40 protein-coding genes (2 of these 40 running past the window's edge) are annotated in these 57,671 nt (G+C 52.3%); 22 read left to right on the top strand and 18 right to left on the bottom strand.

Translation table 11 applies throughout. The features are described from left to right. Window positions 1-7,421, bottom strand: partial view of a hemagglutinin repeat-containing protein gene (locus tag FDX09_RS05545; RefSeq protein WP_249359982.1) — the 5' portion only. It extends 4,369 nt beyond the left edge of the window; the window shows 7,421 of its 11,790 coding nt (coding positions 1-7,421); the start codon lies at window positions 7,419-7,421; the stop codon falls past the left edge of the window. Window positions 7,422-7,433: 12 nt separating this feature from the next. Beyond that, entirely contained in the window at window positions 7,434-9,071 is a 1,638-nt protein-coding gene (locus FDX09_RS05540; RefSeq protein WP_249359987.1) for a ShlB/FhaC/HecB family hemolysin secretion/activation protein, read from the bottom strand. 307 nt (window positions 9,072-9,378) lie between these two features. Here FDX09_RS05540 and FDX09_RS05535 point away from each other — a divergent pair, with 307 nt between their 5' ends. Beyond that, complete coding sequence (locus FDX09_RS05535) at window positions 9,379-10,155, top strand: MBL fold metallo-hydrolase (RefSeq protein ID WP_069323911.1); 777 nt, start codon at window positions 9,379-9,381, stop codon at window positions 10,153-10,155. An 18-nt stretch (window positions 10,156-10,173) separates the two neighbouring features. Next, a complete protein-coding gene (locus FDX09_RS05530; protein WP_121528655.1) occupies window positions 10,174-11,124 on the top strand; it encodes a helix-turn-helix domain-containing protein in 951 nt (316 codons plus the stop codon). On the opposite strand, the gene FDX09_RS05525 is transcribed toward FDX09_RS05530, so the two are convergent. Further along, entirely contained in the window at window positions 11,121-11,726 is a 606-nt protein-coding gene (locus tag FDX09_RS05525; protein ID WP_137346902.1) for a class I SAM-dependent methyltransferase, read from the bottom strand. The genes FDX09_RS05530 and FDX09_RS05525 overlap by 4 nt on opposite strands. A gap of 155 nt (window positions 11,727-11,881) precedes the next feature. Between FDX09_RS05525 and FDX09_RS05520 the strand changes: the two genes are divergently transcribed. The 4 genes from FDX09_RS05520 (at window position 11,882) to FDX09_RS05505 (ending at window position 17,911) form a co-directional block, all read left to right on the top strand. Then, complete coding sequence (locus tag FDX09_RS05520; protein WP_137347007.1) at window positions 11,882-12,973, top strand: LacI family DNA-binding transcriptional regulator; 1,092 nt, start codon at window positions 11,882-11,884, stop codon at window positions 12,971-12,973. Between the two features lie 121 nt (window positions 12,974-13,094). After that, window positions 13,095-16,172 carry a beta-galactosidase gene (locus tag FDX09_RS05515; protein ID WP_137346901.1) on the top strand — a complete coding sequence of 1,026 codons (3,078 nt, stop codon included), beginning with the start codon at window positions 13,095-13,097 and terminating at the stop codon, window positions 16,170-16,172. Between the two features lie 57 nt (window positions 16,173-16,229). Further along, complete coding sequence (locus tag FDX09_RS05510; protein WP_069323906.1) at window positions 16,230-17,483, top strand: MFS transporter; 1,254 nt, start codon at window positions 16,230-16,232, stop codon at window positions 17,481-17,483. A gap of 155 nt (window positions 17,484-17,638) precedes the next feature. Further along, window positions 17,639-17,911, top strand: a complete 273-nt coding sequence (locus FDX09_RS05505; protein ID WP_137346900.1) for a YceK/YidQ family lipoprotein — start codon at window positions 17,639-17,641, stop codon at window positions 17,909-17,911. Between the two features lie 46 nt (window positions 17,912-17,957). Here the strand turns inward: FDX09_RS05505 and prpE are convergent, their stop codons facing one another. The 4 genes from prpE to prpB all read right to left on the bottom strand — a co-directional run bounded on the left by prpE (window position 17,958) and on the right by prpB (window position 23,505). Then, on the bottom strand, window positions 17,958-19,844 hold the full coding sequence (prpE, locus tag FDX09_RS05500) for a propionate--CoA ligase (protein ID WP_042310270.1): 1,887 nt from the start codon (window positions 19,842-19,844) through the stop codon (window positions 17,958-17,960). A gap of 40 nt (window positions 19,845-19,884) precedes the next feature. Beyond that, complete coding sequence (locus FDX09_RS05495; protein WP_042310272.1) at window positions 19,885-21,336, bottom strand: bifunctional 2-methylcitrate dehydratase/aconitate hydratase; 1,452 nt, start codon at window positions 21,334-21,336, stop codon at window positions 19,885-19,887. A 37-nt stretch (window positions 21,337-21,373) separates the two neighbouring features. Further along, window positions 21,374-22,543 (bottom strand): 2-methylcitrate synthase, encoded by a 1,170-nt coding sequence (prpC, locus tag FDX09_RS05490; RefSeq protein WP_038637983.1) that lies wholly within the window; start codon window positions 22,541-22,543, stop codon window positions 21,374-21,376. A gap of 80 nt (window positions 22,544-22,623) precedes the next feature. Further along, on the bottom strand, window positions 22,624-23,505 hold the full coding sequence (gene prpB, locus FDX09_RS05485; protein ID WP_038637980.1) for a methylisocitrate lyase: 882 nt from the start codon (window positions 23,503-23,505) through the stop codon (window positions 22,624-22,626). A 251-nt stretch (window positions 23,506-23,756) separates the two neighbouring features. On the opposite strand from prpB, the gene prpR reads away from it, so the two are divergent. After that, window positions 23,757-25,370 (top strand): propionate catabolism operon regulatory protein PrpR, encoded by a 1,614-nt coding sequence (prpR, locus tag FDX09_RS05480; RefSeq protein WP_137346899.1) that lies wholly within the window; start codon window positions 23,757-23,759, stop codon window positions 25,368-25,370. A 32-nt stretch (window positions 25,371-25,402) separates the two neighbouring features. On the opposite strand, the gene yahO is transcribed toward prpR, so the two are convergent. Beyond that, the gene (gene yahO / locus FDX09_RS05475) at window positions 25,403-25,678 is read right to left on the bottom strand and encodes a DUF1471 family periplasmic protein YahO (protein WP_006685820.1); all 276 of its coding nucleotides are present in this window, start codon (window positions 25,676-25,678) and stop codon (window positions 25,403-25,405) included. A gap of 338 nt (window positions 25,679-26,016) precedes the next feature. Here yahO and FDX09_RS05470 point away from each other — a divergent pair, with 338 nt between their 5' ends. The 4 genes from FDX09_RS05470 to FDX09_RS05455 all read left to right on the top strand — a co-directional run bounded on the left by FDX09_RS05470 (window position 26,017) and on the right by FDX09_RS05455 (window position 30,113). Further along, window positions 26,017-26,649, top strand: a complete 633-nt coding sequence (locus FDX09_RS05470; protein WP_038637976.1) for a LysE family transporter — start codon at window positions 26,017-26,019, stop codon at window positions 26,647-26,649. Window positions 26,650-26,728: 79 nt separating this feature from the next. Continuing rightward, on the top strand, window positions 26,729-28,117 hold the full coding sequence (locus FDX09_RS05465; protein ID WP_137346898.1) for a diguanylate cyclase: 1,389 nt from the start codon (window positions 26,729-26,731) through the stop codon (window positions 28,115-28,117). A gap of 220 nt (window positions 28,118-28,337) precedes the next feature. Continuing rightward, a complete protein-coding gene (locus FDX09_RS05460; protein ID WP_137346897.1) occupies window positions 28,338-29,432 on the top strand; it encodes a 4Fe-4S binding protein in 1,095 nt (364 codons plus the stop codon). A gap of 171 nt (window positions 29,433-29,603) precedes the next feature. Beyond that, a complete protein-coding gene (locus FDX09_RS05455) occupies window positions 29,604-30,113 on the top strand; it encodes a hypothetical protein (RefSeq protein ID WP_038637968.1) in 510 nt (169 codons plus the stop codon). A 100-nt stretch (window positions 30,114-30,213) separates the two neighbouring features. Here the strand turns inward: FDX09_RS05455 and foxA are convergent, their stop codons facing one another. The 7 genes from foxA to pepT form a co-directional block, all read right to left on the bottom strand. Next, a complete protein-coding gene (gene foxA, locus FDX09_RS05450) occupies window positions 30,214-32,322 on the bottom strand; it encodes a ferrioxamine B receptor FoxA (RefSeq protein WP_137346896.1) in 2,109 nt (702 codons plus the stop codon). Between the two features lie 121 nt (window positions 32,323-32,443). Continuing rightward, on the bottom strand, window positions 32,444-33,427 hold the full coding sequence (locus FDX09_RS05445) for an AraC family transcriptional regulator (protein ID WP_085047682.1): 984 nt from the start codon (window positions 33,425-33,427) through the stop codon (window positions 32,444-32,446). A gap of 173 nt (window positions 33,428-33,600) precedes the next feature. Next, complete coding sequence (locus FDX09_RS05440) at window positions 33,601-35,184, bottom strand: methyl-accepting chemotaxis protein (RefSeq protein ID WP_137346895.1); 1,584 nt, start codon at window positions 35,182-35,184, stop codon at window positions 33,601-33,603. 315 nt (window positions 35,185-35,499) lie between these two features. After that, a complete protein-coding gene (locus FDX09_RS05435; protein ID WP_038637956.1) occupies window positions 35,500-35,748 on the bottom strand; it encodes a hypothetical protein in 249 nt (82 codons plus the stop codon). Between the two features lie 15 nt (window positions 35,749-35,763). After that, window positions 35,764-36,393 (bottom strand): DUF2913 family protein, encoded by a 630-nt coding sequence (locus FDX09_RS05430; RefSeq protein ID WP_069323895.1) that lies wholly within the window; start codon window positions 36,391-36,393, stop codon window positions 35,764-35,766. A 299-nt stretch (window positions 36,394-36,692) separates the two neighbouring features. Beyond that, the gene (gene dcuC / locus FDX09_RS05425) at window positions 36,693-38,054 is read right to left on the bottom strand and encodes a C4-dicarboxylate transporter DcuC (RefSeq protein ID WP_137346894.1); all 1,362 of its coding nucleotides are present in this window, start codon (window positions 38,052-38,054) and stop codon (window positions 36,693-36,695) included. Next, complete coding sequence (gene pepT, locus FDX09_RS05420) at window positions 38,051-39,307, bottom strand: peptidase T (protein WP_137346893.1); 1,257 nt, start codon at window positions 39,305-39,307, stop codon at window positions 38,051-38,053. Before pepT ends, dcuC begins: the two co-directional genes overlap by 4 nt. Window positions 39,308-40,707: 1,400 nt before the next feature. Here pepT and FDX09_RS05415 point away from each other — a divergent pair. Continuing rightward, entirely contained in the window at window positions 40,708-40,965 is a 258-nt protein-coding gene (locus tag FDX09_RS05415; RefSeq protein ID WP_042310296.1) for a YjhX family toxin, read from the top strand. Window positions 40,966-40,975: 10 nt separating this feature from the next. Next, on the top strand, window positions 40,976-41,722 hold the full coding sequence (locus tag FDX09_RS05410) for a class I SAM-dependent methyltransferase (protein WP_069323894.1): 747 nt from the start codon (window positions 40,976-40,978) through the stop codon (window positions 41,720-41,722). 43 nt (window positions 41,723-41,765) lie between these two features. On the opposite strand, the gene FDX09_RS05405 is transcribed toward FDX09_RS05410, so the two are convergent. After that, window positions 41,766-42,341, bottom strand: coding sequence for a DJ-1/PfpI family protein (locus tag FDX09_RS05405; protein WP_087857002.1), 576 nt, complete (start codon window positions 42,339-42,341; stop codon window positions 41,766-41,768). Window positions 42,342-43,293: 952 nt separating this feature from the next. On the opposite strand from FDX09_RS05405, the gene FDX09_RS05400 reads away from it, so the two are divergent. Next, window positions 43,294-45,516: an EAL domain-containing protein gene (locus FDX09_RS05400; protein ID WP_137346892.1), complete on the top strand. Its 2,223-nt coding sequence runs from the start codon at window positions 43,294-43,296 to the stop codon at window positions 45,514-45,516. A 186-nt stretch (window positions 45,517-45,702) separates the two neighbouring features. On the opposite strand, the gene FDX09_RS05395 is transcribed toward FDX09_RS05400, so the two are convergent. Further along, window positions 45,703-47,091 carry an APC family permease gene (locus tag FDX09_RS05395; RefSeq protein ID WP_137346891.1) on the bottom strand — a complete coding sequence of 463 codons (1,389 nt, stop codon included), beginning with the start codon at window positions 47,089-47,091 and terminating at the stop codon, window positions 45,703-45,705. A 343-nt stretch (window positions 47,092-47,434) separates the two neighbouring features. Then, entirely contained in the window at window positions 47,435-48,853 is a 1,419-nt protein-coding gene (locus tag FDX09_RS05390) for a glutamine synthetase family protein (protein WP_087856444.1), read from the bottom strand. A gap of 211 nt (window positions 48,854-49,064) precedes the next feature. On the opposite strand from FDX09_RS05390, the gene puuD reads away from it, so the two are divergent. From puuD to hyaD, 8 genes are all read left to right on the top strand, one after another. Continuing rightward, complete coding sequence (gene puuD, locus FDX09_RS05385) at window positions 49,065-49,829, top strand: gamma-glutamyl-gamma-aminobutyrate hydrolase (protein WP_003838709.1); 765 nt, start codon at window positions 49,065-49,067, stop codon at window positions 49,827-49,829. A 25-nt stretch (window positions 49,830-49,854) separates the two neighbouring features. Then, on the top strand, window positions 49,855-50,412 hold the full coding sequence (puuR, locus tag FDX09_RS05380) for an HTH-type transcriptional regulator PuuR (RefSeq protein WP_038637926.1): 558 nt from the start codon (window positions 49,855-49,857) through the stop codon (window positions 50,410-50,412). Between the two features lie 138 nt (window positions 50,413-50,550). Next, window positions 50,551-52,038 carry an aldehyde dehydrogenase PuuC gene (puuC, locus tag FDX09_RS05375; protein ID WP_110498671.1) on the top strand — a complete coding sequence of 496 codons (1,488 nt, stop codon included), beginning with the start codon at window positions 50,551-50,553 and terminating at the stop codon, window positions 52,036-52,038. A 2-nt stretch (window positions 52,039-52,040) separates the two neighbouring features. Next, window positions 52,041-53,321: an FAD-binding oxidoreductase gene (locus tag FDX09_RS05370; RefSeq protein ID WP_038637921.1), complete on the top strand. Its 1,281-nt coding sequence runs from the start codon at window positions 52,041-52,043 to the stop codon at window positions 53,319-53,321. A gap of 208 nt (window positions 53,322-53,529) precedes the next feature. Then, complete coding sequence (gene hyaA, locus FDX09_RS05365) at window positions 53,530-54,657, top strand: hydrogenase 1 small subunit (protein WP_087856445.1); 1,128 nt, start codon at window positions 53,530-53,532, stop codon at window positions 54,655-54,657. Further along, window positions 54,654-56,447 carry a Ni/Fe-hydrogenase large subunit gene (gene hyaB, locus FDX09_RS05360; RefSeq protein WP_085047688.1) on the top strand — a complete coding sequence of 598 codons (1,794 nt, stop codon included), beginning with the start codon at window positions 54,654-54,656 and terminating at the stop codon, window positions 56,445-56,447. The genes hyaA and hyaB overlap by 4 nt, the downstream gene beginning before the upstream one ends. A 19-nt stretch (window positions 56,448-56,466) precedes the next feature. Continuing rightward, window positions 56,467-57,201, top strand: coding sequence for a Ni/Fe-hydrogenase b-type cytochrome subunit (gene hyaC, locus FDX09_RS05355; protein ID WP_137346890.1), 735 nt, complete (start codon window positions 56,467-56,469; stop codon window positions 57,199-57,201). Beyond that, window positions 57,198-57,671, top strand: the 5' portion of a protein-coding gene (hyaD, locus tag FDX09_RS05350) for a hydrogenase 1 maturation protease (RefSeq protein WP_085047689.1). 108 nt of this gene lie beyond the right edge of the window; only the first 474 of its 582 coding nucleotides appear in the window; it begins with the start codon at window positions 57,198-57,200; its stop codon lies beyond the right edge, outside the window. Before hyaC ends, hyaD begins: the two co-directional genes overlap by 4 nt.

The following is a 57,671-nucleotide window of genomic DNA, read 5'->3' as shown; positions in this document are numbered from 1 at the left end:
GCGCTATCCATCAGATAACGCATCTGGTCAAGGTCAGAACCAATACCGTTGATGTATCGACTTCCCGTCTTATTCAGCATGGCGTTACTGACATAGCGGGTATCGAACGCCGCATCACCGAGGAAACGGTAGTCATATTCTGGGTTCAGTTTGAGACGATCGAGCATATAGGCCGACCCAAGGAACTGGTTTTGATCGGTATACGCAATATTGGTTTCACGCGGCGCTTCGCCAGGTTTGATACCCAGCATCGCATTCAAATCACCAAACAGGCTGGGATCGAGCTGACCAAGACCGTTCAGTTTCGGGTTAACGTTGATCAGGTACGGGCTTTTCGGATCGTCAGAGACGACGAAATACCCGTTCTTTCCGGAAGGCAACGGATACGCGCTGGTATCCACCGTTTTGCCCTGATTTTGCCCGGCAGTATTCACGCCCTTCTCGCCTGGGTTAATCAGGCCATTGAGTTGGCCGAGGCTGGCGTTACCTTTCTGCGTGGTAGAAACAGGGTTGAGCGTAGAATCTGATACGCCGCCGCTTTCCAGCGCGCCTCCGCCGTTAATCTGCTGCAATGCGTCATGCAGTCGATCGTTCCACTGAGGGGAACTGACGCTCACCGTGTCATTGCCTGCCAACGCCTGCTTTTGCACCCCATTACTGATGGTTTGGTTGCTGAGGGTGTTGAGGGTTGGGGTAACGATGGTATTGCTAACCCGTCCACCACCAGAGGTTGCGTTTTCGTTGCCAATAGAAGTAGTAAACCTGGCGTTTACATTACCGCCCGCCTGAATCACCGAACGGTACGTTTCTCCCCCTTCCTGAACCCGGTCATGCCCTTCCAGGGTAAATGTTATTGTGCGTTCTTTAGGAAGCACAATAGTTTCACCTTTACTGTTTCTCCCCTCGTTATAACGCGGAGGTAAAACATCAACGTTATCTACAGCAAACTGTTTATTGGAGTATTTCTCTGGAGAATAGGTATAAACCAGATAATCAGTAAGCGTCCCGGACTGCCAGCTCTGGTTATTGAATGTGCTTCCTGAAAGGTCAATATTATTATTTGCCAGAATAGTACTGGCTGCGTTATCCAGCGCGTTTGCGCCAATTGACAGATTTCGCCCTGATGAAATACGAGCTGCGCCGCCAGAGCTGGAAACCTCTGTTTTTAGCTGGCTGGAAATGAATTTCTGCGTCGCCGTGTCTTTAAACGGTGCGTAGTAATACTGGTAATAATGACGAATATTACAGGAGGCATTCGCACTACAGGAGCTGGTTTGTACCTCATAGGAGTAACCATTAACGCCATAGGTACCTTCTGCCATCTGACTGATATCTATCGCAACAGTCGCATTACCTATCCCTGGAATATTGTTTGCTCCAGCTATTTGTGTCTGGTTTGTTTTCAACCCATCTCGCTGGTTCAGCAGATGTCCTGTTTTTATCGTGATATCACCGTTCTGGGTTTCGATATTGCCGGAGGTGTTGACCACTTCGCTGTTGGCATTGCCCGCAGAATCTCGTTGCATCCACAGATTGTTGCCCGCGAGGATATCGCCGCGCTGGTTGGTGATGGTGTTAGCATAAAGCGCCAGATTATTTGCCGCGTACAACAGCGCCGTATTGACGATGGCGCCCGGTGCATTGAGCGTCAGAGAGCCACGCGTTCCGGTGAAACCAGCGACTGAAATATTACCGCGACTGGTCAGCGTAATATCGCCACCGCCCTGTAACGTTCCGGCGGCATTGAGCGCCACGCTGTCGCCGCTAAGATAACTGACGCCGCTGCCAGTTGTAATTTGCCCGTTATTGCTGAGCTGTCCGCCCGCCGTCAGGTTGAGCGATTGCCCCTGAAGCACGCTACGGTTGTCGATAGCGCCATCGCTGGTAATGGTCAGTGTTTTACCCGCGGCAAAAGCGCTTTGCGCAGTAAAACCATTCACCAGCTTCAGCGTCAGATTACCCAGCGCAACCACCTGTCCCAACGCACCCAGCCCGCGACTTTCAACGAACAGGTCGCCGCCGCTGAACAGTTTCCCTGCCGCATTCTGATTAACTTCGCTGGCATTCACACTCAGTTGCGAGTTGCCTAACAGCGTACCGTTATTCGTCAGTTGCGCGTATTTCACCGCCAGTTGACCGGCCTGCGCGGTTCCCTGGTTGGTAAACCGGGTCCCTGCAAGCGTGGCGCTGTCGGCCAGCCAGTTACCGTCATTGGTGGCCGTTGCCGCATTCAGAATGAGGTTTGTCGCCTGTAACCAGCCTGCGCCGGAATATTCTGCCGTCGTCAGAGTCATTCCCGCGCCAGAAAGCAGTTTGCCGTCATTGAGCGCGCGTGTTGTGGCGTTAAGATGGGTCTCTCCACCGCCCTGCATTAAACCGTAGTTGGACAGCACTGGCGTAGAAAGCGAAAGCCCCTGGCGGCTGACAATCTCCCCGGAAGCCTGGTTTATCAAACCACCGCTCAGCGACAGCGTTGCGCCATTATCCCCTTGTAGTCGTCCGCTGTTGGTCAATGCGCCGGTCGTCATGCCCAACGTCGCACCCTGAATTTTTCCATCGTTGGTGACTGACGCCGCAGTCAGATCCAACGCGCCGCCGCTCAGCATACTGCCCGCTTTCTGCTGCCTGACCGCGCCGTTCATGGCAAGCGTGAGCGCATTTACGCCGCTAATCGCCGCGCTGTTATCAAGGGTTGCCCCCTTCAGCGTAAGATTTTTCGCCGTCCATTGCCCCGAGTTAGTCAGAGAAAGCGCCTGTAGCGTCGCGTTACCAAGGGCGGTAATTTTGCTGCCGGCCGCAGAAGTCAGGTTATTTGCGAGCGTAAGCTGCAGGGCGTCGGCGCTTTGTATTGCCCCGTTGTTTGTCAGCGTTTGCGCACTGAGCAGAACGGACTGTCCCTGCCACGTGCCATTGTTCGTCACATCGCCAGAAGTGAGCTTCAGCGCTCCCTGCGTCAGCAGTGAACCACCTGCTGCGTTAATCAATTCCTGTTGCGGTGAAGCCATCGCCATTCGCGCCATCAGACGCTGACGAGCCTCCAGCGTCAGGCTTTGCAGGCCGGTCAGCGTGCCCTGATTGTGGATCCGGTTTTGCTGCAAGGTCAGTGTATTTCCCTGTACCGCGCCACTGTTATCGAACTGTGCGCCGTCGAGCGTTACGTCGCTCTCGCTGAGCAGCCTTCCACTGTTATCAAGCTGCTGCGCGGTTAGTGACATTCCACCATGGCTCATCACATCGCCTGATGTGGTAAGGCCGTTGTTTACAGTAGCCGTCAGATTACCCAGGCTTATCAGCGATCCTTTGTGCAGCCAGTTATCAGCGGTCAGCGTGAGCTGCTGCCCCTGCAGCGTTCCTTGCGTCGTTATATTGCCAGCATCAAAGGTCAACGCGCCGCCGCTCAGCGTACGGGAGGTTATCCCCGTCGTGAGTACATCGCCAGACAGCGCAAGCCCGTTCGTCCCCTGCCACAGGCCTGAATTGTTTAACGTCGAGGCAGCAAGAGTCAGCCTGTCACCGGCAATACGTCCGGCACTGTTGATATCATCAGCCGTAAGCGTCAGTGCGCCGCCACTTTGAATGTGTCCGGGGTTGGTAAGTCGCCCGGATAGCCTGCCTTCCAGGCCATGTAAACCGTTAAGCACGCCGCTGTTATTCAGCGAGTCGGCAGTAAATGTCAGGGTATTTCCCTGCAGTACGCCGGCGTTTTCCATCGCACCGGTATGCACCAACAGCGCATTACCGGCCAGCCATTTACCTGTGGTATCCGTGGTGAAGGTATTCGCAGAAACCGAGGTACTGTCGTTGCCCTGCACCCGTCCGCTGTTACGGATTGATTTTCCATCCAGAGCGACACTTGTCGCCGCCAGCGTACCGCGGTTATCCAGGGATGCAGTATTCATCGACGCCCCCTGTTTCGCCACCAGGCTCCCCTGATTTTCAACCGAGTTTGCCAGCGTCAGGTTCAGGGAGTCGGCCTGAATATCACCTGCGTTAATTAATGTGCTGCCGCGCAGCGTGAAGCCGGTATTCGCCAGCAGCAGACCGTGGTTTTCCAGTGAGTCGAGGCCTAAATCCAGCCCCGCGCCGCTGACCAGTTGCCCCTGCTGACCATTGAACAGATTGCGGGTGGTGAGCTGTAGCGCCGAATTACCCTGCACAATGCCGTTATTCATAAGCTCCGGCACGGAAATACTCAGGGATTTTGCTGCAATCGTGTTGTCGTTAAACAACTGCGCCGCAGCCAGCTCGAACAGGTTGAGACTGCGCAGCGATCCCTGGTTATCCAGTCGCCCGTTAGCCTGAATTTTCAGGCTATCCAGTGCCTGAACGCTGCCGCTATTGTGCAGGTTATCCAGTCTGATCGCCGCCGTACGGCCCTCCAGTTGGCCATCATTTTCGAAACGTTTTCCGCTAAGCTGTAGATCTTCACCGCTGGTCACCTGCCCACCCGCAAGGTTAGTGAAGCGACTGCCATCCCAGGCGAGCGCCTGATCCCCCTGCAGGATCCCACTGTTGCTGAGATCGCCGTGTAATGCCAGCACCTTCGCCGCCAGCATTCCGCTGTTATTCGCACTGGCGGCATGCAGTGTCATACCCTGTTGACTGAGTACCTTGCCCTGGTTAGTGAACGCGTCGTGTACTGTCGCCGTTACCCCCGTTTCACCCAGCGCATTACCGCTGTTTTGCCACGTATTTGCTTCCAGATTCAGCGTGCCGCCCTGCAGCAAGCCGGTGTTGTGCAGAGTCTGATTCTTCAGGCTCAATTCCCCCACCGACAACACATTCCCGTCGTTTTTCACGTCCTGGCTGTTCAGCGCGAGCATTTCGGCGGCCATGAGTCCGAGGTTATCTGTCTGCTGTCCGTTAACAGACAATGACGTGTCCGCCAGCAGGCGCCCCGCGGCTTCGTTTTTTACCGTCGCATATTCACTTTGCAGATTAACGCCGTTAATTTCTCCGCCGTTAACCAACTGGCGACCATGGAGATGCAATGAACCGTCGCTGGTAATCAGCCCATGGTTGGTCAGATACGGTATATCCAGCGCCAGAGAATGCCTGGCATAGAGCGTGCCGCCGCTCAGGTTATCTAACTTATCAATCTGCAGGTCCATTGCCGCGTTGCCCTGCATCAGACCACTATTCACAACATGCTGACTGTGGAGAGTTAGCGTGTCGGCTATCAGAGAGCCGCCGCTGGTCAGCAGCTCAGGTGCAATAATCGAGATGCGTTCAGCGCTGGCGCTGCCGTTATGAGTCAGCGTCGCCGCGCTGAGCGTCAGGGTGTCTGCCAACAGTTCGCCATGGTTATCAACTGACTGCTGCGCGCTGAAACCAACGCGTGCCCCGGTGGATTTTCCGCCATGACTGAGCCGGTCAGCCGTCACATCCAGCGAACCTTTTGCCGCCTGTACGCCGTCCAGCGTCACGCTGTTGCCGGTAATCGCAAGGTCCAGACCGCTCTGTAAATGGCCATCTTTGCCGGTAGTCAGCTGCTTTGCGCCGACGTTAAGCGCACCGGCGGCATTAACCTGACCGTTCAGGTTAAGGTTTTGCGTAACGTTTAACTGTATGTTTTGTTGCCCGGCGATCAACGAATCTTTCGCGGCGGTGAGATTTTCAGCATTGAGCGTTACCCCCTGGTTGCCAGAAAGGACGCCATATTGTTCAACTGACGCGGCCTGCACCGTTAGAGTGCCATCAGAGAGCAACTTTCCACTATTACGCAGCGTGGCATCAGCCCGGATATCCGCATCGTTTTTCGCGCTCAGGATCCCCTGCTGGTTCAGCGCTGCCGTCTGTACTGAAAGCTGGCTGCCGCTCGCCAGCGTGCCCATATTATCCAGCGAGCCGCTGCGGACCGATACGCTGTTACCCTGCATCAGACCTGTGTTGCTAAGGCTGCTGACAGAAGCATCAAGACTGCCGTTTGCCGCCAGTTGACCACCATTAACGAGGTGGTCACCAGAGAGAGATAAAGCATCTCCCGCATTGACCTGTCCCTGGTTGTTCATTTCGCTACCGGTCAGGCTTAATGCGCCTTTCGCATCGGCCCGACTGGCGTTATCCAGTGCTATGCGCTGCGCCTTCAGCGTTAATCCATTACCTGCTGAGAGCAATCCCCCTTTCGCCGACAGATAGCCCTTACTGTTAAGGCTAACATCAGCATCACTACCCAGCGTGGAACGGGTCAGCGTCAGTCCATTAGTACCCTCGACATCCAGTTTTTCTTTACTGGTCAGGCTGCCGTCGGTGACTGTCAGCGAGCCGTCACTGCGCAGTGAGGTGTTTTTCTGGCTAACCAGAGTGGTTGCAGCAACGGCTACATCCTGTTTAGCAGCCACCTGCAACTCGCCAGCTGCGGCAATCCCACCACCATCGATCGTCACCTTGCCATCGCTACCCAACTGCACGTTTGCGCCGCTGGAGAGATTTGCATCCTGTAGCGCTAACGCTCCGGTGCTGTTGATGGCCATCCCGCTCCCGGTCTTATGGCTGCCGGTCAACGTGACGCCTTCGCCCCTGGCGGAAAGGCCACCATTTGCCAGACTGTTGCCGATCGTTAATTTCCCGTTAGCATTGAGGGTGATATCACCCTGACGGGCATTCAGATTCCCGAGGTTGACCCCCAGCCCTTTCTCGCTGGAGACCAAATGAATTCGATTAGCATACATGCCGCCTAACGCGCCGGTATCTACCGCGATTTTCGGTGCTTCTCCTTCGCCATTCAGCGGGCTCGTCTGGCCATTCGCCGCAACGCGATTCGCCCCAGCGATAACTGTCAAATCTTTGGCGTGTAGCGCAGCATTGATTTCCGTGGCGCGGGCAATAATCGACACTGCATCGCTCTGGCTACCATCCAGCCCCTTACCTTCGATGGTAATACTGCCCTTGCTTACCTCCAGCGACTGCAGGTTGCCATTGGCGTCCAACACAGGTTTACCGGTGGTCAGGGTGGCGTTAGGCGTGTTGATAAATCCACAACCATTACAGGTAATGCCATAGGGGTTAGCGACCATGACGTTGGCGGCTTTCCCCGCGACTTCGGTATAGCCCTGCAGTTGTGAACGGTTAGCGCCGGTAACTTCGTTGATGATCCCTGAAGCTTCCTTTCCTGGCTGTAGGTTTGGGTTATTCTGGATAATGCCGCCAAGCTGGGTTTGGGTAAATTGCCCGGTCGCGTTGTTAAGGATCAGCCCCTCTTTTCCCACGTTGTAGTCGTTATATTTATTGTGTGAAATCCCGGACTGGTTCGGTGTGGCAATATTCACCACCGGAACACCATTGGCGGCTTTATCTATCTGCGTATTGCCTTCAGGCGTGATGACGGCAGCCATCGCCGGGAGCAGTGGTTGGGTAGCCAGCAGAAAACTTAACATGCCGCTTAGCAAACGCTGGGAAAAACGAACCTGATCCTTTTTCATCACCCTTGTTCCTTAAAATGCCACCGCAACGCGGTAATACACATTGAGATGATCCGGGGCTAGCCAGTCCGGATAGTTAACTGGCGTTCCTACGGTAAACTGAGAGGAGAACCAGCGCCCTGAGCTGGTTAATCCCAGCGCAGCCCCCCACAACGTGCCGGAGGCATACCTGTCAGCGCTATCCTGTTTCAGCCAGCCGCCGTCGAATGCCGCCATCGCGCCAATCTGTCCGAATACCGGCAACGTAAACAGCGAATAATTCACTTCGTTGCGCCAGTAGCCGCCGTTATCTCCAGAAATGTATTGTTCTTTAAAACCGCGAACTGAGGTTTCTCCGCCCAGCGTCAGGCGTTCACTGCCGTAGAGTCGGTCCACAGACCATTGAAAATAGACGCTGCTGAGCCACCACACTCTTTCTGCCAACGGGCGCTGAAAACTGCCATTGACGCTCCATTTGCGAAATTCCGCCCTTGGCACATCCCCTTGTTTATCGTTGTCATCCTCTGCGCCAAACCACGGCACGCCCTGGGTGAATGAAGGGTTAAACGTCGCAACGCCAGAAGCAATTTTTTGCGTATGGTTGATACCCAGCGAAACACTGGAAAGCTTGCGGCTACTGGTTTCCAGCAGGACATCATTCAATCTGTTACGGTTAATTCGATGCGTGAGACCCAGCGATGCAGCGGTCTTGACATCACCATTGCGAAACAAAACCCAGGATCCGTTCAACCGATGGGTTTCGCTATCACCAGTGGAACGCCAGGCATAACCATTGTTATCAATAGTGCTGAGGTAGTTACTCCAGCTGTAGCTGTAATCAAGCAGTCCGTAGCCATAAGGAATACTCACGCCAGTAGCAAAGTTCTGCGCATCTTTGCTACTGGAAAAATCGCTGCTGCGTCCACCGCTGATAAACCATTTATCTGCCAGACCGAGCATATTATTGAAAAATAACGCGCCACTGAGTTGCCCGGTTCCGGTGCTCTTTTGCCCGCTGTTATCAAAACTTACTGAACCATTGAGTGGAAATTCTGGCGTGGCGGTGAGGTTAACTATTGAGAACCCCTGCTGACTGCCCGGCAAAATTTCAATTTCCACCGGCGTCTGGCGAACCCGATTCAACTGCTCCATCCCTTGTTCAATGTCACGCAGATTGAGAATTTTTCCTTCCATTCCGGGAAAGGTCATCAGCAGAGTGCGCGATGGGACGCCTTCCAGACGTATTTGCTGCAATTTCCCCTCAAGCACCGCGATATGCAGCACCCCGGAGGAGAGATCCTGTTCGGTTAAAAAGGCGCGACTGGTGATATAGCCTCGGCTGATATACCAGTCGGAAATTGCATTTGTCAGTTCCGTCAGACGGGGAATATCCAGGCATTGATTCACCCACGGCGCGATAAGCTTTGCCGAGGCAGCGGCGGACAACTTCGTTGCGCCGTCAATATCAATGCGCGAAATCATAAAACACGGCCCTTCAGCCCGGGCTGGTGTTTTCGGCGTTACGGTTACAGGCAACGTAACGCTACGCTCCAGCTCTTCACGCTGGCGCTGGTTTTCATTAAGTAGCTGCTGCTGTTGCTGCTGAATGGTATTACGATCCGCAGGAGAGAGTGGTGCGGCAGAAACAGTTGTGAAGGGTAAAATTAACATCCCAATCAGTAATGCCAACTTTCTTTCATCCCTGAACTTCACCCCACCCTCCAAAAAAGTACGAAAGCGAACTTGACTGCAAAGCACAGCCGACCATTTTAAAAAAGCACAAAATGTAAACAAAAGTAAAGACATTAAGTGCTGTTTCACTTCACTCCTATTGCATTTTAGGATTTCTTGTATTTTTAAATTAAATTATTCTTACTCTTTTGGCCCAATCCCATCGCTAGTCGCCCATTTGCCCACATTCAACTTATGCACAACACTCTACGATGACACCACTGACCCAACACGTGGAGCAAACACCATGAACATCACGCAAATCCGCAACGCCACGCAGCGCATCACCTTTGGCGGCAAAACCTTTCTAATCGATCCAATGCTGGCGGCAAAAAGTGCTTATCCGGGCTTTGCCGGAACGGCACGTGCGGAGATCCGCAACCCAACCGTCGATCTGCCCGTCGATATCGACACCCTGCTCAACGTTGACGCGCTGATCGTGACCCACCTGCATGAAGATCACTGGGATGAGGTTGCAGCACGCGTCGTGCCGAAAGACAAACCGATTTACGTGCAAAATGAGCAAGATGCGCAGGTACTGCGAGATCAGGGTTTCACACACCTGATCGTACTGACGCACAACACCACGCTGGGCGACATCATCCTGCGTAAAACCGGCGGCCAGCATGGCTCAGATCGCGCTTACGCCATCCCGCAAATGGCGGAACGTTTAGGCGATGCCTGCGGGGTAATCTTTCAGCATCCGGCGGAAAAAACGCTGTATCTGGTTGGAGACACTATCTGGCGTGACGAAGTGGAAGCCAACATGCTGACTTTCCAACCGGACGTGGTGATTTTGAACGCCGGTTTTGCCCACGTTATCGGTTTTGGCCCAATTATTATGGGTGCAGAAGATGTACTAAAAACCCACTTCACCCTTCCCAACGCACAAATTGTGGCCACGCATATGGAGGCGATAAACCACTGTTTGTTGACCCGCGCCGCGCTGAAGTCATACGCCAGCGACAACCAGATTGCGCAATGCGTCAACGTGCCGGAAGATGGTGAAACCCTGACGTTTTAATATCCGCAGAGGAATCGTATGCAGCCGCTTACCGTCGCTATTGTCGCCGTGGAAGATTTCAGCCCGTTTCACTTCTCGGTGCCGTGCATCATTTTCAGTGACAAAGTAGCGGCGAAAAAGCGCTTCGACGTGCAATTGTGCGCCGAACAGCCCGGTATTGTTTCCTCGCAGGACGGTTTCTCGATTAACGCAGCTCATGGCTATGAAGCGGTGGAGGCTGCCGACATCGTGGTAATCCCTTACTGGGGCACTACCGCACATCGCCCGCCGCAAGGGTTGCTTGATGCGCTCAACCACGCCCGACAAAACGGCGCGCAAATTGTCGGGCTGTGTCTGGGCGCATTTGTCCTCGGCTATGCCGGTCTGTTGGATGGCAAACGGGCTGCCACGCACTGGGAGTTCGAGCAGGATTTTCAGGCCCGCTTCCCGGCGGCGCGTCTGGATATCAACGCTCTGTATGTGGATGACGACGGTATTATTACCTCAGCAGGCACTGCCGCCGCGCTGGATTGCTGTTTGTACGTGATCCGCCAACGTTTTGGCAGCACGGCAGCGAATCAGATTGCGCGGCGGATGATTGTGCCGCCGCATCGCGAAGGTGGTCAGGCACAATTTATCGAACAGCCGGTGGCGAAAAATACCCAGGATCAGCGCATAAATGCCCTGCTTGATTATTTACGCCTGCATATCCACGAGCAGCATAGTATCGATGCGCTGGCGCAGCGGCTGATGATGAGCCGTCGCACGTTAACCCGTCACTTTATGAAAGCCACCGGATCGAGCGTGGCAGAGTGGTTGATTGTCGAGCGTCTTCGCCGCAGCCAGGCGTTACTGGAGTCCAGTCAGTTGCCCGTTGAACGCATCGCCGAACAGGTCGGTTTTCAGTCGCCTGTCACCTGGCGTCAGCATTTTAAATCTCATTTCGGCGTCAGCCCCGCCGAATGGCGCAAAACCTTTCGCGGCATTTAGCTTTTTTTCGCCAGCCACACCGTGTGCCCTGCGCATTCCGGATCTTCCATCACCATCTCGACCACCGCAAAGCCATGCGCTGACAACAATGCGCGGTATTCGTCCGGCGCGAGGCTGGCGTGAAATAGCGGCTCGCCTTCAAATTGCCCCATCGCAATGCCGTTCCCGGTACCGCTGGTAAACATCAGCGCGCTGCCGGGATGGCTAAGCCGGTCAAAGATCGGGAACATCTTTCGTTGGTCTTGCTGGGTTAAATGGAAAAAGCTGTCCCACGCAATCAGGCCGTCGAACGTCTCGTTAAGCACCAACTCCCGCATATCTTGCTCCAGCCAGCGCTGCGCGGGAAAGGATTGCCGGGCGCGGACCAGCATCGCTGCGGAACCATCAATCCCTGTGAGTTGAAAACCTTGCTGGATAAAATACCCGGCAATCGGCTGACCATTCCCGCAGCCAATATCCACAATGCTGCCCTGCCCGCCCATCACGGTGATGAACTTATCCAGCCAGCTTTTCTCGAACAGGGCGCGTGAGCGCTGGCTGGCAAAGGCATCCGCATGGCGTCGGTAGATGGACAGAATGTTGTTTGCCGCAACGTCGCTCACGATGTCCTCGCTTTTTTATTCTGTTAATAATCACGACGATAAATCCTCCGCTGCCAGAGACGCAACCCTGGAATGCGCCTCGCAGAACCCATGCGCAAATCCCCCAAAACTGTTCCGCTGTGGCATCATAGCGCGTAGAAAACATCATGACAGGGGTGATAAACGTGAAACCGGTAACGCTATACGATGTGGCAGACCATGCAGGAGTCTCTTACCAGACCGTCTCGCGCGTCGTAAATCAGGCCAGCCACGTTTCTGCAAAAACCCGACAGAAAGTTGAGGCCGCGATGGCGGAACTCAATTACATCCCTAACCGCGTCGCACAGCAACTGGCAGGTAAACAGACGTCGCTGATTGGCGTCGTGACGGCGAATCTTGCCCTGCACGCCCCTTCACAAATCGTTGCCGCCATAAAATCCCGCGCCGACCAGTCCGGTGCCAGCGTGGTGATCGCCATGGTCGAGCGCAGCGGCGTTGAAGCATGCAAAGCCGCGGTCCACAACCTGCTTTCCCAACGCGTAACCGGACTTATCATTAACTATCCGCTGGATGAAGAAGACGCCATTGCCGTGGCTGCCGCCTGCGGTACGGTGCCGGTGTTGTTTCTCGATGTCTCTGACCAGACGCCCATTAACAGCGTGATTTTCTCCCATGATGACGGCGCACGCCTTGGCGTTGAACATCTGGTACAGCACGGACATCAGCGTATCGCCCTGCTGAGCGGGCCGCACACTTCGGTTTCGGCAGGGCTTCGGCATGCGGGGTGGCATAAATATCTGGCGTACTACCAGTTGCAACCCGTCGCGGAGCTGGAAGGCGACTGGAGCGCGATGTCTGGTTTTCAACAAACACTGCAACTGCTCAATAGCGGTAATCTCCCCACCGCTATGCTGGTTGCTAACGATCAAATGGCGCTGGGCGCGATGCGGGCAATCAGCGAGTTCGGCCTGCGGGTGGCGATGGATATCTCGGTGATCGGCTACGATGACACAGAAGACAGCGCCTGCTACATTCCACCGCTAACCACCATCAGGCAGGATTTTCCATTATTGGGTGAAACCAGCGTCGACAGGCTGCTGCAACATCCCCATGGCGAATCAACCGTGGGCAACCAACTGCTGCCCGTAACCCTGGTGAAGCGCAAAACGGTTCTGCCTCCCGATACGCAAACCACCTCTCCCCAGGCGCTGGCGGATTCACTCATCCAGCTTGCGCGGCAAGTTTCTCAGCTCACACCTAAAATGTGAACGCATAACAATTATGTGAGTCAGTTCACTCATTAAACGCCCTATCCTTTACAGCCGGGAGCGCTTATCCGTATTTTGATTGAAATTGTGAGCGAATAACAAATTCAAACAGGATACCGTTATGAACCTGAACACAGATTCACTCTCCGCTGTTCTGGCCCGCCGCGACTGGGAAAATCCCGGCGTCACGCAGCTCAACCGCCTGGAGGCGCACCCACCTTTCTGTAGCTGGCGCTCAGCAGATGATGCGCGAACTAATCAGCGCTCAACTCAGTTACGCTCGCTGAATGGCCAGTGGCAATTCGCGTGGTTTCCCGCGCCGGAGGCTGTGCCGGAAAGCTGGCTGACAAGCGATCTGCCACAGGCTGACACTATCAACGTCCCCTCTAACTGGCAGATGGACGGTTACGACGCGCCAATTTATACCAACGTCACCTACCCGATTCCGGTTAATCCCCCGTACGTTCCGGCACAGAACCCAACGGGATGTTACTCGCTCACATTTAATATCGAAGACGCATGGTTAGATGAAGGTCAGACGCGCATTATTTTTGACGGCGTCAATTCCGCATTTCATCTGTGGTGCAACGGTCGCTGGGTCGGCTACGGTCAGGACAGTCGTCTGCCGTCTGAATTCGATCTGAGCGATTATCTGCTGCGCGGCGAAAACCGCCTGGCCGTGATGGTGCTGCGATGGAGCGACGGCAGCTATCTGGAAGACCAGGATATGTGGCGCATGAGCGGTATCTTTCGCGACATATCTTTGCTGCATAAGCCCACTACGCAAATCAGTGACCTGCGCATTAACACCCGTTTTAACGATGACTTCAGCCGCGCCGTGCTGGAAGCGGAAGTCAGAGTGGCGGGCAACGCGAGCGAAGATTTACGCGTTACCCTGCAATTGTGGGAAGCTGAAACGCTGACTGACGAAACGACCTCCCTACTCGGCGGCGAGATTATTGATGAACGCGGCGCTTATCATGACCGGGTTAGCCTGCGACTGAACGTCGAAAAGCCAGCGCTGTGGAGTGCCGAAACGCCCAATCTGTACCGTGCCGTTGTGCAGTTACATACCGCGGATGGAGTGCTGATTGAAGCAGAAGCCTGTGACGTCGGCTTTCGTCAGATTGATATCAAAAACGGCCTACTACTGTTAAACGGTAAGCCGCTGTTGATTCGCGGCACCAACCGTCATGAGCACCATCCGGTCAACGGTCAGGTGATGGACGAGGCGACGATGGTGCAGGACATTCTGCTGATGAAGCAGAACAACTTTAATGCCGTGCGCTGCTCCCATTACCCGAACCATCCGTTGTGGTACACCCTGTGCGATCGCTACGGCCTGTACGTGGTCGACGAAGCCAATATCGAAACCCACGGCATGGTGCCAATGAATCGCCTGAGCGACGATCCCACATGGTTGCCTGCCATGAGCCAGCGCGTGACGCGCATGGTGCAGCGCGATCGCAACCATCCGAGCATTATCATCTGGTCGCTGGGCAATGAATCCGGTCATGGCGTCAATCACGACGCGCTGTATCGCTGGATAAAATCAGAGGATCCGTCACGCCCGGTACAGTACGAAGGCGGCGGCGCGAATACCGCGGCGACCGACATTATTTGCCCGATGTACGCCCGCGTCGATCAGGATCAGCCCTTCCCGGCGGTACCTAAATGGTCGATTAAAAAGTGGCTGTCGATGCCCGGCGAGCAGCGTCCACTCATTCTCTGTGAATATGCCCATGCGATGGGCAATAGTTTCGGCGGCTTCGCCAAATACTGGCAGGCATTTCGTCAGTATCCGCGACTGCAGGGCGGGTTTGTCTGGGACTGGGTGGATCAATCGCTGATTAAACACGATGATAATGGCAAGGCATGGTCAGCCTACGGTGGCGACTTTGGCGACACGCCTAACGATCGTCAATTTTGCATGAACGGACTGGTGTTCGCCGATCGCACCCCGCATCCGGCGTTATACGAGGCCAAACATGAACAGCAGTTTTTCCAGTTTACGTTACTGCCGGGCGCTGAACGCCAGATTGAAGTGACCAGCGAATATCTGTTCCGCCGCAGCGATAACGAAGTTCTGCACTGGTCGATTGCCCAGGACGGCAACCCGCTGGCCGCCGGACAAATCGTTCTGGATATTGCCCCGCAGGGCCGCCAGGTGATTACCCTGCCAGATTGCCCGATGCCGGAAACCGCAGGCCAACTGTGGCTGTCGGTGCGCGTGGAACAGCCTCGCGCCACCGCCTGGTCAGACGCCGGGCACATCAGCGCCTGGCAGCAGTGGAAGCTGGAAGAGAAACTCAGCCTGGCGCGGCAGCCAACTGTCCGCACCGCGCCACAGCTCAACGTTAGCGAAAACAGCTTTACTGTGGAGAACGACAACAAGCGTTGGCAATTCGACCGTCGGTCTGGCCTGCTGACACAATACTGGCTTGATGATACAGCCCAGTTGTTATCCCCACTGACCGACCAGTTCACCCGCGCGCCGCTGGACAACGACATCGGCGTCAGCGAGTCAACCCGCATTGACCCGAATGCCTGGGTTGAACGCTGGAAGGCCGCCGGTCATTATCAGGTTGCAGCAACGTTACTGCACTGTGCTGCCGACGCGCTCAGCAACGCAGTACTGATTACCACCGAACATGCGTGGCAGTATCAGGGTGAAACGCTGTTTATCAGCCGTAAATCGTATCGTATCAACGGTCATGGCGAGATGCTGGTAACGGTGGATGTCGATGTTGCCAGCGGCACGCCGCATCCGGCGCGTATTGGCCTGAGCTGCCAGTTGTCGCAGGTTGCCGAGCGTGTGAACTGGTTAGGTCTCGGCCCACATGAGAACTACCCGGATCGCCTGAGCGCCGCCTGTTTTGACCGTTGGGATCTGTCACTCGATGAGATGTACACCCCGTATGTTTTCCCGAGCGAAAACGGTCTGCGCTGCGGCACGCGCGAACTGCGATACGGCACGCATCAATGGCGTGGCGACTTCCTGTTCAACATCAGCCGCTTTAGCCAACAGCAACTAATGGAAACCAGCCACCGTCATCTGCTGCAACCGGAGGCGGGTACCTGGCTCAATATTGATGGCTTCCATATGGGCGTCGGCGGCGATGATTCATGGAGTCCTTCCGTGTCGCCGGAGTTTTTGTTGAGTGCCGGACGTTATCACTACCAGGTTATCTGGGGTTAAACATAATAATAATGGGCAGGTTATGACCTGCCCTTATTTTTCCTGAGGAAGTCTGTCATGTATTATTTAAAAAACACTAACTTTTGGATGTTCGGCTTTTTCTTTTTCTTTTACTTTTTCATTATGGGTGCTTATTTCCCCTTCTTTCCGATCTGGTTACACGATGTGAACCATATCAGTAAAGGTGACACTGGGATCATTTTCGCCTGTATTTCACTGTTTTCATTATTATTTCAGCCTGTTTTCGGACTACTTTCCGATAAGCTTGGCCTGCGAAAACACCTGCTGTGGGTAATTACTGGAATGCTGGTAATGTTTGCCCCGTTCTTTATTTACGTTTTTGGCCCGCTATTACAGGTTAATATTTTACTGGGGTCGATTGTCGGCGGGATTTATCTTGGCTTTATTTACAATGCCGGCGCTCCGGCGATTGAAGCCTATATTGAAAAGGCCAGCCGCCGAAGCAAGTTTGAATTTGGTCGCGCACGCATGTTTGGCTGTGTGGGCTGGGCGCTGTGCGCCTCGATTGCAGGAATTATGTTCACCATCAATAACCAGTTTGTCTTCTGGTTAGGTTCTGGCTGTGCGGTCATTCTGGCATTGCTGCTGTTCTTTTCAAAAGCAGATGCCCCCTCTTCTGCAAAAGTCGCGGATGCGGTAGGCGCCAACAACTCAGCATTCAGCCTGAAGCTGGCGCTGGAATTATTCAAACAACCAAAACTCTGGTTTCTCTCCCTGTACGTGGTCGGCGTTTCCTGTACTTATGATGTGTTTGACCAGCAGTTCGCCAACTTCTTTACTTCGTTCTTTGCCACTGGCGAACAGGGCACCCGTGTGTTTGGCTACGTCACAACCATGGGGGAATTACTCAACGCCTCGATCATGTTCTTTGCTCCGCTGATCGTGAACCGCATCGGCGGAAAGAACGCCCTGCTGCTGGCCGGTACGATCATGTCGGTACGGATCATTGGTTCATCATTCGCCACCACGGCGCTGGAAGTCGTTATCCTCAAAACGCTGCATATGTTCGAGATACCGTTCCTGATTGTCGGTTGCTTCAAATACATCACCAGTCAGTTTGAAGTGCGTTTCTCGGCCACGATTTACCTGGTGTGTTTTTGTTTCTTCAAACAGCTGGCAATGATTTTCATGTCAGTTCTGGCCGGGAAAATGTATGAGAACATTGGTTTCCAGGGGGCTTATCTGGTGCTGGGGATAATTGCATTGAGCTTCACGCTGATCTCCGTATTTACCCTAAGTGGACCGGGGCCATTTTCCCTGCTGCGTCGTCGCGAAAGCGTCGCGCTGTAAAAGCCTCTTTGCCGGATGCACCACTCACGCGGTTTATCCGGCCTACAACGTGCAATTCTCACTCTGTGAGTCCTGACCCGGTGGTTTAAGTTTTGCGGACAAAAAGCCGCTTTTAACCTGCTATGGTAAACGAGACGGTAAACCCAGGTCACAGGATGAGCAGAAAGACGGTTGCGGTAATGGCGTTCTTGATCAGCGCATTACTTTCAGGATGTGGCAGCATTAATGCGCGCACGGAAGGCAAGGATTCGAATACCTATTATGTGGGTACGCACCACGACATGGCTAAACTTAAAAACCCAGGCGCTTACGATTACAATTATTTCGATTTAGCGCTGCTATTTGTCGATGTGCCGCTGTCTTTTGTGGCGGATACGGTCTATGCGCCGTTTGATTACTATCATGGACCGTATAAGAAAGTCGATTAAAATTCAGGCCCGGTAAGCATCGCGCCACCGGGCCAATGAATAACGGCTACTCCTCGATCGCCTGGCGAATTTGCTGCAGCGACGCCGGATCGTCAATGGTCGTCAGATCGCCGGGATCGCGGCCTTCACAGATTGCCTGGATGGTGCGACGCAGCATTTTACCGGAGCGCGTTTTCGGCAACTGCGACACAAACCAGACGTGTGCCGGACGGCCAAAATTACCAATCTGGCTGTCCACCAGCGCCATTATCGCCTTCTCTTCTGAATGCGCGATGTCACGGTCTTCCAGGCTATCGCTCTGCTTCGGAATGACAAATGCAACCGCCACCTGCCCTTTCAGTGCATCTTTCACGCCGACCACCGCCACTTCTGCGACGTTTGGATAGCTGGAAATACTCTCCTCTATCTCACGCGTACCCAGTCGATGTCCGGCGACGTTAATGACGTCATCCGTCCGACCGAGGATGAAGTAATAGCCGTCGGCATCGCGAATGCCCCAGTCAAAAGTGGCGTATACCTGACGAGAAAACAGCGACCAGTAGGTATTTACGAACCGTGTGTCATCGCCCCAGATGGTCTGAATACACCCTGGCGGCAGTGGCCCTTCAATCACCAGCATACCCTTCTCATTCGCTGCGCAGGGTTCGCCGGTGACCTCATTGAGCAACTGCACGTTATAGCCATACATCGGCACGCCAGGGCTGCCCAACCGCGACGGCCTGTCGTCCAGCCCACGGGCGATCGCCATAATTGGCCAGCCAGATTCGGTCTGCCAGTAATTATCGATAACCGGGACGCCCAGCGTTTCCGTTACCCAACTGGCGGTCGGTTCGTCCAGCGGTTCCCCGGCCAGATACAGCACCTCCAGCGAGGAGAGATCGTGATTGCGGATCTGCGCGGTCGGGAATTTCTTCAGTACGCGTATCGCCGTTGGCGCGGAGAACATCCGGCTAACCTGATACTTCTCAACAATCTTCCACCACACGCCGCAGTCCGGATACGTTGGCAGCCCTTCGTACACCACCGTCGCCATCCCCGCCAGCAGTGGGGCATACACGATATACGAATGCCCAACCACCCAGCCGATGTCCGACGCGCAGAAGAACACGCCGCCCGCTTTACCGCCGAAAATGGTATCCATCGTGGTTGCCAGCGCGACCGCATAGCCGCCAACGTCACGCTGGACGCCCTTCGGTTTACCGGTTGTCCCGGAGGTATAGAGAATGCAGGAGGTTTCATTCGATTCCAGCCACGTCACCGGCACCCGCGCGCCAAGATGCTGTTGGCGCAGCGCGGCAAAGTCGAGGTCGCGCCCCTCTACCCGCGCCATTTTCGCCAGACCGCGATCGACCAATACCACATGACGCGGCTGGTGCTGCGCCTGACTGATTGCATCATCGAGCAGCTTTTTATACGGCAGGATCTTGCCCCCGCGCGCGCCGGCATCCGCCGAAACGATAATCACCGGTTGGGCGTCGTCGATGCGTGCCGCCACGCTGTGCGAGGCAAAGCCACCGAACACTACCGAATGGATCGCCCCAATGCGCGCGCAGGCCAGCAGCGTAATGTGCGCCTCGGCGATCATCGGCATATAAACCAATACCCTGTCGCCGCGCTGTACGCCCAGAGACAACAACATTGCCGCCGCCACGTTCACTTCGTCGTACAGCTGACGAAAGGTAAAGGTACGCTCTTCTTCGGTTTCCGATGACACCGCAATCAGCGCCAGCGCCTCAGGCTGTTTCTCCACCCAGCGGTCGATGGCGTTATGACACAAATTGGTCTTGCCGCCGCAAAACCAGCGGGCAAACGGCGGGTTGCTGTGATCCAGCACCTGCGTATACGGCTGCTGCCAGTCAATGCGCTGGGCCTGCTCGGCCCAGAACGACTCCGGTTGCGTAATCGAACGTTGATAAAACTCGCTATAAGACATAATGCTCTCCTGTTGAACTTACGCCTTGCCGCTCGCAGGTTTAGATTACATAAAGGTCCATATACTCATTGACCGGCATCTGCTCCAGGCGGGCTCTGTCCAGGGAGACATCCAGAATGCGCTGCTGCTGACGGGTCGGGAACTGACGCGCCAGGTTGATTTTGAACTTCTCGACCAGCTTCGGCATACCGTCGTGGCGACGGCGCGCATGACCGATTGGGTACTCCACCACCACTTCTTCAAAACGTGAACCGTCGGTGAACTCGAGAGTGATGGCGTTAGCAATGGCGCGTTTTTCCGGGTCGTGATAATCGGCGGTAAAGGCCGGATCTTCGAAGCAGGTGATCTTCTCGCGCAGGGCATCAATGCGTTTGTCCTGCGCCACGCCGTCTTCGTAATCTGCCGCGGTTAAACGCCCAAACAGCAGCGGGATGGCGACCATATACTGGATGCAGTGATCGCGATCCGCTGGGTTATCCAGTGGGCCTTTTTTATCGATGATGCGGATACAGGCTTCGTGGGTGCGAATGGTCACTTTTTCGATATCCGCTGCCGTTTTACCCGCGGCCTGCAGTTGTTCATACAGCGTCATTGCCGCTTCTACCGCAGTCTGCGAGTGGAACTCAGCCGGGAAGGAGATTTTAAACAGCACGTTTTCCATCACGTAAGAGCCGTATGGACGCTGGAAGCGGAACGATTCCCCTTTGAAGGAGACGTCATAAAAGCCCCAGGTTTTCGCCGTCAGCGCAGACGGATATCCCATCTCGCCCGTTTTTGCCATCAACGCCAGACGTACTGCGCGGGAGGTCGCATCGCCTGCCGCCCAGGATTTACGCGTGCCGGTATTTGGCGCATGACGATAGGTACGCAGCGACTGGCCGTCGACCCACGCCAGCGAAACGGCGTTGAGGATTTCATCCCGGCTCAGCCCAAGCATCTCCGCGACCACCGCCGTGGAGGCGACTTTTACCAACAGAACGTGATCCAATCCAACGCGGTTAAAGGAGTTTTCCAGCGCGATACAGCCCTGAATTTCATGGGCTTTGATCATCCCGGTCAGCACTTTTTTCATGGTCAACGGCGCTTTCCCCGCCGCCACCGCGTTGCGTGACAGCCAGTCAGCCGTCGCCAGAATGCCGCCGAGGTTATCGGAAGGATGGCCCCATTCCGCGGCCAGCCACGTGTCGTTGAAGTCCAGCCAGCGGATCATCGCGCCGATGTTAAACGCCGCCTGCACCGGATCAAGCTGGAACTGGGTGCCCGGTACGCGAACGCCGTTCGGCACTACGGTCCCCGGCACCACCGGTCCTAACAGTTTTTTACAGGCCGGATATTCCAGCGCTTCCAGGCCACAGCCAAGGGTGTCGAGCAGGCAATAATGCGCGGTGTCGTACGCCACCTTTGAGGTGATCTCGTAATTCATAACGTAATCAACGATATCAACGATTTCACGGTCAAAGTCTGGGCGAACGTTCGAAATATGTGCGGACATAGGGTACAACTCCTGTTTTTATATTTAGAGGTTTTAATTAGCAACGCTTTTCGATCGGTACAAATACGCGATCTTCCGGGCCGGTGTAGTTGGCGGAGGGTCGGATAATTTTGTTGTCCTGGCGCTGTTCGATGATGTGCGCCGCCCAGCCGGTCACGCGGGCGATAACAAACAGCGGAGTGAACATTTCGGTCGGGACGCCCATCATGTTGTAGGAGACCGCCGAGAACCAGTCGAGGTTAGGGAACATCTTTTTGGTTTCCCACATCACCTCTTCCAGACGGTCGGCGATGTTGTACATTTTCAGCGAACCGCCTTCCTGAGAAAGCTGCTTCGCCACGCGTTTAATCACCTGATGGCGCGGGTCGGCAATGGTGTAAACCGGGTGACCAAACCCAATCACCACTTCTTTATTTTCCACGCGTTTGCGGATATCCGCTTCGGCTTCATCCGGCGTTTCATAACGCTGCTGGATCTCCAGCGAAACTTCATTCGCCCCGCCGTGTTTCGGCCCACGCAGCGCGCCAATCGCGCCGATAATCGCGGAATACATATCGGAGCCGGTTCCCGCAATCACACGACTGGTGAAGGTGGACGCGTTGAATTCGTGCTCGGCATACAGCACCAGTGAAATGTGCATCGCCTTTTCCCAGCTTTGCGACGGTTTTTCGCCATGCAGCAGATGCAGGAAGTGCCCGCCAATGGAATCATCGTCCGTTTCCGGCTGAATGCGCTCGCCGTTATGGCTGTAGTGATACCAGTACAAAAGGATCGAACTGAGGGACGCCAGCAGTTTGTCGGCAATATCGCGCGCGCCGGAAACGGTATGCCCCTCTTTTTCCGGTAGCGTACAGCCCAGCGCGGAGACGCCGGTGCGCATCACATCCATCGGGTGGGATGCGGCAGGCAGCGCTTCCAGCACGGTGCGCACGTTTGCGGGTAAGCCGCGCAGCGCTTTAAGTTTGCTTTTATAGGCGGTGAGCTCGTCGCGGGTAGGTAATTTCCCGTGGATCAACAGGTGCGCGACTTCTTCAAATTCGCACTGCTGCGCCAGGTCGAGAATATCGTAGCCGCGATAATGCAGGTCATTACCGCTTTTACCCACGGTGCATAACGCGGTATTTCCGGCGGCGACGCCTGACAGCGCAACCGATTTTTTAGGTTTAATGACATGCGTGTTGTTTTGCAGGATTGTTGTGTCGCTCATGTTGTCCTCGTCATTTTTATAATATGTAGGGTACAAATTTATTGCCGGATGGCGGCTTCGCCTTATCCGGCCTACGACGGTTACTTTTTTGTGTACAGCGCGTCGAGTTTCTCTTCGAACTGGTAGTAGTTGATGCTTTCGTACAGTTCGTTGCGCGTCTGCATAATGTCGATCACGCTCTTTTGCGTGCCTTCCTGGCGCAGCACGTTGTAGACCCGTTCAGCCGCACGGTTCATGGCGCGGAAGGCAGACAGCGGATACAGGGCCATGGCGACGTTCGCGCTACGCAGTTCATCGGTAGTAAACAGCGGCGTGGCGCCAAATTCGGTAATGTTAGCGAGGATCGGAACCTGCACCGCATCGGCAAACTGGCGGTACATCGCCAACTCGGTAATGGCTTCCGGGAACAGCATGTCGGCCCCCGCTTCGACATACGCCTGGGCACGATCGATAGCCGCCTCTAACCCTTCCACCGCCAATGCATCGGTGCGCGCCATAATCACAAAGTTGGGATCGGTGCGGGCATCCACGGCGGCGCGGATCCTGTCGACCATCTCTTCTTTAGAGACGATCGCCTTGTTCGGACGATGCCCGCAACGCTTGGCGCCGATCTGATCTTCAATATGCAGCGCGGCGGCACCGGCTTTAATCATCGACTTCACGGTACGCGCCACGTTGAACGCCGACGATCCAAAACCAATATCCGCATCCACCAGCAATGGCAGCGGGCAAACATCGGTGATACGACGAATATCGGTCAGTACATCATCAAGGGTAGAAATACCGAGATCCGGCAGACCCAACGACCCCGCCGCAACGCCGCCGCCAGAGAGATAAATCGCCTGATACCCGGCACGCTGAGCCAGCAGAGCGTGATTGGCGTTGATGGTGCCGACGATTTGTAATGGGTTTTCTTTGCTGAGCGCGGCGCGAAACGCCAGCCCTGGAGAGTGTAGAGACATATCCGTCCTCTTGTTATCAACTTGTTACCATTCGTTGATTTACCTAAAGCAAGGGGTATGCCAAAGACCGAAACTTTTGTGCAAATTCAATTTTTACTTTTTAAAACAGATAATTACATTTAGAGCCTGTGTTTTTATTGCACAAAAGCGTGTCAGCTATCGTTTCATGAAACTGACTTGAATGTTTCATTGCAACATTTATGAAACACAACTAAACCCTTATACTCGGTTCCTTACTTTTTGGGTTGCTTATGGCTGATACGCATCTTCCGCCGCGAGTGAACGATGACAAACCGGTTATCTGGACGGTTTCGGTCACGCGCCTGTTCGAACTGTTTCGCGACATCAGTCTGGAGTTCGACCACCTGGCGACCATTACCCCTATTCAGCTGGGTTTCGAAAAAGCGGTGGCCTATATCCGTAAGAAGCTGGCCACCGAGCGTTGCGATGCCATCATTGCGGCAGGCTCCAACGGCGCGTATCTGAAAAGCCGTTTATCGATCCCAGTGATCCTGATTAAACCCAGCGGGTTTGACGTACTCCAGGCGCTGGCGAAAGCGGGAAAACTGACATCATCGATTGGCGTCATTACCTATCAGGAAACCATCCCCGCGCTAATCGCCTTTCAAAAGACCTTCAATTTGCAGCTTGAACAGCGCAGCTATATCACCGAAGAAGATGCCCGTGGACAAATCAATGAGCTGAAGGCCAACGGTACCCAGGCGGTGGTCGGCGCGGGGTTGATTACCGATTTGGCGGAAGAAGCGGGCATGACCGGCATTTTTATCTATTCGGCGGCCACCGTGCGTCAGGCTTTTGTCGACGCGCTGGATATGACCCGTCTGACGCTACGCAGAAACGGGCAATACGCCTCTGGCGATATGCTGCGCACCCGCTATGCGCTGGGAGATATGCGCGGTCACTCTGCGCAAATGGAACAGGTGCGGCACACCATTATGCTCTACGCCCGTTCGCGTGCGCCGGTGCTGATTCAGGGTGAAACCGGCACAGGTAAAGAGCTGGCGGCGCAGGCTATTCATCGTGAGTATTTTACGCGTCAGGAGAATCGGCGCGGAAAACCTTCGCCGCCGTTTGTTGCCGTCAACTGCGGCGCCATCACCGAATCATTGCTGGAAGCGGAGCTGTTCGGCTATGAGGATGGCGCGTTTACCGGCTCCCGCCGGGGAGGACGCGCGGGCCTGTTTGAAATTGCCCACGGCGGGACGCTGTTTCTTGATGAGATAGGCGAAATGCCGCTACCGTTACAAACCCGGTTATTGCGCGTACTGGAAGAAAAAGAGGTCACCCGGGTCGGTGGACATCAGCCGATTCCGGTCGATGTGCGGGTGATCAGCGCCACGCACTGCGACCTGGAACAAGAGATGAAACAGGGAGAATTTCGTACGGATCTGTTTTATCGCCTGAGCATTCTGCGCCTTAAACTGCCGCCGCTACGCGAGCGGCTGCCCGATATTCTGCCGCTGGCGGAAGGCTTTTTAAAACAGTCGCTGGCAGAACTGGATGTACCGTTTTCTGAACCCGTGCGTAAGGGATTAGCCCTGAGCCAGCCTACGCTGCTCAATTATGGCTGGCCGGGAAATATCCGCGAGTTACGCAATATGATGGAGCGTCTGGCGCTGTTTTTAAGCGTCGAACCGCAGCCGGAGCTGAACGTACAATTTCTACAGCAGCTATTACCTGAACTGGCCGCTGTTGCTGCCCCACCGCAGGTCACTTCATCACTGACGCCGCAGCAGGTGCTGGCGCAATTCAATGGCGATAAAACCGCGGCTGCGCGATATCTCGGTATCAGCAGAACTACGTTCTGGCGCAGGCTAAAAAAAAAAACCCCGCCAGTGCAATGACTGGCGGGTATGTTATCTTTCAGTACCGCGCATTATTTTTTCTTGTAAATATTGGCTGTACCGTGGATTTTATTGTCCGTTTGGCCGGAGGTTAATACCACCACATCTGCGCCTTTCTCTTCGGCTTTCTTCAGAAGGTCTTCTTTCGCATCAGCGGCTGATACTTCATTACTTGTTGAAATATCACCGATTTTGGTATATTGCGACTCAACCTTTTCAAACTCAACCTTCGTCATAAATTCCGCGGCATACGCGTTGGACACAACAAAAGCTAACGCACCAATAAGTACTTTAATTCCAGTTTTCATATAAAAGCTCCAGGTTTTGTTATATATGCCATCATCGCCCCCTGAACATTCGCCATGCGAGTCAAGGATGATTAATAAGTAGTTCAGGCCGCAAAAAAGATCCAGAGCTGGCGGAAATATAAAGATATTTTGCGTATCGCGTATAACAGAAGATCCCACGCCGCGGCATTATCCGGCGCAGTTGGGTTACAGAAACCAGGCGTAGACGCTATTGGCAAATTTAGGCGCATTTCACAATACAGTGTGAGTAAATACGCAGAATGACGAGCGCGCTAAAATTATAGTGTTAGCAGTCTAAGCATGCCCCTGGCCCGCTCTTACTAATGGAATCGTTGTTTATGGAACCTTTACACGCCGTCGTACTTACCATCAGCCTGTTTGTTTTAACCTTTTTTAATCCCGGCGCGAACCTGTTCGTGGTGGTGCAAACCAGCCTGGCGTCAGGACGACGCGCAGGGGTGATGACCGGTCTGGGCGTGGCCTTAGGCGATGCGTTCTACTCCGGCCTCGGGCTCTTTGGCATGGCGACGCTGATTACCCAATGCGAAGAGATATTTTCACTGATTAAAATTGTCGGCGGCGCCTACTTGCTATGGTTTGCCTGGAATAGTGTTCGTCATCAGGCTACACCGCAAATGCCAACATTACAGCAGCCGATTTCCGCCCCCTGGTATGTATTTTTCCGCCGCGGGTTATTAACGGATTTATCTAATCCGCAAACCGTTCTGTTTTTTATTAGTATCTTCTCTGTCACCCTCAGCGCAGAAACGCCTACGTGGGCGAGGCTCATGGCCTGGGCAGGTATTGTGTTGTCTTCCGTTATCTGGCGTATTTTTCTCAGCCAGGCGTTTTCTTTGCCCGCCGTACGCCGTGCGTATGGTCGAATCCAGCGGGTTGCCAGCCGGGTGATAGGCGCCATTATCGGCGTTTTCGCGCTCAGGCTTATTTATGAAGGTATCAGCCATCGTTAAGCGAGTTTAACTTGACCATCGTGACGTAATTGTCCGTAATACCGCCTGAATTTTAAATCGCATTTTGAGTGGCAGTGAGATGGAACAGGTTGCTCCGGTAAACGACACATTACTCCTTACAGAATGGCAGGCGTTGTTACGTCAAACATCCCCTGAAGTTCACACGATCCTGACATCATTAAGCGACGAAGAGATCCGCCATTTAGTGAGCGTTTTTTATGACTATATGCTCTCCCATGCGGAGAGCGCATTGTTCCTCAATACAGAACAGGTCAGCACCCGCCTTAGCGGCAGTATGTTTGACTGGCTACGCAGCGTACTTGGTAGCGCGAACGAAGACCTCTCACAACTGCTGGCAAAACAGCGCAAAATTGGCGTAGTGCATGCCCGCATCGGGCTGCCTATCGATCTGGTTAATCGCGGCGCGCGCAAGCTGAAAGATGAATTGTATCGGGTCCTGAAAAAGAAAGCGGACTACCCGCCCGCCCTGCTGAGCGATGCCATCTGTTTCAGCAGTCTGGCAATGGATACCGCCCTGGAGGCCATGACCGTCTCCTATTCCCCCAGCTATCAAAACTCACTGCATACCCAGGAACAGTATCGCCTGCAGACCATTTACGATGACGTTAACGTCGAACGCGAGCGACAAATACGTTCATTTACCGACTGGGAAAATCAGTTTATCTATAACATCGCCACCGGAATGCCTTTCGGGGAGCTGGTCCTTTTGGCGAATTCTGATTTTGGTATGTGGTTCGCGCATAAGGGAAAATACATTCTGGGCAACAGCAATCTGCTGAAAGAAATGGAGTCGCTGATTGCGGAAATCGACAACCGCCTGACAACCACGCTGTCGCATCAGCATCAGGCGACAGAGCCTGAACGGATGAGCTTGTTGCAGGATGTACGCCAGCTCTCGGCAAAAATCCATTTCCTGCTCGCCTCAATGTTCGACGCGCTGGTCAAGCAGGAAAATGGTAAAGACTCATTGACTCAATTGCTTAACCGACGCTTTATCCCGACCATTATGCGCCGTGAGATCTCGCTGGCGTTACATACCCGGAAGCCCTTTACCCTGGCGATGCTGGATATCGACTACTTTAAGCAAATTAACGACAACTACGGGCATAACACCGGTGATATGACGCTCAAAAACGTCGCGGCGGTTATTTATGATCATATTCGCAGTAGCGATTACGTGTTCCGCTACGGTGGTGAAGAATTTATGATACTGCTTGTCGAGTCAGATCAGTCTCAGGCCAGTATTATCCTCGAAACGCTGCGTATGAAAATTGCCGAGATGCGCATGGCGGCCTCAGTGACAGAAGTATTTTCTGTCACCGTCAGTATTGGCATCGCCGAATATGACTACCATCCTGACTACAAGCAGTTGGTTGATAAAGCCGATCGGGCACTGTACCTGGCGAAAAGTAATGGCCGTGACCGCGTAGAGATATTTCAGGAATAACCTATTTTCCCACGGAGAAATAAATACCCCGTTAAGGGTATTTATCTGACCTGCGATAAGTATCGGGCTGTTATTTTTATTCAGGCCTATTGGCGCTATAAAAATAACAGCCGCTTAATAAGATGCAAATCAAATACACCAAATCTGAATAGCGCTAGCATATCCCGATGATGACGCCTTCTGAATGCGGGAGGGGAAATATGAGGGATAGTGTAAAACCATGAACGGGAAAAAGAGCACGCGCTGGCAGCGCCGCCCAGGCACGACCGGAGGCAAATTGCCGTGGAATGACTGGCGTAACGCCAGTACCTGGCGAAAAGCCACCCAGTTTCTCCTGCTGGCCAGCAATATCTATATTGGCGTGACGTTTTATTATTGGGTCCGCTATTTTGAAACTGCCGGTACCAGCGTCTATATTCCAAGACCCGGCGGTATTGAGGGGTGGCTGCCGATCGCGGGTTTGATGAATATCCGCTACACGCTGGAGACCGGTTTTCTCCCGCCCATCCATGCCGCCTCCATGCTGCTGTTAGTTGCGTTTATCCTGATTAGCTTGTTGTTAAAAAAAGCCTTCTGTTCGTGGCTATGCCCGGTTGGCACGCTTTCCGAACTGCTTGGTACTCTGGGAAAAAAAGTATTGGGTCGCAACTTCACGCTGCCGCGCTGGCTGGATATCCCACTGCTCAGTCTGAAGTATCTGCTGTTGGGATTCTTTCTGTATATCGCTCTGTCGATGCCCGCCCAGGGAATCCAGTACTTTCTAATGTCGGCCTATGGCATGATCATTGACGTGAAGATGCTCGATTTCTTTCGTCATATCGGCTCCGCCACGCTTATTTTCGTGGTAGTTATCAGCGTTCTGAGCCTGTTTATTCGCAATGCCTGGTGCCGTTATCTGTGCCCTTATGGCGCACTGCTTGGCCTGTTCTCTCTGCTCTCGCCGTTTAAAATCCGGCGTAATGCAGACAGTTGCATTGACTGCGGGAAATGTGCGAAAAACTGCCCGTCTACTATCCCGGTCGATCGACTGATTCAGGTGCGTACCGTGGAATGTACTGGCTGTATGACCTGCGTTGAATCCTGCCCGGTAGCCTCTACGCTGAGCTTTTCACTGCACACCCCTGCGGGGGAACAAGGAAACGGCAAATCGTTATGGCGGCAAACGGCATTGTCAGGCGTTGTCATGACTATCCTGGTGCTGGGTATCCTTTTTGCCACCATTGGCTATGCGGTTTATGCCAATGTCTGGGATACGCCGGTGCCCGATCACATGTATTTCCAGCTGATCCCGAAGGCTAAAATGATCGGCCATTAATTTTTAATAACCCTGCCAATTCTGGCAGGGTTTCCCGCCTGTTCTGCCATTTTAAGACTATTGAACTTGTGCCTTCGCGCATCGGTTTATACAACCTTAACTATCACCTGTGATCATTCATTTTCTATTATGTTATGGGCGACTGCATCCAATAATAAACGGGACAGCATTATGACTAAAATAAAACTGGCACTGCTATTACCTCTGTTTCTGGCGGGTTGTACGATGAGCGACGGGGAATTAAGAAACGCTTACGCTCAGCATTATCAGCAACCCGCCGCCTATGTCGAGACTTATAAACAGAAGATAGCCAGTATGGATATTAATACCCTGGCCCAATATGCCGCAGCAGAAGATAAGAAAAAAATGCGTGGGCAGCCGAGACTGAAAATCGACCAATTCATTACCATTGAGAACGTGCAGGCGAAAGGGAATCGGGTAGTCTACGATTACTCGCTGTCAGAGAGCTGGCTGGCGCTGTCTGCGGACAAACAGCGCGAGAAGCAGATCAATATGAATAAAGATCTGATCTACCGTACCTGCTCACTGGAAACGGTACGTCTGGCGCAGGCGAAAGGGCTGGAAGAAGAGCATAACTATTACAGCCAGTACCCAGACAAAATCGCCTTTACTCTGAGAACCAGCGCGCAGATTTGTATGCAAAACGGTTTTACGCAATAGCCGCAACCCACTAGGCCTGATGCGCTGCGCTTATCAGGCCTACAATTTACACACTACAGTAGGCCGGATAAGGTGCCAGCGCCGCCATCCGGCTAAAGCATCAGAATTTCCAGGATACGCTGCCGACAATGCTGCGCTCAGCGCCGAAGTAGCAGTATGAGAGCGAATTACAGGCCGCAACGTAGCGTTTATCGGTTAGGTTGTTGACGTTCAACTGAGCACTCAGTCCCTTAATACCGATATTCGTTAAATCGTAGCCAATCGCCATATCCACCAACGTATAAGATGGCAGGGTGTGTGTATTCAGACGATCGCTGGTGATCCCGTTGACATAACGCACGCCCGAGCCGAGCGTCAGACCATCCAGCGGGCCGCTTTTCACATCGTAGCTCAGCCAGGTGCTGGCCTGATTCCGTGGAGCATACACGGCACGCTTGCCCTGCTCCTCCGGACTGCTTTTCTTGTAGCGGATGTCGGTGTAGGTATATGCCGCCTGCAGACGGAAGCTGTCCGTCAGTTGACTAATCGCCTCCAGCTCCACCCCTTCAGATTCAATTTCCCCAATCGAGCGATACGGATCGGTCGGCTCTTCTTTGGTGGCGATATTGGTTTGATTAATGCGGAACACCGACGCGCTGAACTGACTGTTAAGCCCTTCCGGCTCATATTTCAGCCCCGCTTCCCACTGCTTGCCTTTCATCGGCTCCAGCAGATTGCCGTTCTCATCGGCAAAGCTGGTTGGCGTAAAGGCGGTGGAATAACTCACGTACGGCGCAAAGCCGTTATCGAACAAATAGAGCAACGCGGCGCGGGTACTAAAGTTGTTTTTATCCAGATCGCTGCGGGTATCGTTGATCTTATCAATGTTAGAAACGCTGACCTGATCGTAGCGACCACCGAGCGTAATACGCCAGAGATCCCATGACATCTGATCCTGCAAATAGTAGCCCGTCTGGCGCAGCTTGTGCTTCTCACGCGCATACATGTCGATATAATCCGGCTTCGCGCCATACACCGGGTTAAAAGCGTCGATCGGCGGGAATGCGCCGTAGTAGCCGGTGGTATTGTTGCTGCGATCCTGATAATCAATGCCCACCAGCAGGCGATGGTTGACCTGCCAGGTATCAAAGCTGCCGTCGAGCTGATTATCCAGCGTAATCGCCGACATTTTTTCATCAGAGCCGGAATAGCCGCGATTAAGCTCGGTTTCGTTCAACCAGCCCGCCGCATACACCTGGTTCAGTTCAACGTCGGTATGCAGATAGCGCAGCTTTTGCCGCACCGACCAGCCGCTATCAAACATGTGCTCAATATTGTAGCCCACCATGTTTTCACGGCGATCGTATTTGTCGTAATCATCCTCACCTTCGTAAAAGGTGTTAGAGATCTTTTGCCCGTAATGCGGAACCACGGTGCCGTCATAAGGCAGACCGGAGTGGCTACCGCCTTCCGGGTCGCGATGCAGATAGGCCATCAGATCCAAACGCGTCTGGTCGGTGATCCGCCAGGTCAGACTGGGCATCAGCGCGTAACGCTCTTCTTTTAATGGGCCAAACTGCGAGTCCGCGTAACGCGTCATCCCGCTCAGGCGCGCCGCCACACGATCGTTATCATCCAGCGCTCCGGTGACGTCAAACGCCGCGCCGCGCTGGTTATTGTTGCCGGCAAACAGCTTCACTTCCCCACCCGCGTCAAACGACGGTTTACGCGACGTCAGCGCCACAATACCGCCCGGAGAGGAACGGCCATACAGCACGGAAGCCGGGCCGCGCACCACTTCGATATCTTCAAGGAACCACGGATCGACCACCAGCGAGCTGTGTGAGTTGGTGTCGCCCATCATCTTTAGACCATCGAGATAGACGTTGTCCAGGCTGCCATCGGAGAAGCCGCGCAGCACAATGTAGTCAAAGCGGTTGGAGGCGCCAATCTGATTGCTGTATACCCCCGGCGTATAGCTAACGGCCTGACGCACGCTGGTTGCGCCCTGCTCTTCAAACTGTTCGCGGGTAATGATGGATACCGATTGCGGGGTTTCAATATCCGGCGTGGCAAGCTTCGTGGCCCCGCTCTGCATTTGCGAGGTGACAACGACCGTATCGTTTTTTGTTGTTTCCTGCGCCAGCAGAGGAAAAGCCACACTGCCGGTCACCCATCCTACCAACAGCGCCAACCGAGTCTTCGCGAACATGAGTATCTCCAAAGGCATTTCTAATTGTAAGTGAGAATTATTACCTTTTTGCTGACGGAGATAGCTATGCCGGATGCCAGATTACCTATGTGCAGTGCCAAATTGTCTGCCAGCAACGTGCGCAAAACGCAAAAATGGATTAGCAAAGCTTGAGCATATCGCCTGGCGAAAAACCGTAACGACGACGAAAGGCAGTAGAGAAGTTGGTGGCGTGCTGATATCCCGACATCCAGGCAGCCTGCTGTACGCTGTATCCTTCCAGTAAATAACCGCGCGCGCGTTCCAGGCGGCAATCGCGCAGGTAATCAAAGACCGAACAGCCATAGGCTGCGCGAAACTTGCTACGCAGACTACTGGGACTCATTGCCGCGCGTTGCGCCAGTTCATTGAGCGTGTGATCATTCTCGGGATTCTGTTCCAACAGGCGACGAACGACTTCCAGCCGCTGCTGTTCCCCGCTGGCGGCGAGGCGTTTGCCGCTCTCTACCTGGCACACGCTGAGGCCATGGCCGAACAGTTGCAATATCAGCCCTTCCAGCATCAACTGGCGAGAAACATTGCTCAGTGCGCTCTGCTGCGCATACTCCAGGCCGCTGAGTAAAAATCCCGGCACCTGCCAGATAAGCGTCGGCGTCTGGCATCTTTCCCACTCACGCATCAACGATTCAAGTAGCCCCGTGCGCCACGCGCCGTCGGGATACAGACCGAGCGATAAAGTTCGCAGTTTGCAGTCGGCATGATGGCGGGCGCGCATCGTCTGGTGCTCGCTCAGGCGTGAGCTAAACGCCATGCCGGAACGCACCACGTGTTCCTGGCCGTTAAACGAGAGGATCACGCAGCCTTCCAGTACCACCAGCATATACAAGGGACTGCTGTGGCGGGAGGTGGTTTCATAGGGTTGCAACACCTGTACATCAGAGTGCGTCACACACATCCCGCAGGGGAGCGTCATCTCTTCGATTTCACCTTGCAGCACAGGGCTAGCGGACGGCAAATCCGGCTTTTGCGCCAGCAGGGGAAAGCAATAGTCGATCCCATAACGCTCACCAAAATCCATAAACTCGCTGACGGAAAAAGTACGCGCTACGCGTCTGGACGCATTCAGAGTGGTGGTGTTGTTCATGCTGTCTTCTGCACAGAAAATGGGATTAACAGTTTTTGGTCAGGAGCAACATTACCATTCCCTGCGCGACACAACAATAATAATGAGAATTATTATCAATATGATTGAGGCACTGTCTCCCGACGACCAGCCATCTCATCAGACTGAATTTACAGCTGATGAGATGGCATGTTCTACTGCTTGTCTTGGGTATCCTGCTGCGGCTTTTCATCAACCTGAAACACAGCCACGGCCTGGGATAGCATTGCCGACTGCTCTTCCACACTGCCTGTCGTGGCGGCGATTTCCTCAACCAGAGACGCATTTTGCTGAGTGACTTGCTCCATTTGCGTGACAGCAACGCGGATCTGCTCGATGCCGCTACTCTGTTCCCCCGATGCGCCGGATATATCTTCCATGAGTATATTGATATTGCGTATTGCCTTAGCAATGTCCGCCATCATGGCCCCACTGCTTTCAGCTATCTCCACCCCTTCCTTGACGCTGATTGCCGCCTTGGCCACCAGTTCGCTAATTTCTTTCGCTGAGGAGGCGCTACGTTGGGCAAGGGTTCTGACTTCACTCGCCACAACGGCAAATCCACGCCCGGATTCGCCAGCGCGCGCCGCTTCTACCGCGGCGTTTAAGGCGAGAATATTGGTCTGGAAAGCAATACTATCAATGACATGGGATATTTCATTCACGCTTTGCGCGTTGCGGCTGATCAGGTGAATTTTCTCAACCATGTCGCTCATTAAGCGCTCGCCACGCAATGCCATTTCCGTGCTTTCACTCGTCATGGCAGACGCCTGATGTGATTTATCGGTGTTATTTTTGGTTGTTACGGAAATCTGTTCCATACTGGCCGCCGTTTCAACCACGGCCGCAGCCTGTTGCTCCGTTCGGGTTGATAAGTCTGAATTACCCGAAGCAATTTCCTGCATGCCGATATTAATAGACTCAACGCCATCGCGAATCGTACTGACGGTCTCCCGCAGACCGTTTTGCATATGTTGTAAATTTAAACACAGTAAGCCAATTTCATTGTTACCCGGCACCTTAACGGGATGACTCAGATCGCCTTTACCAATCCGTGAAAAATGCTCAGACACGATATTTAATGGCCGAATGATTGTTCGGTTTATCCAGATATTGCAGAGAATAAAGATAAGAACCGTAACGGCCAGCAGCAAGGATATTTTAAGTATTGAGGCATTAAACTGAACGTATGTCTGTTCAACGATATTTTTACCGACCAACATGGTTGATTTGTAGTAGCTCTCAATCTCCTTATCAAAATTTTTTCGCAAAGCCAGCACCTCTGTGTTGGCATTTGTTTGTGTACCAACAATACTACCGTCAGAAATAGCCTCATTTAATTTATCAACATACTTTTGCTCAGCATTCATTTGTTGCTCAAAAGCAGTTCTGACGATTTTACCAATCTGGGGATCATCCGCCGTCAGTCCTGGTATATCCCAAAAAATAGCGAACTGCTTTCTGGCATAAGCTATCTCATCCTGCACCTGTCGCAATGTCTGTTGGGTAGCAGCCATATCTTGCAGTTGGATATTATCAAGAACGCTTCTTACTTTATAAACAGCCCCAACGACGTTATGCAGCGAATCCTGTTCCTTTACTATATTATGCAGTAGAAGGGTACTTTTTTGATTTCCTTTGAGATCGACCAACTCAAACCCATTAGAAAGGAACTGCATAAAGGTAAATACCAAAAGCAATAATAACAGACTGGTTTTAATCCTCATATTCTTTAACATTTGAACATCTCCATAACAATTAGCCAATCATCTATGACTAAATTGTTATCGACACGCCACGTAATATCTTAACCTATAAAATGGTTAATTATGAGAAAGTATCCCCGCTCAACTTAGCATAATAAATTACGTACACCGTGGTACACATGGCGGCAAATCGCCGTTTTATTACCGGGAGCAATTACACTATAAAAAAACCAACATTAATATTATTTATGGATGAGAAAGTAGTTATATTAAATACAATGCGCCACTGAGTATGGGCCAGATAGCCGTATCTGACCGGCATCAAGCGAACAAAGCGCCAGCCAAACGTCAGAGAATATAGACGGTCACTTTTTCCTGACGATCTGCCGGCACCCTTACCCATGACATTGAATCAACTGCAATTGTCGCCATTTCATTTTCTAACCGGAGTAGCGGCGTGCTGTTATCTGGCGCAGAAGAACTTTCGCCAATCTCGAGAATGCCCCGAAAAGATATAGATAAATTGTCAGCGGTATCAGACAGCCTAATCCATTCGGTCGCGATCTCTAACTTTTGCTTTAACAATTCTCTGTTCATAACTTGTTCTAATCATTACTTATCAGTAAGAAACTGGAAGTGATGAAATTCATTTGAAATATCTTTCACAAACTCTACCGGCAGGTGGTGTTTGATGAAGGTTAATTTTGCGAACTCAACATCGCCATACACCCGGATACAGAAAGGTTTGACTATCTCGCCCTGAGCACCAAAGCACTCCTGGAGTCTGGTATCATCCATAAAAATAAAGTTACCCTTTCTCACTTTAATCTTATCATGCAGGTCACGCCACTTCTCTGGTGTGAGTAGAAAGTTCTGCCATCCATTATTTCTCAACATTTCAATCGTGTGGGTGAATTTAAAATAATCATTTTGCATTGTCACATCACCACTTGAGGTGGCGTACAAGTATTCTATTTTAAATTTTAGTTGTGCATTGATGCTTTTTTTCTTACCTTCATCAATTAACCATTGAAGCTCATTGGCCACACTTCGTGAAAAGAGTTTTCTTTTTTTTGCGATGGCCAACCAATGCATAATAAAAATATGCTCTGACATTTTAGAGTGGATCTTGTGATCCTGTAATGCGATACCAATTGCCACTAACGCGCTCCAGGTGAACGCTTCCAGCTCATCCTGATAATGATGCCTCGATTTACTCACTTTTCCTAAATTTTTTACCACTTAAAACCTACCCAGAAAAATCATTATTGTATTTAATTTGTTACTACTCAATTTAAAAACCTACTACAACTAAAACCTGCATAATATGATCCAGATTAATTTATCTCAATGTAAAAAAAGAGCCATGAAACACATTATTTTTATTAATCATTTATAGTTAACAAGATTGACCACAAATAATAAGAATAGCTCGATAAAGATGAAAACTAATAATTATCCCGCGTAATCAATACAACAATGTATCAAACCAGAAAACCTCCAGATTCAATAAACCGGAGGTTTGTCTGGGCCTGCAATTGTTAGTAGAAAATACCGATGATTAGCGTATGCGTAACAAAGCCGACAATCAACGGTACGGCGGTACGTTTAACCACATCGAATGGAGTTATTTTTGCCCCGCTGGAAACGGCGATCACGACGCCAGATACCGGTGAAATGGCCCGTCCCATATGCGATGCCTGCTGCATCGGCAGAATCATGGCCACGGCGTTCGCCCCCATACTGGCAGCGATTTGCGGGATAAGCTCAACGAACGCAAGAAATGGCGCATTACCCGATCCCATAATGATAGCCGCCGCAAGCGTCACCAGCGCAAACACCACCGCCATGGCAAATGGCGGCAATCCCACGTGTTCGGCCATCAGGATTAATTGATCAATCGCACCAATGACTTTAATACCATGAGCAAAAACCCCCGCCGCAACCAGCAGGCCTACCACACCGGTAAAGGCAGTCCCCATTCCTTTCAGAAAATGGCTAAATCCTTCGCACACCGCCTTTAAATCTCGCACCCGCAGCCATTCAATCGACATACAAATAGCCATTGAAATAAGCACAATGGTAATGATATTCAGGTTAATACCACTGACGAACATTTCAGAGGATCCCACTGCCATCAGTATTGGAAGCATGGGAAGCAGCGCATAAAATGCGGGCGCAGTTCCTGAGTCAGTCACTTCAGCGCTACCGATTTCCCGTGGTAAGGTCCCCGCTTTACGGTCGCAATAGCGCTGCCAGAAAAAATGGCAGACACCCACGACCAAAACGGTAGCCAGAGCAGCCGGTCCCTGGTGGTAGACCACGTATTCCACCACATCCATATTGACCGCTTTCGATCCCCTGATAGCATCGATTGCCGTTGGGGTATACGCCACGCCCAGCGAGGTGGCAATTACCCCGGCAGCAGAGGCAGCGGAAAGCCCTAATCCCAGCATAATGGGGAACATTGTTCCCATCAGCAGTACGGCGAGTCCAGTGGCTGAAGGAATAGCTAACTGCAAGAGACTGGCGAGCAGGTACGAGAAAAAAAGCAGAATATAGGGCGAACGCAGCGCACGCAGGGGTTTTGTGACGACACGCACCACCGCCTCATTGGCGCCGATATGATCCATGTAGTGCGCAAATCCCATCAGCGCCATGATCATCAGGCCAAGATCGGCGGCTCGCGTGCTGAAGAGATCGCGCATAACCTCGAACGGATCGAGAAAGGAAATCCCCGTGCCAGCAACGCCTTTCGGTAGTACGGAACCCCACCCGGTGAGAGCGGTGCAAATCATCAGCACCAAACCCGCAATAAATAGCACGGGTTCCGCACGATAACCTTTCAGAATCAGACGAGCGACCACCACGATAACCAGCAGGGCAATTAACACCTGAATCATGACTGAGCTCTCCGCTGCGTGAACTCAGCAAAGGTTTCCTCAATGACCGCAACCACGACATCGCTGGCGGCCCGCAGTGAACGCACCGGCAGATATTCATAAATAGAGTGAAAATTATGGGCGCCGGTAAAAATATTCGGGCAAGGCAATCCTTTCTGCGATAAAACTGCACCATCATATCCGCCGCGCATGGCGACAGGTGCCGGGGGAATCCCACATTTCTGATAGGCGCGTAATGCAATATCAATCGGGTAGTGAGCATCACCCTGCAAACTATTGAACACGTTCGCATAGCGATCGGCTAAATGACAGACCACGCTATTTTCGCCCCATAGTGCGCAGGTACTGACGGCAAGCTGACGGATAAATGCCATACGCGCCTTATAGCCTTCTTCAGTGAAGTCGCGGATATCCAGCTTAAGCACCGTGCGGGCGCTGTTACCCTGCAACTGCTTAACCCAGTAATAACCTTCGCGCCCTTCCGTATATTCAGGCGCTTCTCCGCCAGGCAGCATCGCAATAAACTTATGCGCCATCAGCAACGAGTTCTTCAGCTTACCTTTGGCTGACATGGGGTGCGCAGACTGGCCGGTAAAGATGATTTCCGCATCGCCCGCATTCCAGTTCTCATAAACAAACTCGCCGATACCGCAACAATCCAGGGTGTAACCAAAATCAGCGCCGAAGCTGGCAACATCAAAAGCTTTTGCGCCACGCAATCCTTGCTCTTCATCAGGCACAAAACCCACCTTCACCGGCCCATGTTTGATTTCCGGATGTGCCACCAGATACTGTAATGCGTTCATAATTGCGGCGATGGCTGCTTTATCATCAGCCCCTAACAGGCTGGTTCCGTCAGTGACCAATAGATCATCACCGATATAATTTTTCAGTTCCGGGAACTCGCTTTCGCGCAGAAAAATATTCAGTTCTTTGTTCAGGCACAAATCCCCACCGCTATAGTGAAGACGTTGCGCATTTGTGTCCGCAGTCTGTTCCGCGCTGGTATCCAGATGTCCAAAGAATGAAACGACAGGAACCGTGTCATCGGTGTTCCCGGGCAGTGTCGCCGTTACGATGGCGGTATCCCTGACCTCAATGTTTTCCATTCCTAATGCTTCAAGTTCTGCTGCAAGCAGTTTTGCCAGTACCATTTGACCAGCAGAAGAAGGCATTATCCCATTTGCGCCATTTTCTCTTGAAGTCGTGGTATTAATTTTGGTGTAGTTGATAAAACGTTCAACAATATCCATTCCAGGAGGTCCTTTAATATTTTATTGACGAAATACTGTGAGAGGGGCTCGCGTACAGCGCGAGTGATATTAAACAGGGAACCAGATAAAATCAGCGTTCATCCCGGAACGCTGATTTTATGAGCATTACGACGTTGATTTATACCCTAAATAATTCGAGTTGCAGGAAGGCGGCGACGCAGCGAATTCCCAGGAGCATACATAAGTACGTGACTGGGCGAGCGAGGAAAGCCAACGCACATGCAGCTCGAAGTATGACGGGTATATATATGAATATAATGAGATGAGTCATTACGTCGGTGACAAAAACGCCTTACTGATGGGTAAAACCATACTCCCTGTCCATGTTCACTGTTATTTCCCATGGTGTTTAGCTAACAGAAATCATAAACGGCACTCGTAAGCCCAAGAGATAATAGAAATCATTTAGACTCCACTTCTCTATACCGGCCCAAGAGATAGCATTGCTATATTTTTTTAATGAACGAATACGGTGTCAGCAACATGCAACCGTTTGCACTTCTCTAGAAATAGCCACTTAGAGCACTAAAATCCGTGAGCAAACTCACAATTACATCAATAGCAAAAATTTCTATCATACTGAAAAACCGTGAATTATAAGAAATGCTATATAGTCCCCTGGTAAATAGATTCATTATGATACTATTCGACATTACCTTATTATCGATGGATAATACTTCCCTAACCGTTAATTTTAAACATTACCCACCATAATATTGGTATATATTGGTGATTAATAAAATCCTGCACCGGCAAAAAAAACCTCTGCCCTGAGAAGAGATTCAGGGCAGAGGTAATACGGGTGTTAAGGACAGATTTATAGTTTTAGTGATAACGGAAGAGCTTCTTGCGGAACCGAGTATACACAATTCATCGCATTAAGAAAATTCTTAAAATCAATTAATCACAAATTCGGTCGAAAACCATTAAAATAATAAAAAACGCCTTATCAAAACAGCAAATAAAGTGACAAAAAGATTAATCCATCCTAATCAATTGCGTGGCCCCAAATGCGCTCACAGTGCCGCGTTACCACAGATAACACCTTATGCGCAGACAGAATATCAAATTAATTTAATATTTTAATAGACACCTGACATAACAAAAATTTGCAGTTAATAAAGTCACTAAACGCTATAACTCGCTATAGATCACATTTTATGTACAAGGAGTTTTCTCTGGAGATTCTGGCTGGTATGATTCATCAGGTAAATACCTTTCAACTCAACCCGAGGCTTTGATGCTGGAGAATGTAATCATCAGATAATCAGCTTGCCGACCTTTTCAGGACGGACTGGTTATCAATGCGCCGAAATCGAATGCGGACACCGCAGTGTGTTTGCACGTTTTGCACATGATGATTAAACAGGTTTTCCAGTATGAATTTATCCCGTCAGGAACAACGTACCTTACACGTTCTCGCCAAAGGTGGTCGTATCGTTCACGTCCGCGACGCCTCAGGCCGCGTCACCTCCGTCGAATGCTACAGCCGCGAAGGACTACTGCTCTGCGACTGCACCCTCGCCGTGTTCAAAAAACTCAGAACCAAAAAGCTGATCAAATCTGTCAATGGTCAGCCCTATCGCATCAATACTACCGGGCTGAACAACGTTCGCGCCCAACTGGATAATCGCTAAGGAGAGAGAGATGGATATCCCAAAAATTTTTACTATCAGCGAAAGCGCTCATCGCATCCATAATCCGTTCACCGCGCAGAAATACGCCACGTTAGGCCAGGTGCTGCGCATGGAACCGGGAACCCGCATTCTGGATCTCGGCAGCGGCTCGGGCGAGATGTTGTGCACCTGGGCGCGCGATCATGGCATTTTCGGCATCGGTATCGATATGAGCCAGCTGTTTAGCAAGCAGGCAACGCTGCGCGCAGCAGAACTGGGCGTCAGTCAGCAGGTGAGTTTTGTCCACGCCGATGCAACGGGCTATATCGCTGAAGAAAAATGCGATATTGCCGCCTGCGTGGGCGCAACCTGGATTGCAGGCGGCGTCGCCGGAACGGTCAGACAACTGGAGCAGAGTCTTAAGCCTGGCGGAATCATACTTATCGGTGAGCCGTACTGGCGCCAGATACCCGCAACAGAGGAAATCGCCCAGTCCTGCGGCGCGACCGCTGTCGCCGATTTTCTTTCCCTGGCGGAACTCATTGCTTCTTTTGACCCGCTCGGCTATGACGTGGTTGAAATGGTTCTGGCTGACCAGGAAGGTTGGGACAGGTACGAGGCGGCAAAATGGTTGACGATGCGCCGCTGGCTGGAAGCTAATCAGGACGATGAGTTTGCAACTGAAGTCAGGGAGCAACTGAGAAGTTCACCGGGACGCCACGTCACCTTCACCCGGGAATACATTGGCTGGGGCGTGTTCGCACTCATGAAGAGGTAAGATGTGTGGTCGGTATAGCCGGGAGGTTATACCGACTTGCTCATCACTTTGCCGCTGGCTGCATTAATACTTCAACAAATTTAGCCAGCCACTGCGGATGCGCGGGCCAGGCTGGCGCAGTCACCAGATTACCGTCGACGTAGGCTTGATCAATGCCGATATCCGCATAATGTCCGCCGCTCAAACGCACTTCAGGCGCGCAGGCCGGATAGGCGCTACAGGTACGGTTTTCTAATATCCCTGCTGCCGCCAATAGCTGAGGGCCATGGCAGACGGCGGCGATAGGTTTACCCGCTGAGTTGAAATCCTGCACCAGTTGAATGACCTCCGGGTTCAGACGGAGATATTCCGGAGCGCGCCCGCCGGGGATCACCAACGCGTCGTAATCAACGGCCCGTGCTTCGGCAAAATTCGCATTCAACGTAAAACGGTGTCCCGGTTTTTCGCTGTAGGTTTGCGCCCCATCAAAATCATGAATCGCCGTTTGAACGTAATCCCCCTGACGCTTATCCGGACAGACTGCATCAACACGATGGCCCAGCATTTGCAACGCCTGGAAAGGAACCATCGTTTCATAATCTTCGACATAATCGCCAACTAACATCAGTATTTTCTTCATTCACGTCCCCCACTCACGGTTATTAATGATGAGAAATAGCGGCCATCTTTACTATAGTCCACGCGATAGGCGACATTGATAAATACAGCAGAACATTCGGTCTGATCACAATCTGCGCCAAGGCCCGCCAGATGGCGGCCTCAACGTAAACCTGCATGGTAAAATAGAGTTAATAAATATAAATTATATATAGCTGAGAAGTTTTAATATCAGCCAGCACCATCCATAATTTTATTATTTAATAAAATTATGCGCACTCGCGTTATTATCTATTATTATTTTATTCGCCTGCAGTCAGGTGAAAATACGCAAAGATTATTCCCATGATGACAAGATATTCGTTCGTCAGGCAAGGATTGGGTATGCTACTCGCCACGTGCCTGTGCGGGCCGGTCGGTCAATCGGCTGGCGGCGTTGGAATTCACTGCGCGATGCAGCAGTTGCCCTGTTAATCATTCGCGATGGCATTTTTGCAGGAGAGTGGGGATACTCGCGTTCCTGGCCACAAAAAAAGATTTCCTTAGAAAGGTATGACCACAGAGTAACTTAAAAAACAAAGCAACAAAATTAACAATAATGAAATAAATAACATTAATTAATAACACTTCAATAGCTTTCATCGATCTTTCATCGTATTTACGATCTGCCAAACCTATCGTTTAAATCTATCAAAATATTTATATTGATCGTTTTTATCGATCGTATATTCTGTATGAAATAAATGCTATTGACGGCATTTTTATTACCAGCGCAGTCAGAAAAATTCTTCTCTCTTGCGTTGTGTCGCACCAGAAAATTATCAAGGATTACGCTTAAAAATTTACATAACATCTATTCAAATAGATTTCAATTAGCAAGAACATCCAAAAATACACATTTTCAGCACCCGGGCTAACAGGTTTTAAGTAGATAGCTTACATTGAGAGCGGTGATAACTCACTGAGAATTGCGCATGATGATATCGTTAAAAAAAACGGAAAATATAAATTTCGTTAATACATTTAAAGACTATTTTTGTGTAGGCATCGCATTTTTTGCTTTACAGTTTGTCGCTGGTCATCTCAGTAAGCAGGAAGATATTGCGGGTGTAACCCTGCATTTTTACGATCTCACTTTACCTCTCATTTCCGCATTGCTGGTTTTATACAGGCAAAAGGCATTCCCCATTTTAGGTGCCTTTTTCTTGTATGCGCTCTACTCTTACTCATTAGATTCGCTGCTAACGTTATCAGCTCAGGCACTGGCCGCACTCATTAGCCAGACATTCTATGTGTTCTCGACAGGTAAACGAAGTGCCGTAAGCTTTGGCCGCAGCCAGCTTACAACCCTACGTATTGTTTGGCTGGTGTGCTGCAATTCCTTACTCTTTATCTCGATTGAACACTGGTTCCAGTCGCGAGTTATTTCTGAACCAATGACTCATCTTTTTACACTGCAAACATTAATTAACTTGCAGTGGTTGATGAACTCTTGCCTGACAGGGGTCCCTTTTTGTTACCTGTTGCTCAGAAGCGTTCAAAATCCAGTGTGGTGTATTTTACACATCAGGCATGTGAAGACATTGATAAAATCCGGCCCACCTATTTTATGTCAAGTATTATGGCTGGTCCTGTTAGTCTGCATTATGTCCGCTTTGATTGTCAGCAGACAGGATATACTCATATTTACTGACTACTCATTACTGTGGCTTCTTCCGCTCATGCTATGGGGAGTGATCTGTATTGGTCATGCTTTCATATCCCCTGTTTGGGTAGCGATGCTCATCTTGCTAGGATATAACATAAATAGTTATATCCCACCCGCTGACGATAAAAACTATTTACATAGTCTGGTGATTTCTTCTACGGTCGTGTTTGTCTTTTCGCTGACGATTGTCGTTGCCGGTGTACTTGCCATTCGTAACCGAAAATACCTCCGACGCCTCAAACAACTTTTTAGATCAGAGCCTAATACTGGACTGCCTAACTTTCAGGCCCTGCAAATGGATATTCGTAAATACTCAACTGAGTGTCTGTGTTACATCCGTTGTACTGAACTGAACACGCTAGAGCAAACGCATGGTATCGAGTTCCGTTTTGAGTTTGTAAAAGGGTTAAGCACCTATGTGCGTAAATTAATAAGCGGTGACGATAATATCTATTATGCCCCAGGTCACGGGATAATTCTTCGCCTTAATGCCATACCTGACATTTCTGAACTGTATAAAAAACTGAACTCTTTCCGTTTTATCTGGAAAGACTACCAATTGGGGTTATCTTGCGGTATGGCGTATACCACTGAGAAAAACCTGATTAAAAATTTATCGCTAGCTATTAAGCAGCTTAATACCCAAAGTTACATCTCGTTGATGCAGGGGCAACCGTTATTACTCAACCCACAAATGCCGGGTGATAGAATTGTCAGTCAGGCTGTGATTCGTCATATGTTGCAAAAAGCTATCGACAGACAATCGTTTGAACTTATGGCTCAACCTATCGTATCAACAATGTTGGTTGTTCAACCGATCGTGTCAACCACTGGACTGACACGTTATCACGAGATACTTATTCGGATAAAAATGGTTGATGGTAAATTAATCTTTCCAGATACCATCCTACCGGTTGCACGCGAGGCAGGACTACTCCCTGCGCTGGATATCACCGTGATTGAACAGACATTTCGTTTTATACAGTCACGACAGAAATCTGAACCCAACAGTCATTTTTCTATTAACCTGACCCCAGATTCGCTTAATAAAATTGATTTTCTTGATAATGTTTTTACCTTGTTTAGAAAATACGCCATCGCACCGGAACGTATCATTTTTGAAGTCATTGAGTCAGACATCATTGATAACGCCAATGTCACTGATGTTCTGAGAGCATTACGTAAAGCCGGTTCAAAAATTGCTATTGATGATTTTGGAACCGGAGCATCCAGTTATTCTCGTTTACGAACGTTAGACGCTGACATTCTGAAGATTGATGGCTCATTCATCCGTAATATTCTGACCGATGAGTTTAGTCGATGCGCAGTCAGATCATTCTGCGAAGTGGCGAAACTGAAAAAAATGGAAGTCGTCGCTGAGTTTGTTGAAAATGAGGAAATTGAAAAGATGCTAATCACGATGGGTATTGGTTGGTTACAGGGATACCATATAGGAAAACCCGTTCCTATAGAGTTAGCTCAATTGTAATTCAGTTATTATAATAATAATTATCTTACAACATTGATTCACTTACCGGCTCCCGTGCCGGTTTTTTTATTGTCTAATGCAAGCTGTACATTAATTAAAACAGCTATGCCGCAACTGTCTGCCGCGGCATAGCGTATTTTATTTTTAGCCCAATTCAGCCGAAAGCTCTTGTTGATTCCGCTTCCATTACTCCCAGGCCCGCTCAGTTTTCGCCGCGTCAAACTGCGGCGGCGGCTTACGAAAACGTCCGGTCAGCCAGGCGAGATACACCAACCCTAACCCGGCCCATACCAGTCCCAGCGTCAGCGATGTCACCTCCAGATTGACCCACAGTACGGCAACCGTGGCGGCACCAACCATTGGCAATACCAGATAGTGCAATTTCTCCTGCCAGGTATGTTTACGCCCTTCACGACGCCAGAAGTGGTTAAACACCGACAAATTGACGAACGTAAAGGCCACCAGCGCGCCAAAGTTAATCAACGCAGTGGCGGTCACCAGGTCAAAAAACAGGGCCGACAGCGCCACAATGCCGACCATAATGACGTTTAGCGCAGGGGTGCGCCATTTCGGATGGACATAACCGAAGTACTTCTCCGGGAAGACGTTATCCCGGCCCATCACGTATAGCAAACGAGATACACTGGCATGTGACGCCAGGCCTGACGCCAGCGTATTCACAAAAGTCGTACACAGGAAAATGGACTGGAACAGTTTGCCGCCGACATACAGCGCAATCTCCGGCAGCGCCGCATCCGGGTCTTTAAAGCGGCTAATATCCGGGAAAAACAGCTGCATAAAGAACGAAGCGGCAATGAAGATCAACCCACCGTACAGGGCGGTGAGGAAAATGGCTTTCGGGATGGTACACGCCGCATCCGGCGTCTCTTCAGAAAGCGTCGTCACCGCATCAAAGCCGAGGAACGAGAAGCAGACGATGGTCGCCCCGGTGATTATTGGGATCAAATGTGCATTCTGGCTAATAAATGGTTGCAGCGACCAGACGGTGCCGACCCCCTCGCCTTTATGCAGTCCCTGTACCACGAGGAAGATAAACACGGCGATTATCGCCACCTGCACCAGCACAAACAGCGCATTGAAGTTCGCTACCAGATTAACGCTTTTCAAATTGGCCGCGGTGAGGATCGCCACGAACATCACCACCCAAATCCATGGCGCAACCTCCGGGAACAGCGCGGAGAGGTAAATTTTCGCCAGCAGGACGTTAATCATCGGCAGGAAAAGGTAGTCAAGCAGCGACGACCAGCCAACCATAAACCCCACGTGCGGATTAATGGCTTTTTGCGCGTAGGTGTAGGCCGAACCGGCCTGCGGAAACTGGCGTACCAGCTTACCGTAACTGATGGCGGTGAACAGCACCCCCGCCAGGGCCAGCAGATAGGAGGCCGGAACATGGCCATTGCTGACGCCCGAAACAATCCCAAAGGTGTCAAACACCGTCATCGGCGTGAGATAGGCCAACCCCATCACCACCACCTGCCACAGTTTCAGGGATTTTCGCAGTTGTGTTTTGCCCGACTGGGCTGCAACGTCCACAGGAGAATTAGTCGACATAGCGATCCTCCCCGCAACGAGTCCAGGTCTGCGTTCGAAACGTTGGTAACGCAAACCTGAGTCGTGTCGGGGCGGATCTCCAAAAGTAAGGCGTCAATGTCGTACGGCAAAGGTGTGGTCCGTACTTACTGCGGGAGCCATGGATGCTCACGCGGGGCTGGTTTTTAAACACTGGCATCATCACATTTCCTCGTCACAAACTCTGTCGGTTATCTGAAGACCCGTTGTCGCCCGCGCTCCATTACGCGACATCCGGGAAATGGCAGGTATTCCTGCAATTTTTACGGGCTGGCTCCGCTCAGCCCGCATGATGCGACTTCTTTTTAAATGATCTGTACGACGGTCAGGCGTTTTTCAACATCCACTCAATTTCAGTGTCGGTGATAAGACGTTCAAACTGGATTAATTCATCGTTTTTACAGGCGTGATACACGTGGCTAAAACGCTCCCCCAATAATTCACGCAGACTGTCGTTTTGCATAAACTCCCACAGCGCATCGCTCTGACGGATCGGGAACGGCAAACCTTCCTGCTCCAGTCCGTTACCTTCCACCTCTTCCTGTAACGGCAGCTCGTTATCCAGACCATGGAGGATCCCGGCCAGAATGGTCGACATCACCAGATAAGGGTTGGCATCTGCCCCCGCCACACGGTATTCAACCCGATGATTATCACGATCGCCGCAGGGAATGCGCAGCGCCACAGTACGGTTGTTATGCCCCCAGGAAGCCTGGGTAGGGACGTACATCCCCGGCTGGAAGCGACGATAAGAGTTCACATTTGGCGCCAGCAGCGCCATCGACGCGGGCATCAGATCAATCATCCCGGCAAGCGCACGCTTAAGTAACGCGGAATCATCGCCATTCGCATCGGCCAGCACGTTCTCGCCTTTGTTATTCATAATGCTGATGTGGATATGCATCCCGCTACCGGCATGCTCCTCATAGGGCTTTGCCATAAAGGTGGCATGCATCTTATGTTTCTCCGCCACCAGCCGCACCAGGCGCTTCAGCGCCAGCGCATCGTCACAGGCGTCGAGTACGTTATCGGTATGGATGAGATTGATTTCAAACTGACCAGGAGATGCTTCGGCCACCGCACCGTCGGCCGGGATCAACTGCAGACGTGCCAGTTCGTCGATATCGTTCAGCACATCAGCAAAGTGGTTCAGGTTATCAACGGAGTAAACCTGACTTTGGGTATTACGATCGTCCGTTCCCGGCGCGCATGGCGGCTGCAGATAACCTTCGGGATCGCGCTTGCGATCGAGTAAATAGAACTCCAGCTCTACCGCTACGACGGGGAACAAACCGCGCTGGCGCAGTTTCTGCCAGAGTCGGTTGAGAACGTTCCGCGGCTCAACGTCAAAGGGAGCGCCATCTTCATCCAGCATTGTCAGCATCATCTGGCCAATAAATTCCGGATCGGCGGCCGAAGGGGTTAACGTTCCGAGCACTGGCACACAGGTCCTGTCCGGTTCGCCAAGTTCTTGTCCTAATCCCGCCTCTTCCACCACATTGCCCAGAATGTCCATCGCGAACACCGATGCGGGAAAATAACAGCCCTTCTCTAACTTAGACAATCCCGACACGGGAATGCGTTTACCGCGAAAACAACCGTTAAGGTCGGTTAACAGCACATCGACAAACTGCGTGTTGGGATAACGTTCCAGATATTGCTTCACTTCGCGCGCAAACGCGCTACTTCGCCTCTCTTCAGAATGCTGAACAAAATTCTCAACTTCTACGATATTAGTTTCCATGATTCACCGCCGTTGGCCTGGTAAGCTTTCTGTGATTTGACTGTTAAATATAATGTCCACCCTTCGACTCTGGATGCAAACAATTTGTTTGTCAAATGTTAAATTAAGTTTGCTAGAAGGTTATTACGCTGCTAGATTGAGAAAATAATGAACGGAATTGCACAACAAGGAACCGTTTGGCAATAATTTATTCCAAAACGTGAGGTCGATCATGGGCAATATATTTGACAAGCCAGTTATTGGTGTAGTGATGTGTAGGAACAGGCTTAAGGGTCACGAGACCCAGACTCTGCAAGAAAAGTACCTGAATGCGGTTTTGAATGCCGGTGGATTACCGATAGCGTTACCTCATGCGCTCGCGGAGCCAGAATTACTGAACGCGCTGTTACCAAAACTGGATGGTATCTTCCTGCCTGGAAGCCCAAGCAATGTGCAACCGCACCTCTATGGTGAAAATGGCGATGAGTCTGACGCCGATCCGGGGCGTGATCTTCTGAGCATGGCGCTAATTACCGCCGGGCTCGAAAGGCGCATTCCCATTTTCGCCATCTGCCGGGGCTTACAGGAATTAGTTGTCGCCACTGGCGGGACTCTGTATCGTCGCCTGTGCGATCACTCACAGTTCCTGGAACATCGTGAAGATGCGGAACTCCCGGTGGAGCAGCAATACGCCCCATCTCATGAAGTCCAGGTTCAACAGGGAGGATTGCTGTCGCAATTAATACCAGGTTGCAGCACGTTTTGGGTTAACTCCTTACATGGTCAGGGCGCAAAAACGCTTGGCCCGCAGCTGCGTGTGGAAGCACGATCGCAGGATGGATTAGTGGAAGCGGCCAGCGTTCACGACCATCCTTTCGCGCTCGGCGTGCAGTGGCACCCGGAATGGAACAGTAGCGAATACGCCCTGTCGCGTTTGTTACTTGAAGGTTTTATCACCGCTTGTCAGAACCACCTCGCTGAAAAACAGCGACTCTGACCACTACTGTTAAGGAAATGCAATTATGAGCGATGACGGCCTGGCGCCGGGTAAACGTTTGTCAGAGATCCGCCAGCAATTGGGTCTTTCGCAACGTCGTGCCGCCGAACTGTCTGGGTTGACGCATAGCGCCATCAGCACCATAGAGCAGGACAAAGTCAGTCCTGCCATCAGTACGCTGCAAAAGCTATTGAAAGTATATGGGCTGTCGCTCTCCGAGTTCTTCGCGGAACCGGAAAAGCCTGACGAACCGCAGGTGGTTATCAATCAGGATGATTTGATTGAGATCGGGAGTCAGGGAGTATCCATGAAGTTAGTTCACAACGGAAATCCGAATCGTACGCTGGCAATGATGTTTGAAACCTATCAGCCAGGCACGACAACCGGGGAGAGAATTAAACACCAGGGTGAAGAGATTGGGACAATACTGGAAGGTGAAGTCGTTTTGACCATCAACGGTCAAACGTATCATCTTGTTGCAGGGCAAAGTTATGCCATTAACACTGGCATTCCACACAGCTTCAGCAACACCTCGGCAGGGATCTGCCGCATTATCAGCGCCCACACTCCCACCACATTCTAATAAGTAGCGGCCTGAGTTTCTCAGGCCTTCTTAAATAACGCGCATTAACAGGGTAATTCCCTGGGGCATCGTGCAGCCTGATTTTGCCTGAAAAAGATCAGCAACGAACTTTATCTTATTGATATAAAAGGAGTAGCTATGAACTTTCAGAACCTTAAATATTGGCGTGAGAAAGCCAGTCATTATTCGCCGGAAACCCGTTTATTTATTAACGGCGAATATTGCGCCGCCGCCGATAACGAAACCTTTATTACTCAGGATCCGGCCGGCCAGCGCCCACTCGCCAAAGTCGCCCGCGGCAAAAAAGCGGATGTGGATCGTGCGGTCACCGCAGCCCGCGCCGTCTTTGAACGCGGTGACTGGTCGCAGGCAACACCCGCAGAGCGCAAGGCGGTTCTCCACAAGCTTGCAGATTTAATGGAGCAGCATCACGAGGAGCTGGCGCTACTGGAAACGCTCGACACCGGTAAACCGATTCGCCATAGCCTGCGTGATGATATTCCAGGCGCGGCGCGCGCCATTCGTTGGTACGCCGAAGCTATTGATAAAGTCTATGGCGAAGTTGCCACCACCTCGGTAAACGATCTGGCGCTGATTGTGCGCGAACCGGTGGGCGTAATCGCGGCTATCGTTCCGTGGAACTTTCCCCTGCTACTGGCCTGTTGGAAACTTGGCCCCGCGCTGGCCGCCGGTAACAGCGTGATCCTCAAACCCTCGGAGAAGTCCCCGCTGACCGCCATACGTCTTGCGGCACTGGCTAAAAAAGCGGGTTTGCCCGATGGCGTTCTCAGCGTGGTTAGCGGGTATGGCCACGAAGCGGGCCAGGCGTTGTCGCAACATCCGGATGTCGACGTTATCACTTTTACTGGCTCAACCCGCACCGGCAAGCAACTGCTAAAAGATGCTGGCGACAGCAACATGAAACGCGTGTGGCTGGAAGCTGGCGGTAAAAGCGCCAACATCGTGTTTGCCGACTGCCCGGATCTAGCGAAAGCCGCCGCCACTGCCGCGGCAGGCATTTTCTACAACCAGGGTCAGGTCTGTATCGCCGGTACGCGTCTGCTGCTGGAAGAGAGTATTGCCGACGAATTTATCGCACTGTTGAAAGAGCAGGCGAAAAACTGGCAGCCGGGCAACCCGCTCGATCCTGAAACCACGATGGGCACGCTTATCGACAATGCGCATGCCGACACCGTGGACACCTTTATTCGCGACGGTGAAACGCAAGGCACGCTGGCGCTGGATGGCCGCAGCCATGTCCATCCGGCGGCTATCGGCCCGACGATTTTTGTCAATACCGCGCCGCAAGCCCACGTCAGCCGCGATGAGATCTTCGGCCCGGTACTGGTCATCACCCGTTTTAGCAGCGAAGCCGAAGCCCTGGCGCTGGCCAATGACAGCGACTACGGCCTGGGCGCCGCGGTCTGGACCCGCGATTTGTCGCGCGCCCATCGCATGAGTCGTCGCCTGAAGGCCGGTTCAGTCTTCGTGAATAACTACAACGACGGTGATATGACCGTACCGTTCGGCGGTTATAAGCAAAGCGGAAACGGGCGCGATAAGTCCCTGCATGCCCTGGAAAAATTTAGCGAACTGAAAACCATTTGGATCTCCCTGGAGCCTTAATCATGACTGAACATACCAGCAGTTATTACGCCGCAAGCGCCAATCAGTACGAACCGTTTCCCACCCTTAGCGAATCGGTTAGCTGTGATGTCTGTGTCGTGGGCGGCGGCTATACCGGACTCTCCTCCGCCCTGCATTTAGCGGAAATGGGTTACGACGTGGTGCTACTGGAATCCGCACGTATTGGTTTTGGCGCCAGCGGACGCAACGGCGGCCAGTTGGTTAACTCTTACAGTCGCGATATTGATGTTATCGAACGCAGCTACGGCCCGGACGCCGCCAAAATGCTCGGCAGCATGATGTTTGAAGGCGGCGATATCATTCGCGAACGCATTAAACGCTATCAGATTGACTGCGATTATCGTCCTGGCGGGCTGTTTGTGGCGCTAAACCATAAGCAGATGGAAACGCTGGAAGAGCAGAAGTCGAACTGGGAACGCTACGGCAACACACAGCTTGAACTGTTAGACAGTAGCGAAATTCGCCGCGAAGTCAGTAGCGATCGCTATGTCGGCGCGCTGCTCGACCACAGCGGTGGCCATATTCATCCGCTCAATCTGGCGATTGGCGAAGCTAACGCCATTCGTCTGAACGGCGGACGCATCTTCGAACAGTCGCCGGTCACCCGTATTCAACACACCAGCCCGGCGGTGGTCAGCACGGAAAAAGGTCAGGTGACAGCCCGCTTTGTGATCGTCGCGGGCAACGCCTACCTTGGCGATAAACTGGAACCTGCGCTGGCCAAAAGCAGCATGCCGTGCGGCACCCAGGTGTTAACCACCGAACCGCTGTCCGCTGAAATGGCGCGTTCGCTGATCCCGAAAAACTACTGTGTGGAAGATTGCAACTACCTGCTGGATTACTACCGTCTGACCGGCGATAACCGCCTGCTGTACGGCGGCGGCGTGGTCTACGGCGCCCGCGATCCGAACGATATTGAACGCCTGGTGATGCCGAATCTGCTGAAGACCTTCCCGCAATTGCGGGGGGTAAAAATTGATTACCGCTGGACCGGTAATTTCCTGTTGACGTTATCACGTATGCCGCAGTTCGGCCGTCTTGATACCAATATTTACTATATGCAGGGTTACAGCGGTCACGGCGTGACCTGTACCCATCTGGCTGGACGCCTGATTTCCGAACTGCTGCGCGGGGATGCCGAGCGCTTTGACGCATTCGCCAACCTGCCACACTACCCGTTCCCGGGAGGCCGCAGCCTGCGCATTCCGTTTACCGCCATGGGGGCGGCCTATTACAGCTTACGCGATCGCCTTGGGGTTTAAGTTCTTCCGCGATAAACCCGACGCACAGGGCGGTCTCCCCTGTGCGTTTTTTTATTCCCGGTCGGTGAAAAACAGATAACAGTCACGAATATATCGCTATAGGACATAACCACACTCTTCGCATTGTTTCTCTCCTCTAATCGGATACGCTTTTTTAGATATCGCTGGCGGCATGCGCCAGAACTCAACGGGGGAAGAAACGCGTGTTATGAATACGAATAATGAGGAGACCTTTTATCAGGCGATGCGCCGGAAGGGAGTGAGCCGACGCAGTTTTCTTAAATATTGTAGCCTCGCCGCAACATCGCTGGGATTAGGGGCTGGAATGACGCCCCGAATAGCCTGGGCGTTGGAGAACAAACCCCGGATCCCGGTCGTCTGGATCCACGGGCTGGAATGTACCTGCTGTACCGAATCGTTTATTCGCTCCTCGCACCCACTCGCCAAAGACGTCATCCTCTCTCTGATTTCCCTCGATTACGACGACACGCTGATGGCCGCCGCCGGAACGCAGGCCGAAGAGGTATTTGAAGACATTCTGCGCCAGTACCACGGCCGCTACATTCTGGCCGTCGAAGGTAATCCTCCGCTGGGTGAACAAGGGATGTTCTGCATTAGCGGCGGAAGACCCTTTGTGGAAAAACTCAAACGCGCCGCCGCCGGAGCCAGCGCGATCATCGCCTGGGGCACCTGTGCCTCCTGGGGCTGCGTGCAGGCTGCCCGGCCTAACCCCACCCAGGCAACCCCGATCGATAAAGTGATCACCGATAAGCCGATCGTGAAAGTGCCCGGCTGCCCGCCGATCCCGGACGTCATGAGTGCCATCATCACCTACATGGTGACGTTTGACAGACTGCCTGAACTCGACCGTCTGGGGCGTCCGCTGATGTTCTACGGGCAGCGTATTCATGACAAATGTTACCGCCGCGCCCACTTTGACGCCGGGGAGTTCGTCGAAAGCTGGGACGATGATGCCGCCCGCAAAGGCTATTGCCTGTACAAAATGGGCTGTAAAGGGCCAACCACCTATAACGCCTGCTCCACCACCCGCTGGAATGGCGGCGTTTCCTTCCCCATCCAGTCCGGTCACGGTTGTCTGGGATGTTCAGAGAACGGCTTCTGGGATCGCGGCTCGTTCTACAGCCGCGTGGTTGATATTCCACAGATGGGAACGCATTCCACCGCCGATACCGTGGGCCTCACCGCGCTTGGCGTCGTGGCTGCCAGCGTCGGCGTCCACGCTGTCGCCAGCGCCGTCAACCAACACAACCGCCACAAACAGCAATTAGCCGACGCCAGACAGCAGTCGTCAGATAATGAGGATAAACAGGCATGAGCCATTCGTATCAAACCCAGGGATATACCTTAAACAATGCCGGTCGCCGTCTGGTTGTGGATCCCATTACGCGCATTGAAGGTCATATGCGTTGTGAAGTGAACATTGATGAGCAGAACATCATCACCAACGCGGTTTCTTGCGGCACCATGTTCCGCGGACTGGAGATCATTCTTCAGGGTCGCGACCCGCGCGACGCATGGGCATTTGTCGAACGAATTTGCGGGGTGTGCACCGGCGTACATGCCCTTGCCTCTGTCTACGCCATTGAAGATGCCATTGGCATTAAGGTGCCCGACAATGCCAACATCATTCGCAATATTATGCTGGCCACGCTGTGGTGCCACGACCATCTGGTGCACTTTTACCAGTTAGCCGGAATGGACTGGATTGACGTGCTGAATGCTCTGAAAGCAGATCCGCGCGCCACATCGCAACTGGCGCAGAGTCTTTCTGCCTGGCCGATGTCCTCACCGGGCTACTTCTTTGACGTCCAAAATCGGCTGAAGAAATTTGTCGAAGGCGGTCAGTTGGGGATTTTCCGCAACGGTTATTGGGGCCATCCGCAGTACAAGCTATCGCCAGAGGCTAATCTGATGGGCTTTGCCCACTATCTGGAAGCGCTCGATTTTCAGCGCGAGATTATCAAAATCCATACGGTGTTTGGCGGTAAAAACCCCCATCCTAACTGGATTGTCGGCGGTATGCCGTGCGCTATCAATATCGATCAGAGTGGCGCAGTAGGCGCGGTCGATATGGAACGCCTGAACCTGGTGCAGTCGATCATCACCCGCACCGCTGACTTTATCAACAATGTGATGGTGCCTGACGCGCTGGCTATCGGTCAGTTCAATAAATCCTGGAGCCAGATTGGCACCGGGCTTTCTGATAAATGCGTTTTGAGCTACGGCGCGTTCCCGGATATCGCCAACGACTTCAGCGACAAAAGCCTGTTGATGCCTGGCGGCGCGGTGATTAATGGTGATTTTAACAACGTATTGCCTGTGGACCTCGCCGATCAGCAGCAAATTCAGGAGTTTGTCGATCACGCCTGGTACCGTTACCCGGACGATCAGTTGGGCCGCCACCCCTTCGAAGGCATTACCGAACCCTGGTATAACCCCGGCGATGTGAAAGGCAGCGATATTAATATTCAGCAGCTCAACGAGCAGGAACGCTACTCGTGGATTAAAGCCCCGCGCTGGCGGGGACACGCCATGGAAGTTGGACCGTTAGCGCGTACGCTGATTGCCTATCACAAAGGGGATGCCGCGACGATTGAATCCGTGGATCGCATGATGTCCGCCCTCAAACTGCCGCTGTCGGGCATGCAGTCGACGCTGGGCCGAATTCTGTGCCGGGCGCACGAAGCGCAGTGGGCCGTGAGCAAGTTGCAATATTTCTTCGACAAGCTGATGACCAACCTGAAAAACGGCAACCTGGCGACGGCGAATACCGAAAAATGGGAGCCAGAAAGCTGGCCGCAGCACTGCCGCGGGATCGGTTTTACCGAGGCGCCGCGCGGGGCATTAGGCCACTGGGCATCAATTCGCGACCAGAAAATCGATCTGTATCAGTGCGTGGTGCCAACCACCTGGAATGCCAGCCCGCGCGATCCAAAGGGGCAAATTGGCGCTTACGAGGCGGCGCTGATGGGCACCCAAATGGCGATACCGGATCAACCCCTGGAGATCCTGCGCACCTTGCACAGCTTCGACCCCTGCCTGGCATGTTCAACCCACGTGCTTGGCGACGACGGCAGCGAACTGATCGCAGTCCAGGTTCGCTAAGCGTTGAGGAAAAGGAACGATGACTGGAAAGATATCCCCACGCGTCGGGGAGGCGCGTGATACCGCCGTCAGCCACTATGTGTTTGAAGCGCCTGTTCGCTTGTGGCACTGGCTGACGGTAGGCTGCATGTTGGTTTTGATGGTGACCGGATACTTTATTGGCCGACCGCTGCCATCGGTCAGCGGCGAGGCCACCTATCTGTTCTATATGGGCGACATCCGGCTGGCGCATTTCGCCGCCGCCATGGTGTTCACGGTGATACTGCTGATGCGCATTTACTGGGCCTTTGTCGGTAACCGTTATTCACGCGAGTTGTTTATCGTACCGGTCTGGCGTCGCAGTTGGTGGCAGGGGGCGTTTTCGGTGGTGCGCTGGTATCTGTTTCTGGAAAAGAAACCAGGGGAGGATATCGGACATAACCCCGTTGCGCAGGCAGCGATGTTTGGCTATTTCCTGCTCTCTGTTTTTATGATCCTGACCGGTTTTGCCTTATACAGCGAGCATAGCCAGTACGCCATCTTCACTCCCTTCCGCTATGTGACGGAGTTTTTCTACTGGACCGGCGGCAACTCTCTCGATATTCACAGCTGGCACCGGCTAGGAATGTGGTTCATCGCCGCCTTCATCATAGGTCATGTGTACATGGCTATCCGCGAGGACATCATGTCCGACGATACCGTCATCTCGACCATGGTCAATGGCTATCGTAGCCACAAATTTGCCAAACGTCAGCGCGACAAGGAGGCGTCATGAGCGAACCGAACGTCATCGTGATGGGCTTGGGCAACCTGCTGTGGGCAGACGAAGGGTTTGGCATTCGCCTCGCGGAGCGCCTGTACGCCCACTATCACTGGCCAGAATGGGTAGAGATTGTCGATGGCGGCACCCAGGGGCTGAATCTGCTGGGCTATGTTGAACAGGCCAGCCATTTGCTGCTGCTGGACGCCATCGACTACGGACTCGCGCCGGGCACTCTGCAAACCTACGCCGGTGACAAAGTCCCCAGTTACCTCAGCGCCAAAAAAATGAGTCTGCACCAGAACAGCTTCTCCGAGGTGCTGGCGCTGGCAGATATTCGCGGCCATCTCCCCGCGCACATCGCTCTCGTGGGACTGCAGCCGGTACAACTGGACGACTATGGCGGCAGCCTGACCGACATCGCACGCGCTCAGCTCCCGGCGGCGGAACAAGCCGCGCTTACGCAGCTGGCCGCGTGGGGTATC

The organism is Citrobacter sp. wls717 (assembly GCF_005280955.1).
Taxonomy (GTDB): Bacteria; Pseudomonadota; Gammaproteobacteria; order Enterobacterales; family Enterobacteriaceae; genus Citrobacter; species Citrobacter werkmanii.
This window is presented reverse-complemented; position numbering and strand designations above follow the sequence as displayed.

Bases quoted from the DNA above. Each gene is read 5' to 3' on its own strand.
- FDX09_RS05540 (WP_249359987.1), bottom strand. From the start codon at position 9,071: ATGTTAATTTTACCCTTCACAACTGTTTCTGCCGCACCACTCTCTCCT.
- FDX09_RS05535 (WP_069323911.1), top strand. From the start codon at position 9,379: ATGAACATCACGCAAATCCGCAACGCCACGCAGCGCATCACCTTTGGC.
- FDX09_RS05530 (WP_121528655.1), top strand. From the start codon at position 10,174: ATGCAGCCGCTTACCGTCGCTATTGTCGCCGTGGAAGATTTCAGCCCG.
- FDX09_RS05515 (WP_137346901.1), top strand. From the start codon at position 13,095: ATGAACCTGAACACAGATTCACTCTCCGCTGTTCTGGCCCGCCGCGAC.
- FDX09_RS05510 (WP_069323906.1), top strand. From the start codon at position 16,230: ATGTATTATTTAAAAAACACTAACTTTTGGATGTTCGGCTTTTTCTTT.
- FDX09_RS05505 (WP_137346900.1), top strand. From the start codon at position 17,639: ATGAGCAGAAAGACGGTTGCGGTAATGGCGTTCTTGATCAGCGCATTA.
- prpE (WP_042310270.1), bottom strand. From the start codon at position 19,844: ATGTCTTATAGCGAGTTTTATCAACGTTCGATTACGCAACCGGAGTCG.
- FDX09_RS05495 (WP_042310272.1), bottom strand. From the start codon at position 21,336: ATGTCCGCACATATTTCGAACGTTCGCCCAGACTTTGACCGTGAAATC.
- prpC (WP_038637983.1), bottom strand. From the start codon at position 22,543: ATGAGCGACACAACAATCCTGCAAAACAACACGCATGTCATTAAACCT.
- prpB (WP_038637980.1), bottom strand. From the start codon at position 23,505: ATGTCTCTACACTCTCCAGGGCTGGCGTTTCGCGCCGCGCTCAGCAAA.
- prpR (WP_137346899.1), top strand. From the start codon at position 23,757: ATGGCTGATACGCATCTTCCGCCGCGAGTGAACGATGACAAACCGGTT.
- yahO (WP_006685820.1), bottom strand. From the start codon at position 25,678: ATGAAAACTGGAATTAAAGTACTTATTGGTGCGTTAGCTTTTGTTGTG.
- FDX09_RS05470 (WP_038637976.1), top strand. From the start codon at position 26,017: ATGGAACCTTTACACGCCGTCGTACTTACCATCAGCCTGTTTGTTTTA.
- FDX09_RS05465 (WP_137346898.1), top strand. From the start codon at position 26,729: ATGGAACAGGTTGCTCCGGTAAACGACACATTACTCCTTACAGAATGG.
- FDX09_RS05460 (WP_137346897.1), top strand. From the start codon at position 28,338: ATGAACGGGAAAAAGAGCACGCGCTGGCAGCGCCGCCCAGGCACGACC.
- FDX09_RS05455 (WP_038637968.1), top strand. From the start codon at position 29,604: ATGACTAAAATAAAACTGGCACTGCTATTACCTCTGTTTCTGGCGGGT.
- foxA (WP_137346896.1), bottom strand. From the start codon at position 32,322: ATGCCTTTGGAGATACTCATGTTCGCGAAGACTCGGTTGGCGCTGTTG.
- FDX09_RS05445 (WP_085047682.1), bottom strand. From the start codon at position 33,427: ATGAACAACACCACCACTCTGAATGCGTCCAGACGCGTAGCGCGTACT.
- FDX09_RS05440 (WP_137346895.1), bottom strand. From the start codon at position 35,184: ATGTTAAAGAATATGAGGATTAAAACCAGTCTGTTATTATTGCTTTTG.
- FDX09_RS05435 (WP_038637956.1), bottom strand. From the start codon at position 35,748: ATGAACAGAGAATTGTTAAAGCAAAAGTTAGAGATCGCGACCGAATGG.
- dcuC (WP_137346894.1), bottom strand. From the start codon at position 38,054: ATGATTCAGGTGTTAATTGCCCTGCTGGTTATCGTGGTGGTCGCTCGT.
- pepT (WP_137346893.1), bottom strand. From the start codon at position 39,307: ATGGATATTGTTGAACGTTTTATCAACTACACCAAAATTAATACCACG.
- FDX09_RS05415 (WP_042310296.1), top strand. From the start codon at position 40,708: ATGAATTTATCCCGTCAGGAACAACGTACCTTACACGTTCTCGCCAAA.
- FDX09_RS05410 (WP_069323894.1), top strand. From the start codon at position 40,976: ATGGATATCCCAAAAATTTTTACTATCAGCGAAAGCGCTCATCGCATC.
- FDX09_RS05405 (WP_087857002.1), bottom strand. From the start codon at position 42,341: ATGAAGAAAATACTGATGTTAGTTGGCGATTATGTCGAAGATTATGAA.
- FDX09_RS05400 (WP_137346892.1), top strand. From the start codon at position 43,294: ATGATGATATCGTTAAAAAAAACGGAAAATATAAATTTCGTTAATACA.
- FDX09_RS05395 (WP_137346891.1), bottom strand. From the start codon at position 47,091: ATGTCGACTAATTCTCCTGTGGACGTTGCAGCCCAGTCGGGCAAAACA.
- FDX09_RS05390 (WP_087856444.1), bottom strand. From the start codon at position 48,853: ATGGAAACTAATATCGTAGAAGTTGAGAATTTTGTTCAGCATTCTGAA.
- puuD (WP_003838709.1), top strand. From the start codon at position 49,065: ATGGGCAATATATTTGACAAGCCAGTTATTGGTGTAGTGATGTGTAGG.
- puuR (WP_038637926.1), top strand. From the start codon at position 49,855: ATGAGCGATGACGGCCTGGCGCCGGGTAAACGTTTGTCAGAGATCCGC.
- puuC (WP_110498671.1), top strand. From the start codon at position 50,551: ATGAACTTTCAGAACCTTAAATATTGGCGTGAGAAAGCCAGTCATTAT.
- FDX09_RS05370 (WP_038637921.1), top strand. From the start codon at position 52,041: ATGACTGAACATACCAGCAGTTATTACGCCGCAAGCGCCAATCAGTAC.
- hyaA (WP_087856445.1), top strand. From the start codon at position 53,530: ATGAATACGAATAATGAGGAGACCTTTTATCAGGCGATGCGCCGGAAG.
- hyaB (WP_085047688.1), top strand. From the start codon at position 54,654: ATGAGCCATTCGTATCAAACCCAGGGATATACCTTAAACAATGCCGGT.
- hyaC (WP_137346890.1), top strand. From the start codon at position 56,467: ATGACTGGAAAGATATCCCCACGCGTCGGGGAGGCGCGTGATACCGCC.